This is a genomic window from Phyllobacterium endophyticum (genome assembly GCF_003010935.1).
Lineage (GTDB): Bacteria > Pseudomonadota > Alphaproteobacteria > Rhizobiales > Rhizobiaceae > Phyllobacterium > Phyllobacterium endophyticum.
Genome location: NZ_PGGN01000001.1, coordinates 55,750 through 112,649, shown reverse-complemented (window position 1 = coordinate 112,649; position 56,900 = coordinate 55,750). Strand labels below are relative to the sequence as shown.

At 54.6% G+C, this 56,900-nt stretch carries 54 protein-coding genes and 1 tRNA gene (2 of these 55 only partly in view); 41 read left to right on the top strand and 14 right to left on the bottom strand.

The window, feature by feature from the left end:
* The 4 genes from CU100_RS00560 to CU100_RS00545 form a co-directional block, all read left to right on the top strand.
* Positions 1–1,772, top strand: the 3' portion of a protein-coding gene (locus tag CU100_RS00560) for an AI-2E family transporter (RefSeq protein ID WP_106714628.1). 196 nt of this gene lie to the left of the window's left edge; 1,772 of the gene's 1,968 nt are visible here — the last part of the coding sequence; its start codon lies off the left edge, out of view; its stop codon occupies positions 1,770–1,772.
* 228 nt (positions 1,773–2,000) lie between these two features.
* The gene (locus CU100_RS00555; RefSeq protein WP_106714627.1) at positions 2,001–2,192 is read left to right on the top strand and encodes a CsbD family protein; all 192 of its coding nucleotides are present in this window, start codon (positions 2,001–2,003) and stop codon (positions 2,190–2,192) included.
* A gap of 111 nt (positions 2,193–2,303) precedes the next feature.
* Positions 2,304–3,110, top strand: a complete 807-nt coding sequence (locus tag CU100_RS00550) for a transglutaminase-like domain-containing protein (protein ID WP_106714626.1) — start codon at positions 2,304–2,306, stop codon at positions 3,108–3,110.
* Between the two features lie 73 nt (positions 3,111–3,183).
* The gene (locus tag CU100_RS00545) at positions 3,184–3,426 is read left to right on the top strand and encodes a DUF768 domain-containing protein (protein WP_106714625.1); all 243 of its coding nucleotides are present in this window, start codon (positions 3,184–3,186) and stop codon (positions 3,424–3,426) included.
* A 6-nt stretch (positions 3,427–3,432) separates the two neighbouring features.
* On the opposite strand, the gene CU100_RS00540 is transcribed toward CU100_RS00545, so the two are convergent.
* The 4 genes from CU100_RS00540 to CU100_RS00525 all read right to left on the bottom strand — a co-directional run bounded on the left by CU100_RS00540 (position 3,433) and on the right by CU100_RS00525 (position 9,428).
* A complete protein-coding gene (locus tag CU100_RS00540) occupies positions 3,433–6,678 on the bottom strand; it encodes an error-prone DNA polymerase (protein ID WP_106714624.1) in 3,246 nt (1,081 codons plus the stop codon).
* A complete protein-coding gene (locus CU100_RS00535) occupies positions 6,678–8,234 on the bottom strand; it encodes a Y-family DNA polymerase (RefSeq protein ID WP_245418889.1) in 1,557 nt (518 codons plus the stop codon). The genes CU100_RS00540 and CU100_RS00535 overlap by 1 nt, the downstream gene beginning before the upstream one ends.
* Positions 8,137–8,922, bottom strand: a complete 786-nt coding sequence (locus CU100_RS00530; RefSeq protein WP_106714622.1) for an ImuA family protein — start codon at positions 8,920–8,922, stop codon at positions 8,137–8,139. The genes CU100_RS00535 and CU100_RS00530 overlap by 98 nt, the downstream gene beginning before the upstream one ends.
* Positions 8,923–8,999: 77 nt before the next feature.
* Positions 9,000–9,428, bottom strand: coding sequence for an Lrp/AsnC family transcriptional regulator (locus CU100_RS00525; protein WP_106714621.1), 429 nt, complete (start codon positions 9,426–9,428; stop codon positions 9,000–9,002).
* A gap of 120 nt (positions 9,429–9,548) precedes the next feature.
* Here CU100_RS00525 and CU100_RS00520 point away from each other — a divergent pair, with 120 nt between their 5' ends.
* On the top strand, positions 9,549–10,652 hold the full coding sequence (locus tag CU100_RS00520; RefSeq protein ID WP_106714620.1) for a saccharopine dehydrogenase family protein: 1,104 nt from the start codon (positions 9,549–9,551) through the stop codon (positions 10,650–10,652).
* Between the two features lie 54 nt (positions 10,653–10,706).
* Here the strand turns inward: CU100_RS00520 and CU100_RS00515 are convergent, their stop codons facing one another.
* From CU100_RS00515 to CU100_RS00500, 4 genes are all read right to left on the bottom strand, one after another.
* A complete protein-coding gene (locus tag CU100_RS00515; protein WP_106714619.1) occupies positions 10,707–11,957 on the bottom strand; it encodes an aminopeptidase in 1,251 nt (416 codons plus the stop codon).
* Between the two features lie 100 nt (positions 11,958–12,057).
* Positions 12,058–12,225: a hypothetical protein gene (locus tag CU100_RS00510; RefSeq protein ID WP_183635499.1), complete on the bottom strand. Its 168-nt coding sequence runs from the start codon at positions 12,223–12,225 to the stop codon at positions 12,058–12,060.
* A 165-nt stretch (positions 12,226–12,390) separates the two neighbouring features.
* Positions 12,391–13,230 carry an SDR family NAD(P)-dependent oxidoreductase gene (locus tag CU100_RS00505; protein WP_106714618.1) on the bottom strand — a complete coding sequence of 280 codons (840 nt, stop codon included), beginning with the start codon at positions 13,228–13,230 and terminating at the stop codon, positions 12,391–12,393.
* A gap of 60 nt (positions 13,231–13,290) precedes the next feature.
* The gene (locus CU100_RS00500) at positions 13,291–13,716 is read right to left on the bottom strand and encodes a hypothetical protein (RefSeq protein ID WP_106714617.1); all 426 of its coding nucleotides are present in this window, start codon (positions 13,714–13,716) and stop codon (positions 13,291–13,293) included.
* 240 nt (positions 13,717–13,956) lie between these two features.
* On the opposite strand from CU100_RS00500, the gene CU100_RS00495 reads away from it, so the two are divergent.
* Entirely contained in the window at positions 13,957–14,250 is a 294-nt protein-coding gene (locus CU100_RS00495; RefSeq protein ID WP_106714616.1) for a DUF6074 family protein, read from the top strand.
* Positions 14,251–14,293: 43 nt separating this feature from the next.
* Here CU100_RS00495 and CU100_RS00490 read toward each other — a convergent pair whose 3' ends face one another.
* A complete protein-coding gene (locus CU100_RS00490) occupies positions 14,294–14,611 on the bottom strand; it encodes a PepSY domain-containing protein (RefSeq protein ID WP_106714615.1) in 318 nt (105 codons plus the stop codon).
* 462 nt (positions 14,612–15,073) lie between these two features.
* Between CU100_RS00490 and CU100_RS00485 the strand changes: the two genes are divergently transcribed.
* The 4 genes from CU100_RS00485 (at position 15,074) to CU100_RS00470 (ending at position 19,150) form a co-directional block, all read left to right on the top strand.
* The gene (locus CU100_RS00485; protein ID WP_106714614.1) at positions 15,074–16,273 is read left to right on the top strand and encodes a tyrosine-type recombinase/integrase; all 1,200 of its coding nucleotides are present in this window, start codon (positions 15,074–15,076) and stop codon (positions 16,271–16,273) included.
* Positions 16,270–16,716, top strand: coding sequence for a hypothetical protein (locus CU100_RS00480; RefSeq protein ID WP_106714613.1), 447 nt, complete (start codon positions 16,270–16,272; stop codon positions 16,714–16,716). Before CU100_RS00485 ends, CU100_RS00480 begins: the two co-directional genes overlap by 4 nt.
* Positions 16,717–16,805: 89 nt before the next feature.
* A complete protein-coding gene (locus CU100_RS00475; protein WP_106714612.1) occupies positions 16,806–17,033 on the top strand; it encodes a helix-turn-helix domain-containing protein in 228 nt (75 codons plus the stop codon).
* Entirely contained in the window at positions 17,030–19,150 is a 2,121-nt protein-coding gene (locus tag CU100_RS00470) for a bifunctional DNA primase/polymerase (RefSeq protein WP_170113703.1), read from the top strand. The genes CU100_RS00475 and CU100_RS00470 overlap by 4 nt, the downstream gene beginning before the upstream one ends.
* A gap of 204 nt (positions 19,151–19,354) precedes the next feature.
* Here the strand turns inward: CU100_RS00470 and CU100_RS00465 are convergent, their stop codons facing one another.
* Positions 19,355–19,669: an HGGxSTG domain-containing protein gene (locus CU100_RS00465; RefSeq protein ID WP_106714610.1), complete on the bottom strand. Its 315-nt coding sequence runs from the start codon at positions 19,667–19,669 to the stop codon at positions 19,355–19,357.
* Between the two features lie 241 nt (positions 19,670–19,910).
* On the opposite strand from CU100_RS00465, the gene CU100_RS00460 reads away from it, so the two are divergent.
* The 9 genes from CU100_RS00460 (at position 19,911) to CU100_RS00420 (ending at position 31,307) form a co-directional block, all read left to right on the top strand.
* Complete coding sequence (locus tag CU100_RS00460) at positions 19,911–21,179, top strand: trypsin-like peptidase domain-containing protein (RefSeq protein ID WP_342588299.1); 1,269 nt, start codon at positions 19,911–19,913, stop codon at positions 21,177–21,179.
* Between the two features lie 59 nt (positions 21,180–21,238).
* Positions 21,239–22,276, top strand: a complete 1,038-nt coding sequence (locus tag CU100_RS00455; protein ID WP_106714609.1) for a YaaC family protein — start codon at positions 21,239–21,241, stop codon at positions 22,274–22,276.
* A 7-nt stretch (positions 22,277–22,283) separates the two neighbouring features.
* Entirely contained in the window at positions 22,284–22,793 is a 510-nt protein-coding gene (locus tag CU100_RS00450; protein ID WP_106714608.1) for a hypothetical protein, read from the top strand.
* 45 nt (positions 22,794–22,838) lie between these two features.
* Positions 22,839–23,420, top strand: coding sequence for a hypothetical protein (locus tag CU100_RS00445; RefSeq protein ID WP_183635501.1), 582 nt, complete (start codon positions 22,839–22,841; stop codon positions 23,418–23,420).
* Between the two features lie 118 nt (positions 23,421–23,538).
* Positions 23,539–26,907 (top strand): type I restriction-modification system endonuclease, encoded by a 3,369-nt coding sequence (gene hsdR / locus CU100_RS00440; protein ID WP_106714607.1) that lies wholly within the window; start codon positions 23,539–23,541, stop codon positions 26,905–26,907.
* Positions 26,904–27,545 carry a hypothetical protein gene (locus tag CU100_RS00435; protein ID WP_106714606.1) on the top strand — a complete coding sequence of 214 codons (642 nt, stop codon included), beginning with the start codon at positions 26,904–26,906 and terminating at the stop codon, positions 27,543–27,545. Before hsdR ends, CU100_RS00435 begins: the two co-directional genes overlap by 4 nt.
* The gene (locus CU100_RS00430; RefSeq protein WP_106714605.1) at positions 27,542–29,002 is read left to right on the top strand and encodes a class I SAM-dependent DNA methyltransferase; all 1,461 of its coding nucleotides are present in this window, start codon (positions 27,542–27,544) and stop codon (positions 29,000–29,002) included. Before CU100_RS00435 ends, CU100_RS00430 begins: the two co-directional genes overlap by 4 nt.
* Entirely contained in the window at positions 28,999–30,348 is a 1,350-nt protein-coding gene (locus CU100_RS00425) for a restriction endonuclease subunit S (protein WP_106714604.1), read from the top strand. The genes CU100_RS00430 and CU100_RS00425 overlap by 4 nt, the downstream gene beginning before the upstream one ends.
* Positions 30,345–31,307 (top strand): hypothetical protein, encoded by a 963-nt coding sequence (locus CU100_RS00420; RefSeq protein ID WP_106714603.1) that lies wholly within the window; start codon positions 30,345–30,347, stop codon positions 31,305–31,307. The genes CU100_RS00425 and CU100_RS00420 overlap by 4 nt, the downstream gene beginning before the upstream one ends.
* A gap of 334 nt (positions 31,308–31,641) precedes the next feature.
* Here CU100_RS00420 and CU100_RS00415 read toward each other — a convergent pair.
* Positions 31,642–31,731 (bottom strand) — tRNA-Ser (locus tag CU100_RS00415).
* A gap of 336 nt (positions 31,732–32,067) precedes the next feature.
* Here CU100_RS00415 and rplU point away from each other — a divergent pair.
* The 11 genes from rplU to CU100_RS00360 all read left to right on the top strand — a co-directional run bounded on the left by rplU (position 32,068) and on the right by CU100_RS00360 (position 42,414).
* Positions 32,068–32,547: a 50S ribosomal protein L21 gene (rplU, locus tag CU100_RS00410; RefSeq protein WP_106714602.1), complete on the top strand. Its 480-nt coding sequence runs from the start codon at positions 32,068–32,070 to the stop codon at positions 32,545–32,547.
* 24 nt (positions 32,548–32,571) lie between these two features.
* The gene (gene rpmA / locus CU100_RS00405; RefSeq protein ID WP_099997631.1) at positions 32,572–32,844 is read left to right on the top strand and encodes a 50S ribosomal protein L27; all 273 of its coding nucleotides are present in this window, start codon (positions 32,572–32,574) and stop codon (positions 32,842–32,844) included.
* 117 nt (positions 32,845–32,961) lie between these two features.
* Positions 32,962–33,582, top strand: a complete 621-nt coding sequence (locus CU100_RS00400; protein WP_106714601.1) for a GNAT family N-acetyltransferase — start codon at positions 32,962–32,964, stop codon at positions 33,580–33,582.
* 90 nt (positions 33,583–33,672) lie between these two features.
* Positions 33,673–34,707 (top strand): GTPase ObgE, encoded by a 1,035-nt coding sequence (gene obgE, locus CU100_RS00395; RefSeq protein ID WP_106714600.1) that lies wholly within the window; start codon positions 33,673–33,675, stop codon positions 34,705–34,707.
* A gap of 8 nt (positions 34,708–34,715) precedes the next feature.
* Positions 34,716–35,906: a glutamate 5-kinase gene (gene proB, locus CU100_RS00390; RefSeq protein WP_106714599.1), complete on the top strand. Its 1,191-nt coding sequence runs from the start codon at positions 34,716–34,718 to the stop codon at positions 35,904–35,906.
* Positions 35,907–35,909: 3 nt separating this feature from the next.
* A complete protein-coding gene (locus CU100_RS00385; RefSeq protein ID WP_106714598.1) occupies positions 35,910–37,193 on the top strand; it encodes a glutamate-5-semialdehyde dehydrogenase in 1,284 nt (427 codons plus the stop codon).
* Positions 37,194–37,249: 56 nt separating this feature from the next.
* The gene (locus CU100_RS00380; protein WP_106715904.1) at positions 37,250–37,846 is read left to right on the top strand and encodes a nicotinate-nucleotide adenylyltransferase; all 597 of its coding nucleotides are present in this window, start codon (positions 37,250–37,252) and stop codon (positions 37,844–37,846) included.
* Between the two features lie 211 nt (positions 37,847–38,057).
* The gene (gene rsfS, locus CU100_RS00375) at positions 38,058–38,420 is read left to right on the top strand and encodes a ribosome silencing factor (protein WP_106714597.1); all 363 of its coding nucleotides are present in this window, start codon (positions 38,058–38,060) and stop codon (positions 38,418–38,420) included.
* Positions 38,421–38,534: 114 nt separating this feature from the next.
* Positions 38,535–39,017: a 23S rRNA (pseudouridine(1915)-N(3))-methyltransferase RlmH gene (gene rlmH / locus CU100_RS00370; RefSeq protein WP_106714596.1), complete on the top strand. Its 483-nt coding sequence runs from the start codon at positions 38,535–38,537 to the stop codon at positions 39,015–39,017.
* A gap of 164 nt (positions 39,018–39,181) precedes the next feature.
* Positions 39,182–40,468 carry an efflux RND transporter periplasmic adaptor subunit gene (locus tag CU100_RS00365; RefSeq protein WP_106715903.1) on the top strand — a complete coding sequence of 429 codons (1,287 nt, stop codon included), beginning with the start codon at positions 39,182–39,184 and terminating at the stop codon, positions 40,466–40,468.
* Between the two features lie 2 nt (positions 40,469–40,470).
* On the top strand, positions 40,471–42,414 hold the full coding sequence (locus tag CU100_RS00360) for a MacB family efflux pump subunit (RefSeq protein WP_106714595.1): 1,944 nt from the start codon (positions 40,471–40,473) through the stop codon (positions 42,412–42,414).
* A gap of 5 nt (positions 42,415–42,419) precedes the next feature.
* Here CU100_RS00360 and CU100_RS27605 read toward each other — a convergent pair whose 3' ends face one another.
* Both CU100_RS27605 and CU100_RS00350 read right to left on the bottom strand, forming a co-directional pair.
* Positions 42,420–42,770 carry a DUF3011 domain-containing protein gene (locus tag CU100_RS27605; RefSeq protein WP_106714594.1) on the bottom strand — a complete coding sequence of 117 codons (351 nt, stop codon included), beginning with the start codon at positions 42,768–42,770 and terminating at the stop codon, positions 42,420–42,422.
* A gap of 96 nt (positions 42,771–42,866) precedes the next feature.
* The gene (locus CU100_RS00350; protein WP_106714593.1) at positions 42,867–43,748 is read right to left on the bottom strand and encodes a LysR family transcriptional regulator; all 882 of its coding nucleotides are present in this window, start codon (positions 43,746–43,748) and stop codon (positions 42,867–42,869) included.
* Between the two features lie 116 nt (positions 43,749–43,864).
* On the opposite strand from CU100_RS00350, the gene CU100_RS00345 reads away from it, so the two are divergent.
* Positions 43,865–45,361 carry a CoA-acylating methylmalonate-semialdehyde dehydrogenase gene (locus tag CU100_RS00345; RefSeq protein WP_106714592.1) on the top strand — a complete coding sequence of 499 codons (1,497 nt, stop codon included), beginning with the start codon at positions 43,865–43,867 and terminating at the stop codon, positions 45,359–45,361.
* A 35-nt stretch (positions 45,362–45,396) separates the two neighbouring features.
* Here CU100_RS00345 and CU100_RS00340 read toward each other — a convergent pair whose 3' ends face one another.
* Positions 45,397–46,050 carry a GntR family transcriptional regulator gene (locus CU100_RS00340; protein WP_106714591.1) on the bottom strand — a complete coding sequence of 218 codons (654 nt, stop codon included), beginning with the start codon at positions 46,048–46,050 and terminating at the stop codon, positions 45,397–45,399.
* 81 nt (positions 46,051–46,131) lie between these two features.
* Between CU100_RS00340 and CU100_RS00335 the strand changes: the two genes are divergently transcribed.
* From CU100_RS00335 to pyc, 10 genes are all read left to right on the top strand, one after another.
* Entirely contained in the window at positions 46,132–47,022 is an 891-nt protein-coding gene (locus CU100_RS00335) for a dihydrodipicolinate synthase family protein (RefSeq protein ID WP_106714590.1), read from the top strand.
* Between the two features lie 16 nt (positions 47,023–47,038).
* The gene (locus tag CU100_RS00330) at positions 47,039–48,292 is read left to right on the top strand and encodes an NAD(P)/FAD-dependent oxidoreductase (protein ID WP_407070281.1); all 1,254 of its coding nucleotides are present in this window, start codon (positions 47,039–47,041) and stop codon (positions 48,290–48,292) included.
* A gap of 8 nt (positions 48,293–48,300) precedes the next feature.
* On the top strand, positions 48,301–49,302 hold the full coding sequence (locus CU100_RS00325; RefSeq protein WP_106714588.1) for a 4-hydroxyproline epimerase: 1,002 nt from the start codon (positions 48,301–48,303) through the stop codon (positions 49,300–49,302).
* A gap of 264 nt (positions 49,303–49,566) precedes the next feature.
* A complete protein-coding gene (locus tag CU100_RS00320; RefSeq protein WP_106715902.1) occupies positions 49,567–50,475 on the top strand; it encodes a branched-chain amino acid ABC transporter permease in 909 nt (302 codons plus the stop codon).
* Between the two features lie 3 nt (positions 50,476–50,478).
* Positions 50,479–51,876 carry a high-affinity branched-chain amino acid ABC transporter permease LivM gene (gene livM / locus CU100_RS00315; RefSeq protein WP_106714587.1) on the top strand — a complete coding sequence of 466 codons (1,398 nt, stop codon included), beginning with the start codon at positions 50,479–50,481 and terminating at the stop codon, positions 51,874–51,876.
* Complete coding sequence (locus CU100_RS00310; RefSeq protein ID WP_106714586.1) at positions 51,876–53,249, top strand: ATP-binding cassette domain-containing protein; 1,374 nt, start codon at positions 51,876–51,878, stop codon at positions 53,247–53,249. The genes livM and CU100_RS00310 overlap by 1 nt, the downstream gene beginning before the upstream one ends.
* Positions 53,249–53,980 carry an ABC transporter ATP-binding protein gene (locus CU100_RS00305; protein WP_106714585.1) on the top strand — a complete coding sequence of 244 codons (732 nt, stop codon included), beginning with the start codon at positions 53,249–53,251 and terminating at the stop codon, positions 53,978–53,980. Before CU100_RS00310 ends, CU100_RS00305 begins: the two co-directional genes overlap by 1 nt.
* 43 nt (positions 53,981–54,023) lie before the next feature.
* Positions 54,024–54,377, top strand: coding sequence for a DUF6867 family protein (locus tag CU100_RS00300; RefSeq protein ID WP_106714584.1), 354 nt, complete (start codon positions 54,024–54,026; stop codon positions 54,375–54,377).
* Between the two features lie 127 nt (positions 54,378–54,504).
* Complete coding sequence (locus CU100_RS00295; RefSeq protein ID WP_106714583.1) at positions 54,505–55,620, top strand: branched-chain amino acid ABC transporter substrate-binding protein; 1,116 nt, start codon at positions 54,505–54,507, stop codon at positions 55,618–55,620.
* Between the two features lie 166 nt (positions 55,621–55,786).
* Positions 55,787–56,900, top strand: partial view of a pyruvate carboxylase gene (gene pyc, locus CU100_RS00290; RefSeq protein ID WP_106714582.1) — the 5' portion only. 2,345 nt of this gene lie beyond the right edge of the window; 1,114 of the gene's 3,459 nt are visible here — the first part of the coding sequence; it begins with the start codon at positions 55,787–55,789; the stop codon falls past the right edge of the window.

Sequence of the window (56,900 nt, the reverse complement as noted above, 5' to 3'; positions counted from 1 at the left end):
CGTTTGCGCTTTCGCCGCTGGTCACCGGTTTGCACCGCTCGGGGATACCCAAGGCCGTGGCGGTTCTCAGTGTAGTGATAACGGCATTTCTGGTGATCTTCGTCTTCGTTAGCATCGTTGCGAGTCAATTGACCGTTTTGGCACAGAACCTGCCGAGTTATCAGTACAACATCGAAGCAAAGATTCGCGCCGTAAAGGATGCGCAGTCCGGCAATAGTGTTTTCGACCGCGGCGCCCGAATGTTCAAGCGCCTGGGCGAGGAGATTGGCCGCTCGGATGAGGTGGAGCGGTTTGTCGGTCGCGATCGTACAGACGACGCCGCTGATCCGGCACGGCAACGTCCAGAGAACGTGGCGCCGCCGGAAGCCGTCCCTCGCCTGAACGCTCGAGACCCCGACAAGCCCGTTCCTGTTGAGATACGCAATCCGCCGCCTGATCCGTTGAGCCTGCTTCAAACGTTCGTCGGGCCGTTGATCCAGCCGCTGGCTACGGTAGGCATCGTGATAGTCGTCGTGATTTTCATGTTGATGCGTCGCGAAGATTTGCGCGATCGCTTTATCAAGCTCGTGGGGGCGAGCGATATACACCGAACGACGACTGCCTTGCACGACGCCGGCAAACGGGTGGGGCAGTATCTGCTGATGCAGCTGATCATCAATATCAGCTTTGGTGTGCCCATTGGTATCGGGCTGTGGCTCATCGGGATTCCGAATCCGATGCTGTGGGGCATGCTGGCAATCGTTCTTCGTTTCGTTCCCTATATCGGGCCGATCATGGCAGCGGCCTTTCCGCTTATCCTGTCGCTGGCTGCCGACCCCGGCTGGATGACCCTGGTCTGGACCGCGGCGCTCTTCATCGTGCTCGAGCTCATCAGCAACAATATCATGGAACCGCTGATCTACGGCTCGAAGACCGGCCTCTCGCCCGTTGCCGTTCTTCTGGCGGCGATTGTCTGGACCTGGATTTGGGGCCCCATCGGCCTGATCCTTTCGACGCCGCTGACCGTGTGCCTCGTCGTCCTCGGACGGCATGTACCGAAGTTCGAGTTTCTCGACGTTCTTCTTGGCAATGAGCCGGTGCTCCTTCCACCAGAACAGCTCTACCAGCGGCTTCTATCGGGCGATCCGGACGAGGCGACCGAAAAGGCCGAGGAGTATCTGCAGTCTGCAACGATCCTTGATTATTACGCATCGGTGGCTATTCCGGCGCTGCAACTGGCTGAACACGACAGAGGCAGGGGCGTGCTCGATGAAACAAGGCGTAGCCGCGTGGCTCAGAGCATGATTTTGCTGGTGGAGAACCTCTCAGACTACGAGGATTCCGAAGGGGAAGAGGAAGGGCAAACGGCGGATGCCAACAAAACCCCACCCAGCAACAAAAAACCCCGGACCAAAAAACCTATGGCGATCGTGTCAGCGGGTGGGAGGGGTGATCTGGACGACGCAGCCGCAGTCATTCTCGGGGACATTCTCGAGCGAAGAGGTTTCGACATCCGTGACGTTACCCACGATGAGCTCGAGGCGTCAAATATCGGCAAACTCGATCTCGAGGGTGTCGGCGCGATTTGCATCAGCTATCTCAACACGTCGTCTGTAGCGCATGCGCGCTATCTCGTCCGGCGCATAAGACGCAGGAACGCGCGCATCAAGATCATCATCGGGTTCTGGGATGAAGATGCCAATACCAGTATTGGCGAAAAGATCGTGGGATCAACACGCAACTGCGTGTTCACTTCGTCTATCGAAGCGGCCGTACAAGAACTTTGCGGGTGAGTGATTTTTTGTCCCGCAGCGGATTTTCACGGAACCAAGACCGAATTCATCACGTTTGAACACTGGCTGATCGAGTTTAGGTCAGTTCTTGAGACCCGGTGCCTGTTCCCCCGTGGGCGCCGGGTCGTTTGTTCCTCTAATGGTCCGATGGCCCAGATCGCAGGAGATGCGGAACAATCCGCATGCCGGCTCGTTTAGAATTGTCAATGAACTTCAAGGAGTTGATCCATGGGAAGCACCAGCGATAAAGTTTCCGGCGCAGCCAACAAGGCCGCCGGCAATGTCAAACAGGCTGCGGGCAAGGCAACCGGTTCCAGGGAAATGGAAGCAAGGGGAAAGCTGCAGGAAGCCAAAGGGGATGCACAGCAGGCCAAAGGCAAAGCCAAGGATGCTGTGAAAAGGGTAGTCGACAAGGCCTGATGGCCCTCTCAGAATTGCGAAACCCAGCCGGTCCGTTCGCGGGCCGGTTGCTTTTTGCGCGAGAGTCTGACGTGCTGTCTACTTGATTTCAGAATTTTAAGGGAACTGCCGATGAGGATCAATGTGGGGTGTGAACTGACGTTCGAGTTTACGCAGGAAACACCTCTGATCGCCATTTTGAATGTGCATCATTCACGATTTGCCGATCTGGAAGGTATAGAGACGTTTCAAACTACATCGGGCGCCAGCGTGACCGGGTATCATGATCAGTTCGGCAATTGGTGCAACCGCATCCTTGCTGCGCCAGGGACCTTCTTCTGCTCGACAAATGCCATCGTCCGCGACAGCGGCCTGCCTGATCCTGTCGTAACTGATGCTGTCCAGCATCGGGTTCAGGACCTGCCGGATGAAACGCTGGTTTATCTGATGGGAAGCCGCTACTGCGAAACCGATCTTCTGAGCGAGGAGGCCTGGCGCTTGTTCGGACATGTGCCAGAGGGCTGGCAGCGCGTTCAGGCCATATGCGATTTCGTGCACAACCACATCGTGTTTGGATATGAACATTCAAATCCTACACGCACCGCATCATCAGGTTACTACGAAGGCAGGGGTGTCTGCCGTGATTATACGCATCTCGCAGTTGCCTTTTCCCGTTGCCTGAACATACCCACTCGCTATTGTACTGGATACATCACGGATATCGGCATACCCTTGCCACATGCCGAAATGGATTTCTGCGCGTGGATGGAAGTTTATCTCGGGGGTCAATGGCATGCTTTCGACCCACGCAATAACCGTCCGCGAATAGGCAGGATCAAGGTTGCGCACGGGCGCGATGCGGCAGATGTGCCTTTGACAAATGTATTCGGTCCGAATGTGCTGACGAAGTTCAAGGTTTGGGCCAAAGAGGCCGTTTGAATGCGGGTTTCGCAACCTTTACGTGCCTAAAGCAGTTTTGTCCGATGAGATCGGAAGCCAAGGAGGGAATCATATGAGCCAAAGAGCGATTGATTTCGTCAATAACTGGATCGAAGCGAATGTCGATGCAAGCAGACCGACGGATATGGCCCATCACGACCGGAGGCCGAAGCAGCTTGCCGAGAAATGTGCGGCCGATGCAGAGGCCGCGGGTATTTCCGAATCCGAGATCAAGGATGGTTTGGGCGATCTGGAAATCTGCATGATCACGGCGATCGACAGGGCTGCTCTGGCCAAGGAAAGCAAACATGCCTGATAGGGTTCAGTGAAAATCACGGGATTTCGGCAGGATGCGCACGTTGCGAGGGTGGCTGCCCCGGGCTTGCTCGGAGACCGGATGGATTATCTCGTCACTGTGAGACACAGGAAGTGTAGCGCGCTGTTCGGACAGGCGGTAGAGCTCGCCTGTTCGATCGAATAATTTTCTTGCAATGATATGCACGACATTATCGGCACGCTGTACTATGCCTTCTATCAGGATCAGGCGTGATCCCATTACTTCCTTGCGGTATTTTTCCGACAGGTTCTGCCAGACCACAACATTGGCGATACCAGTTTCATCCTCGATAGTCATGAACACTACGTTGCCATTGCCAGGTCGCTGGCGAACTGTAATGACACCGGCAATCTTGACTCGCCTGTTATTGCCTAAGTTGTTTGCCTGTTTGCAAGTCACGATGTTTTCGGCGTTAAACGTATCACGCAAGAACTGCATCGGATGTCCCTTGAGTGAGAGCCGCGTCGATTCATAATCGGCAACGACATGCTCGGACATTTTCATTTGCGGCAGCGACGTCTCGGGTTCACTGGCCAGTTCGTTTGTTTCCGCAGCTTGGAACAGCGGAAGGGTTTTATTATCCGGAAAACGGCGGACAGCCCAGAGCGCGTCGCGGCGATCTATTTCAAGCGAACCGAATGCATCGGCATCAGCCAGAAGCACGAAGGCTCTTCTTTCAAGCCGGGTTCTGCGGCGGAGCTCTTCGATATCGGTGTAGCGGTGCATGCGTCTTGCGCTGATTTCTTCGGCCCAGGTTTTCGAAAAGCCTCCGATCTGTCGAAACCCCAGACGCACAGCAAGCTTGTCCTTATCGGTATGTTCAAGCGTATTATCCCACTCACTGAAATTGATATCGACTTGCCTGACATCGACGCCATGTTCGCGGGCATCGCGTACGATCTGGGCAGGTGCATAAAATCCCATAGGCTGTGAGTTCAATAGCGCCGCCGCAAATGCTGCTGGATGATGGCATTTGATCCAGGAGGAAATATATACGAGGATGGCGAAACTCGCCGCATGGCTTTCCGGGAAGCCATATTCACCGAAGCCCTTGATCTGGTTAAAGCAATTTTCAGCAAAGTTTCGTTGATAACCGCGCTGGACCATACCTTCGATCATTTGCCTTTCCATTTCATGGATAGTACCCAAATGCCGGAAGGTGGCCATGGAACGACGCAACCTATTGGCTTCGTCCGGAGTAAATTTTGCTGCCTCTATGGCGATACGCATAGCCTGTTCCTGAAACAGAGGAACACCAAGGGTTCTGCCCAGAACACTTTTCAATTCATCCTTGTCACCATGTTCGGGAGAAGGGGATGGATAATAGACTTTTTCCTTGCCCGATCTTCGGCGCAGATAGGGGTGGACCATATCGCCTTGAATCGGACCCGGACGTACGATGGCAACCTCGATAACCAGGTCATAGAATTCTCGAGGCTGAAGACGCGGCAGCATGTTCATCTGCGCGCGGCTTTCAACCTGAAAAACGCCAAGAGAGTCGGCATTGCAAAGCATGTCATAAACTGCAGGATCTTCCTGGGGGACTGTCGCAAGCTCGTAGCGATTGCCGCCATGCAGGTGAATGAGATCAAAAGCCTTGCGGATGCAGGTCAGCATGCCGAGCGCCAGTACATCGACTTTCATGATATTGAGTTCGTCGATGTCGTCCTTATCCCACTCTATGAAAGTACGATCTTTCATAGCCGCAGGACCGACGGGAACAGTTTCGTCCAAACGCTCTTGCGTGAGAACGAAACCGCCCACATGTTGAGAGAGGTGGCGCGGAAAACCGATCAATTCAGTTGCAAGTTTTACGGCGCGCCGGATCATCATGTTATCGGGGTCCAACCCCGCCTGGCGCACCTCATTCTTTTCAACAGTCGTACCCCAACTGCCCCACACCATGTTGGCAAGCGCAGCAGTTATGTCTTCGGTCAGTCCGAGCGCCTTGCCTACGTCGCGAATGGCGCTGCGCGGGCGATAACTGATGACAGTGGCAACAATGGCAGCGCGGTGACGTCCATATCGATCGAACACCCATTGCATGACCTCCTCGCGGCGCTCATGTTCGAAATCCACATCGATATCCGGAGGTTCCTTACGTTCCGGCGAAAGGAAACGTTCGAACAGGACATCTGTCTTTTTTGGATCAACGGCAGTGATATCAAGGCAATAACAAACAGCGGAATTGGCCGCGGAGCCTCGCCCCTGGCAAAGAATATTTTTAGAACGGGCATATTTGACGATATCGTAAACGGTAAGGAAATAGGGTGCATATTCAAGCTGCTGGATTATTGCCAGCTCCTTCTCCAATATCGCACGGACCTTCCGCGGAATACCTTCAGGATAACGTTGCGCAGCACCCTTCCAGGTTTCCTCTGCAAGATATTGTTGGGGCGACTTTCCAGGCGGGACAGGTTCTTCTGGATAATTATATTTGAGCTGATCGAGGGAAAAGCTGATGGGCTCAATGAAACGGTGTGTTTCAAGTAACGCTTCAGGAAAATTCCGGAAAAGCCGTTGCATCTCATCCGATGATTTCAAATGCCTTTCCGCATTTTTTTCAAGGCGCCGCCCTGCTGTATCGATCGTGACATGTTCGCGGACGCAGGTCAGCACATCCTGCAGCGGCCGCCTTGCGGCGATGTGATACAGGACATCATTCGTGGCCAGCAGGGGGACATTGGCCTCCGCTGCGATACGCGCCAGTTTTTCACCATACCGCCTGTCTGCCCCCTGATACGGCATGGCAAGACCAAGCCAGACCGAACCCGGGGCTGCCATTGAAAGTTCCTTCAGAAGGGCGGTGAGCTTTTTATCAGGCTGGGCGGGCGGCATGACTGCAATTTGGAAATGCCTGGCGCGAAAAAAGAAATCGCTGAAAACCAGATGGCACTCGCCCTTGATTTTTGCGCGCTCCTTTCCGGCACTCAAAAGGCGGCAGAGCTGGCCATAAGCAGCACGATCACGCGGATAGACGAGCAAATCCGGTGTGTCATCTATAAAAACGAGCCTGCACCCTATGAGCAGTTTCAATACTATACCGGTTTTTTCCTTGAGCTCTCTATGGGCCGTATAGGCGCGAACCACACCTGCCAGCGTATTGCGGTCGGCAATTCCAAGACCATTGAGGCCGAGTATAGCCGCTGTCTGTACCAGTTCTTGTGGTTGCGACGCGCCCTCAAGAAAGGAAAAATTGCTAGTGACGGCAAGTTCTGCATAGTTCGGCATCAGGCAAAAATTCCGTGCAGGAACCAGCGTGGCGCGGGATCGCCACGTTCATACAAACCTTCCCGGAAAGCCCAGAAACGACGGCCTTTATTGTCTTCGAGACGATAATAATCTCGTGTCAGAGCGCCAGCATGTTCACGCCACCATTCGGGGGCAATGCGTTCCGGTCCTTCAGCAAGAACAATTATGTGCTGCACTCGCCGCCAGACAAATCGCGCGGGAGCGGCGTCTGGGACTTCGAAAGTTACTTCAATGCGCTCGGCGGGCTGGAACAATCGGATAGGTCTTTCCGGAGGATTATCAGGATGGGAACCAAGGGGCCATTCAAACGAAGTATCGCTTTTTGCCTTGATCGCAGGCTCCATCAGAACGGCGCGTTCCGGAATATGGGTGTCTACAGGAACTGCGCGCAGCACGCGGGAACTACCAAGACGAATGGAAAGCCGATCGACAAGCGTGTTGATTTCTTCTGTTTCCTGCGTTCGGTTATCGAGGCTTCTCTGAATGGCCTGGGTTCGCTCGACCAGGACTGCGGCAAGCCTGATGATGTCAAAACCATAGCCGGCATCGAGCGGATCGCTGAGCGTAGAAAGCCGTTCCTTCAATAGTCGGAAGAGAGTCCTTGTCTCGGTGACAGGCCTTCCGGTCTGAATGCTTATACGCCGGACATCTCCGTCAGCCCGAAAAAAGCAGGCTTCGACCTCTCGAGCGCCTTCAACTCTTTGTTGCAGACGATGAAAGAGTTCATCACTCAAGGAAAGGAGTATCTGCTCAACGGATTCCATCGCTACCAGCGGTTCCGCCATACGTCTCTCGACCAGACAGACCGGAACGATGCGGCGGGGAGTGATGGGCTTATCCTGCCTTCCAAATAATGCGTCAAGACGATCGACAAGACTTGCGCCGAAACGGGCGGTGAGTGCAGCCCTGGGCAAGACATCGATGTCGCCCACACTACGCAAACCTGCTCGCTTGAGACTGGCAAGATGAGTTTCTTCAATATCAAGACTGAGAAGCGGCAAAGTATATAATCTGTGCGTTTCGTCATTCATGGCAATATTGCCGCCGGGTGAATGTCGGGCAAAGGCACGTGCTGCAGCGGGATTGGATGCAAGAGCACTGCGGACGATCATGCCGCTGTGAAAAAGCCGTTTGTGAATATCCTGCACGAGGCTATTTTCATCACCAAAAAGATGAATGCAGCCTGTCAGGTCAAGAATGAGCCCATGAGGCTCATCAAGCGCGACAATCGGGGTATAGCGGTCGCACCAGTCGGCAAGTTTTTCAAGCAGGACAGCATCTTTGCGCGGTGAAGCGAAAGCGATATCCAGCCTTTCAAACTGCGCGCGTGCATCCGTGAGGGCCATGCCCTTGTAAAGCCCTGCCTTGGCTGCTTTTTCATCGACAGCCGTCAACCGCAGGGCATTGGCAAGTTTGTCCACAACGACCAAATGCTGATCAGTATGGGCGCGTCCCGGATTTTCGCGTTTGAGGCGATCGGTAGGAAGATGTGGAAACCATAGCGCCAGAAACCGGCTCGACCTGTCTGAAAACATGATTGTCACTCTCCCATTGCAGGATCCAATGGCCTGTCATACCCTGTCTGTTGCGGATGAGCGTGGCGTCAAAAACCGGGTGTCCTGGTGCATTGGCACCACTCGATTGCGAAGGTGCGGCGCGGATCAGCCAACGTGTGACAGCAGCATTTTCACCGGGACATGCGCCTAATCGCAAAAGAAACGCAGGCACATTGGTTTGTTGCGCTGTGAGAAGCAATTTGCGCGAGGCGCTCAGGTCAAGACATTTCGGGCTGCTCCACGGCGCTATGATGACGGCACCGGTACCTCGAACGCCGAGGCTGTCCGAAGCGGCTTTCAAAACATCCTGCGGTGTGGGGCATCGCACGATGATGAGGCGCTGGGGATCAAACCCGATATTTTGCAAACCTGGAGCGTAGGGAAAGCCGTTTTCCTGGGCGCTAAAATCTTCTTCAAGCCAAAGAACAGGGCTGTGGCAGGGGGCGGCCCGCAAGGTAAGAGCAATGACAAAACCCGTGGCCGCACCAGCATCGCCTGATTCCTCGGCAAAGATTTCGTGGACAGCACCACGCGGCATGCCTGCTCGAAAGATTTGGTCGACAGCACTATCGCCGAAGTCAAAGGCGGAGCGCTGCGCTGCAAGCGCATCCGGCTCTCCAAGAGACGCAATGTCGCGTCTCAACGCCGCAAGATCGACGGTTGTCACTACGGTAACCTTTCAATGTTCATGATATGTTCTATTATGGAATCCCAAAGGAGCAGGAGTCAAGAAGGATATAAGCTTTAACGGTCGATGCGAGTGGAGAGAATGATCGAAGACATGGTGCGCTCGACACCATCGAGCGAACCAATTTCATCGAGTAACTTGTCCAGTTCCTGGATGGATGGCGCTTCGACAATGACAATCATGTCGAATTGGCCGCTAACCGAATGAAGCGTTCTGACCCAAGCTATCCTTCGAAGCGCTGCTTCAACCTTCGTAGCAAGTTTGGGCAAGGCGGTTACCAACACATGCGCCTTGACAAGATTTTGCTCGTATTCGGGCGATAGCTGAACGCTATACCCTCTTATCATGCCGCGCTTTTCCAGCCGCTCGATACGGCTCTGCACTGTCGTGCGTGACAAGCCCATCTTGCGGGCAAGATCCGCAGTCGAGACCCTTGCATTCTCGCGTAATAGTGAAAGGAGGGAATGGTCGGTTTCAGATAGCATAATGACTAATCCCGTCGGCATGTTGTGCAAATTTAAGCGTTGTTTCGTCAGTTTATAGACTTCATTCCGCCAAGCAATATGCGAAATTGAACCAAATTCGTATCTTCGAGGGGAAATCACATGAAAGAGATCGTTGTCGTCGGCGCTGGAAAGATCGGCGGGACAATCGCCAATCTATTGTCGGGTACCGGGGACTATAGAGTTACCGTCGTTGACAGGCACCAGGCTCAGCTCGATGCCCTGGACGTATCGCCGCTCGTTGCGACTGCCTGCATCGAAATTGCCGAAGCCGGCGCGCTCGAAAATATCCTCGATGGCAAATTCGCCGTCCTCAGTGCAGCGCCATTTCATTTGACCACCCGCATAGCCGAAGCTGCTGCCAGATCCTGCGTACACTATCTCGATTTGACCGAAGATGTCGCCAGCACGCGAATCGTCAAGGAACTCGCGAAGACTGCGAAGACTGCCTTCATTCCGCAATGCGGCCTTGCACCTGGTTTCATCTCGATTGTTGCCAATGATCTTGCCAAGCGCTTCGACACGCTCGAAAGCGTGCGCATGCGCGTCGGTGCGCTGCCGCAATACCCATCCAATGCCCTCAACTATAATCTCACCTGGAGCACGGATGGTGTCATCAACGAGTATTGCGAGCCCTGCGAAGCAATCGTGGATGGCGAATTGACCGAAGTGCCACCGCTGGAAGAGCGTGAGGAATTCTCGCTGGACGGTGTGACCTATGAAGCCTTCAACACTTCCGGTGGCCTGGGCACATTGTGTGAAACATTACTGGGCAAGGTACGTACGCTGAACTATCGCACTATCCGCTATCCCGGACATGCGGCCATCATGAAGGCGCTGCTCAACGATCTCGGTCTGCGAGATCGCCGCGACGTATTCAAGGACATTCTCGAAAATGCCTTGCCTTCGACCCTGCAGGACGTCGTGGTGATCTTCGTTACGGTCAGTGGCCGCAAGAAAGGCCGCCTTCTCCAGGAAACATATGCTAACAAGGTCTATAGCGGTCATATTGGCGCGCAGCTTTATAGCGGAATCCAGATCACGACAGCGTCGGCGATCTGTGCTGTGCTGGACATGCTGGCAAGGGGTGATCTGCCTCAACAGGGTTTCCTCAAGCAGGAAGACATCGCGCTGGACGCATTCCTCTCCAATCGCTTCGGCAAGGCCTATGCACAAGCGGAATCGGCTGGACGGCTCGTGGCTTGACGCATTATTTCAGGTGAAAGGCCATCTTGACAGGTGGCCTTCCAGTTGAACCGATCAAACCCATTCGCCCTTACGCATGACAGGGACCGCAGAGCCATCCTTGTTGATCCCGTCGACATCGATATCGCCGGAACCTATCATCCAGTCGATATGAATGAGGCTTTTGTTGCCCCCGCGCGCTGCGACTTCATCGGATGAAAGCTCTCCGCCGTTGACGAAGCATTTCGAATAGCATTGACCAAGGGCTATGTGACTGGCGGCGTTCTCATCGAAGAGCGTGTTGAAGAACAGCAGGCCGGAGGCGGAAATCGGTGAGGAATGTGGAACGAGCGCCACTTCGCCCAGGCGGCGGGCACCCTCGTCAGTACCAAGAACCTTGTTGAACACTTCCTCGCCGCGCGTCGCCTTTGCTTCGACGATCCTTCCGTCTTCGAAGCGAACCTTGATGTTTTCAATCAAGGTGCCCTGATGCGAAAGCGGCTTCGTGCTTGAAACATGCCCGTGAACCCGAAGCGCGTGCGGTGTCGTGAAAACTTCTTCTGTCGGTATGTTCGGGTTGCAGGTGATGCCGTTCTTGGCAAGGGAAGCGCCGCCCTGCCATTCATGTTCGTCGGCAAGGCCCACGGTCAGATCAGTGCCAGGTCCCTTGAAATGCAGGGCGGAGAACGTGCGGGCATTCAGCCAATTTCTCCGCTTGTGCAGGGCGGAATTATGGTCGCGCCAAGCCTCGACAGGATCGTCGCGATCGACGCGCGATGCAGCGAAAATGGCATCTGCAAGCAGACTGACGGCAACTTCCGGGTCCTGATCAGGGAAGACTTGCCTTGCCCAGGATGGATTCGGGTACGAAACGATATTCCAGTTGACCTCGAAGTTGACGATCTTCTCCAAAGCCGGCTGGTAGGCACGTGATTGAGCCTTGTTGGCGCGGGAGACCTTCTCCGGATCTTCGGAGGAAAGCAGCATCGGGTTGTCGCCCGCAACGGCCAGCCGGGCTGTATTGGCGGAGAAGGCCTGAGCCATGCCCTCGTAGAGCCACCCGGTGGCGCGGTCGAAACTATCATCCGGCGCGTTCCTGTAGCGCATCAAAGTGGTCTCTTCGTCGCTGTATAGCGTGGTCACCAAACCTGCACCCGCCTTATAGGCATGCTCCGTCAGACGGCGTACCAGCGGTACTGCAGCCAGTGGGGCGGTGATCAGGAGATCCTGCTTCTGCTGCAACTGCAGGCCGATCTTGATGGCGACTTCCGCCAGCCTGTCGAGCTTGACAGGATCGACGGCGGGAATTTTGGGAGATGAGGTCATTGCGAATCCAGCGTGATCGATGAAACGATCAGGAGCATAGTTTCAGGTTGCTCAAAAAGGCAAGTTCGCCTTTCCACGCTGGTTTCGCCACAACAACGGGCTAAATCGTGGACAAGGCCTGCAAATCCAGAGTGATTTCCTCAACAAGTTGAACTTTCACACCAATTTGCAATTCCTTGAGAAGCTGACAGAGGTCGTCGCCGTCTACAAGGTCGATCGCCGGAGCACCGTCTCTGGTGAAGGCAGCAGGACGGGCACTAGCATTCATTCAGACGGTCCTGTGTTAGTGGCCGTTATCAGCCGTTTGAAATACACAACTCCGCCCCGAGTAATTCGAGGCTAGAGGCAGAGAGCCGTCGACAAGCTGTATCTCGATATAGGGATTTCTTCAATTCGCCTTAGGTATGAGGCTTAACGACTCTCTGCTGTGCAATTATTCTTTTGCGAAATCGGCAAATTCATCCTGATGATCCGGATGCCACCGCGATAAAGGCGGGCGGTTCTTGATGATGTCGTTGGCTGCCCAGAGAATGCGTCGCTCATCAAGACTGCGAGGCACGTCATTATCGGGACAGAGTATGTAGAAATCTCCAGCCGACACGCGCTCCAGCATGAAATCGACCGTTTGTTCCGGTGTCCAGGCACCTGCCGGCTTGGTGGTGCGCTCACCTGCGGTCAGGGGCGTAAAGACGAATCCAGGTATGAAGAGATGGGCCGTTACCTGACAGTTTTTTGTGTTACGTAACTCATGTTGCAACGCCTCGGTGAAGGTCTTCACGCCTGATTTCGAGACGTTATAGGCAGGGTCTCCCGGCGGGGTTGTGATGCCCTGCTTGGAGCCGGTGTTGATGATGAGGCCCGGTCTTTGCTGCCGGATCATCTCAGGAGCGAAAATCTGGCTGCCCCGGATGACGCCGAAGAGATTGATATCGAGTATCTGCGCCCAATTGTGCGGATCAAAGATGCTGCTGCCCGGCTGAACGCCCGCATTATTCATCAGGACGTCAACACTGCCGAGTTTCTGCAATACGGTTTGTTGCAACCGCTGTAGATCTTCTACGCTGCTTACATCAGTCGCCACGCCGAGTACGCTTCCGCCCCCGCCGCGCTGAGATACCGAAATGCAGGCCGCGTCCAGCTTCTCGCCGCCAAGATCGGCGATCACGACGTTCATACCCATGGAGGCGAAACGTTTCGCGGCCGCAAGTCCGATGCCGGACGCGCCTCCTGTGATCACTGCGACATTTGAGGGTGCGAAGGCGAGATGGGCCATGGTCATGCTCCTTGTTTATCGACAACCCCGCAAGATGGGACTTAACTGAAGGCTTGTCGCTCAGCCGAAATTGGGAACGCGCAGGTAATGGGCAAGTGGCGCTACCTGTTCCCTCGGACGTTTTTCCGTCGTCTGCTCAAGATGAGCATGCTTTTGCCGCCGCGCTTCGATGATTTCCTTTTCGGAGCTTTCGCCCATGCACAGCGCTTGAATGAGAACCATGCGTGCAGCATCGGCGATGCCGGAGCGATTTTCGTTCAGGGCAATGTCGAGAATCACCCGGCGGAAATCGGTCTTTGCTACCGGTTTTCCAGTTACGTAACGTTCCCTGCGGGCGTTTTCGTCGTCGACGAGTGCATATAGCTTGTTGCGTAAATCAGCGCCGACGTTCTCGTATTGGGTGCCAAGGTCGGGCGCAGCAACGGCAAGCTTCTGCTTCTGCCGTTCGCGGTGCCGCCTCTGCCTCTCTGCATTGCTGAGTGCCATGTCTGCTGTCTGCGCCGTAACGAATGCGAATCACTATACCTGAACCTGAATAGGCATGCGTGCCGTAGCGGGCAATATTATGGTTTCGTTACACACAATCTGTTCGTCACCGTTACGGAACGCTGGTTAGGAGGCGGCTCACAGCGACCGGTTAGACCGGAACACATTGTTAGGAACCTTCGTCTTATCGTTGGGCGAATCAACTGCAATTACGGCAAGTTTTGCCGGGCCGGAAAGAGTATGAGTATGTTCGGAGCCGAATACCCCATCCAATGTCAGATCATAGCATTTCCGTTGACGAAACGCGTGGCCAAGGTTCGCGACGTAGCGGCCAAGCTCATGGAAAAAACCACCGATCGCCAAGCCGAGGCGTATCGAAACATGGTCGCCGAGATGTTGTTTCGCCATCTGGACCGGCTAGGCGTTGCGGAGGATGAGCAGGACGAGCAGGTCGGGGCGTTCTTCACGGCAGTCGAGCAGGAGTTGCTACGCCTTTACGACCTCGCCGAAGCCTATGGAGACACGTCGGCCTAGAGGGCCCGCCGCAAAATGCAGCGGGCAACCCAGTTCCGAGGTCCTATCTCACGGCGATTACGTCACCCGTGCGGCGGTCCACATCGACGCGTATGTCGTCGCCGCGCCGATCCGTGCCTTCGATTACAAACCTCGATCTTGTCCTGCGAACATCGTCCACGTCGCGCAAACCCTCGCTTCTAGCGATGCGAACTGCCTGACGCTCACTGATTCCGGAGGTCTCGCGATATACCCGTTCGCGTGACTGCTCCCGCAGCCGGACGCCGTCAGGTCCAATCTCAATGGACTGGGCAAATGCCTGCGGTGCAGATGTCGCCGCTACCACGGCAACTGCTCCCATGATCAGCATTTTCTTCAACATGATGCTTTTCCTTTCCAAATTCCAATGCCGCCCATTCAGGCTGATAAACGTTCCTTACGGCGTGGGGTTCCGTGCCGGTCAGGGTAACAGCGTAGTATCGCAGCGGCGGTGCTATCTTTGTTTGCCTGTCAAGCCGCGGGACCCGGCTAGAGCATGCAGAATTGCTTGACACACGGAGCTACAGCCGGGAATGGTTCTGCGACAAGATAGGCGTGTTGGCGATACGACATGAGGTGATCGAGCGGGCGAGAAGGAGCTCTTCTTGAGTTCGCCGGCGAGACTGACATTCCAGTACGATGGGAGCGATGGCGGAGAGGGAGAACTTCCAACTGCAGTTCTCTATTGTTCTCTATAACAAAGTTATATGTAAGTTTTTCAGTTTGTTAGCCAAAACAGGCTCTTGCATTCTAGCCTATTGTTCATCACCATTAACGAGCAAAGGTGCAGGAAAGGGTGCAGGAAATGGCCGCAATACACAAGCTTTCTGATCTCAAAGTTAAAGGCAAGCTGGAACCGGGGCGATATGGGGACGGGGGCGGGTTATACCTAGAAGTGTCGGCATCCCGGACAAAAGCTTGGCTCTATATGTGGAAGACTGCAGGTCGGCGCCGAGCTATGGGGCTCGGTGGCTACCCTGCAGTGTCTCTCGCTAAAGCTCGCCTCGTGGCGGCAGAGGCGAAAGCGAGTGTGGTTAACGGAATTGACCCATTCTCACTACGTCAAAAGGAAACGGTGCCATGTTTCTCTGAATGTGTTGACCTGTTCCTAAAAGTTAACAGACCGGCGTGGCGAAATGAAAAACACTCTGCTCAATGGGAAATGACCCTCGGGGAGGCGTACTGTCGTTCCATAACAAAGAAGGCCGTCGATAAGATCACGACGGACGACATCCTCAGAATTCTCTTGCCAATTTGGCAAAACAAGTCGGAAACCGCATCGCGAATACGTGGAAGGATTGAGCGCGTTCTGGATTTTGCCAAGGCCAAAGGATGGCGGGACGGTATGAACCCAGCACTATGGCAGGGCCATTTAAAGTTAATTTTGCCAACTCGGGTCAGGTTGCAGCGCGGTCACCACGCAGCACTCCCCTATAAGATTTTGCCAGCTTTCATGAAAAACTTACGTGAACGTGAAGCCGTAGCTGCTCTGGCATTGGAGTTCCTCATTTTGTCAGCAGCACGTTCCGGTGAGGTTTTAAACGCCACGTGGCACGAAATCGATTTTGACGAAAGACTTTGGAACATACCGGGCAATCGAATGAAGGCAGGCAAGAACCATAGTGTGCCACTGACACCAGCAGCCCTCATGATCCTGAACAGGCTCAAGACCGTTCGCACATCTGACTACATATTTCCGGGGCAGCGGCCCAATCGTCCATTGTCTGCAACTTCCATCGAGATGCTTCTGAGGCGCATGAAGCAAGATGAAATCACGCCGCATGGGTTTCGCAGCACTTTCCGCGATTGGGCGGGCGATGAAACCCACTTCCCGCGAGATTTGATTGAAACTGCATTGGCACACCGTGTGGGGGACGCAACGGAAAGAGCTTACCGGCGGTCGTCGGCCATCGAAAAACGAAGGGCTTTATTAGAATGCTGGTCAGCATACTGCTCTGGTCAGGATGTTCCGAAAAACGTTGTCGCGTTGAGGGCGAAGGCATGACGAAGCGCCTTGAGGAAGACGCTGAAGCGTTAGAAATCGCTTCCAGCATTGTTGCCATGGCGAAAGACACTTCTGTTGCGAAGGACTACGTGGACGTTTTTTTTATTCTGGACGTAATGCTGTCGGGCAACAAAGATGCGGCTCGTGACGCAATTGTATCATACCTTCGGACTGGAAAAGCGCCCGCTCTGGTCCAACGTTTGGCAGCTGACTTCCTCGACCCCGTCCAACATCAGCACGGGCGGGGACGGCCAGTCCATTACCGACCATCGCGTTGGTGGGAGATCGGCATCGCCTGCAATGAGTTGAGAGAGATGAAGCCGCCCGCAAAGAATGTAGTTGTCACGGTTGCACAGCGGCTAAATGTCAGTGAAAGCGAAGCAAAAAGAGCCGACACCTTCTATCGAAAGGTCTACCGCAATATTGATCGATTAACCGGATGATCCGGGTCATTTAATATGGAATTGTTGGTGCTGAAATGCCGAGCGCCATGTGAATAATGGGTAACCGTCTTCAACAATAGGCGGTTATTATGGATCCATCGAACAACGGAAAATCTCTCGTCAAGCTTGCGTACAGCATCTCGGAAGCCTGCCAAGTCAGCGGACTTTCGCCGGGCTCACTGCACAAACTTTTCAATGAAGGTCATCTCACCCGTCGTAAGATTGGCAAGCGCACATTTGTAATGGGCGAAGAACTTATTGAGTTTCTCCGCACTCGCCCTCAGACAAAATGGAATACGGGGAGCGACGAGCAATGAGCGCCCCTTCATTGTCACCTGAGGAGCGTAACACAGCTCTTACCGCTGAAATGATTTCGGCTGCGAAACAATATGCTGCAGCGGGAATTCCTGTTTTTCCTGTGGGCGGCAACAAGGTCCCGCTTGTCTCTTGGTCGACTGAGGCAACAAAAGATCCCGATCAGATCGAGAAATGGTGGCGACGATGGCCAACGGCGATGATTGGTGCTCCAACAGGCCCACGAAGCGGCTTTGTAGTGCTGGATGTTGACCAGAAGAATGGGATAGACGGTCATAGTACGTTGCATACTTTGGGATTTTCCATCCCGAAAGATGCTGTAGAAGTTAAAACACCTTCTGGGGGATCCCACTACTATTTTGGTTTCTGGGAGAGTGGGCTCAAAAACAGCGCAGGAAAGATTGGCTCCGGCATCGATCTTCGGGCCGAAGGCGGTATGATCATCTTGCCACCTTCGAGGCCGACGATCAGCGGATCAGACTATCACTTTGCCCATGCCCAAAATTTTGGCGCTCTTTCCCAGATCGCAACACCCCTTCCCCATTGGGCATATTCGACAAAAGCGACTGGTACGAGCTATCGACCTGCTCTACCAATAAATACTTTCGGCACAGGTGCCACGACGGCATACGGTCAAGCGGCTTTAGACAGAGAATTTGAACGAGTGTCCACGGCACCGGCCGGGACTGCGAATAACAGCCTCAATGTCGCTGCGCACGCTATTGGTCAACTTGTTGCTGGTGGAGAAATATCTCGAACAGACGCAAATTGCTTACTTGAGGCAGCATCTCAGCGAAAAATGGACGATGTTGAAGCCGCTGCCACTTTTGAGAGCGGATTTCGTGCTGGTTGTAATGAACCCCGGTCGGCACCAACGTCGGTCACCAACGGCACCGCGCCGATAGGTGGCAAAATGCCGAGGACAGGAGTTGCCCGGGCGCTGGCGGATGAGGCTAGGAAAACCTCTCCAGTAATCGTTCCGCTACCGTTTTCATGGATCGAGGAAAAACACGTAACGAAACGTGATTGGCTCTACGGTAAACATTTGATCCGAAAGTTTGTGTCGGCAACTGTTTCAGCGGGCGGTATCGGGAAGAGCATCCTTGTTCAAACCGAGGCGCTAGCCATGGTTAGCGCCAAGAAAATTCTTGACGTATCCGTGGCGCAGCCACCGCTGCGGGTTTGGTATATCAATCTGGAAGATCCTATTGACGAGCTTAATCGTCGATTTGTGGCTATACGCAAATATTTCAAACTGAACGACGCTGACGTTGCTGGCAGACTTTTTGTCAATTCGGGGCGCGATACGCCGATCACCATTGCTGAAAAAGCAGGTGACAAAATTATTGTGTCGCCGCATGTGGTGAGGCAGCTAGTTGAAGGTATACAAAGAAATAAAATCGATGTCCTGATCATCGATCCTTTCGTCGCATCTCATCGCTTACCGGAAAACGATAACACAGCTATCGAAATTGCTATACGCACATGGTCAGATATAGCTGAACGGGGCAATTGCGCTATCGAGTTGGTTCATCACGCCCGGAAGCAAAACGGTGAAAATTTGACCGCCGAAAGTGCGCGGGGTGGTAGCGCCTTCGCTGCTTCGTGCCGCGAGGTACGCGTGCTCAATCGCATGACGGAAAATGATGCGGCTCGACTTGGCGCTGAAAATCATCGGTCTCATTTTTTGGCTTCTTCAGAGAAGCAAAACATGTCTGCTTCCTCTGACCAGCAAGATTGGTACGAGATGAAGACAGTGACATTGGAGAATTCGGATGACGTCGGAATTGTTACAAGATGGGTTCCACCCGATATGGCGATTTTCGCTAGCGATCAAGTATTGCGCAGCGTGCAAGAAAAGTTTGAGGCAAGTTCCTATCGCGCCAATCCGCAATCTCCGGATTGGGGGGGATATATCGTAGCCAATGAGCTTGGCATCGACGTCGGTCAAGGGATGACGCGGGTGAATAAAACGGGTCCTCAGAAAGCCGCGCTGCGACAAGTACAAGGCGTTTTGGGACACTGGCTCAAAACCGGCGCCATCACAGTTGTTGAACGTGCCAATCACAAACGTGAAATGAAAAAATGCTATGCCGTACCCAAAAAAAGCCAGAGTTGACCCATGTTCCACTGGCGAACTGACCAGTATGCTTGGTCCTCAACCTGCCCCACCACCACCCCATAGGGGTGTGGGGGGTGGGGGGTGACCAAAACGGTTTCGCGTAAACACGAAGATCTTTGGCAGGCTTCAGATATCTATCTATCCGTCCGGCTGGCGGACAAATTGACCACTGACAACCGCTTAGTTCGACGACATTCAAGGTCAGTCAAACATGCCGATTTGCTTTCCGATGGCAACCAATTCCCTGATGCGTTGAAAGGCTTCACGTTTCTCCCGCAGGGTTTGTTTAGTGTACTCGCCGGTCCGGTAATTGCCGTTCCTCTCTCCTGCTGGCGCACCACCCCGTCCGCCATGGATTTGACAGCGCGCATTATGTTTCAGTGCTGGCTTCTGACATGGTTTGCCGGAACGCGTCTTTGCACCACAACGCCGACCAGACCAGTCAGGGCCGAAAAGCCACGTTTTCTTACTTGGGGTGCAATTGTGATCGTCCAAGGGTTGATCCTTCGATGCCATTCTTCATCGTATTTTCCGACCCAGATTATATTGCAGGAGCTCCCGTCGTACCAATCGCATTTCCGTAAGAATTGAATAAAATACGGTATTGTGCGTTGAGAATTAAATCATTGTAATACATGAATTATTTGACGTTTGCCGCACATGAAAACTCTTATCAACCGATGTGTTATACGGCTCAGCGCTGAACGAAATGACGATTGGCATCGTCTATTCAGATTATTGATTGTTTTTCGCGCTCATGCGAACGTTCATTCTGGGGTCGTGGGGTAAGGAAATGCACATAAAAAGGTTGGCGCTCGCAGTTCTGTGCGCGTTATCGTGTTCCATCACGTGCGTGAATGCCGAAGAAAAGGCATCGAGTTCGGGGACAGGTTTCTTCGTGAACGCCGAAGGCTGGCTGGCAACGAATGCTCATGTCATAGAAGGTTGCGAGAGCATAACCGTGGGCACCTTCGGAAGCGTTCTGCAAAAGCAGGTAGATACGCAAAATGACCTTGCAATAGTTCGTGTGTCTACGCCAGCCTCGGGCATTAGCGGGATTGCGATCCGTCGCGCCTCCCCGCGACTTGGCGAAGATGTTGCGGCGCTGGGCTACCCTTTGTCGGGCCTCCTGTCAGATAGCGTGAAGATCACAACTGGCAACATCAATTCACTCGTCGGCATAGAAAACGACACACGATATCTGCAAATCTCCACGCCTATACAGCCGGGAAACTCGGGCGGTCCACTTCTAGACAAGGCAGGAAGTCTCCTCGGCATCAACACTGCCACGCTCGGCAGCAAATTCGCTGCAAATTCGGGTATTCTGCCGCAGAATGTGAACTTTGCCGTTCGCGCCAGTGTACTGGAATTGTTTCTTCAGGCTCGTGGCGTTAAATATCAGTCAGTGGATACCGCGGAGACGCCATTGGCCACCGCTGATCTCGCGGATAAGGTGTCACCAAGTGTTATTCAAATTCTCTGTTATGGTCAGAAAAACGAGGAAGCTCCTGTAGCTTCGGCACACACAAATCCTCCAAGCAGTTCGACCGTCGCGCCAATACCAGAGCCCTTTTTGCCGCATAGAAGCTTTATCGTTGTCGGCGGCCTTGATGTGATTGGGTTCGATTACGCGACACTGAAAAATGTAACGTTTGGGCAATGCAAATCGGCTTGCGCCGACGATCTTTCCTGTAAAGCAGTGACATACAACCGTGATGCCAATTACTGTTTTCTCAAGAATGATGCCGCACTGTTGATCCGCAACAAAGATGCTATCGCTAGCTATTCAACCGAGAAAGCTGGCGATGTCTTGAAAACATCCATCTCCATACATGCAAGTCGCGATAGTGCAGGCGGAGACTATCGGCGCTTGCAGGGCAGTACGTTCGTCGGTTGTTTTGTCGCATGCATTAGAGACGACGTATGCAGAGCGTTTTCGTATGTCCGGAAAAGCAATGACTGTTGGCTAAAAAGCCAGGTCGGCGTTGTGACGAAACGGGCTGGTGTCGAACTGGGTATAAAGTGAACGAGTTGCTTAGATATTGATCCTGACCTTGAGGTACGACCAGAGTTACGAGAGAAATCATGAGTATCGTCAAATATAAAGGACGTGAATTATCTCTTCATAAAGCCTCGATCAACCAAATTTTTGGCTCAAGGACGGTACTGACAAACAGCCCTTGGACATTCGTTGCACTTTGGCTTAAACGCAACAAATTGGATAAAGGGCTCTTTTATTGGGGTCAGGCTGAAGAGTTTTACAAGGCATCGATAGGACTGCCACTTCAATCATCCCCACTACTTCTATACTATAGTTATATGAATGCAGTGAAAGCTCTTCTTGCCTCCAAGAATATTAATTTTCACGAGCATCATGGTGTCGGCAGACACGCCATTCCCGGTGCGAGCACCCGCGTAAATATATCAAATACCGGTATTCGAATTGCAAATCGCGGTGTCCTGTTTTCCTTGGCGCAATATTATCACGAACCTGAAGAGAGTAGGACACATTCGCTCAAAGAGATTTTGTTCAATCTGCCGTTCATCCATCGCACTTATTGCCTGTCTCATCCGGGTCAAGCGCAGATGTTTATGCCGATAGTGGAGCCCGTATATGCCTTCGACCGCCTTACGCGAAGGGCATATCTGAGATTTAAGATGTCCAAGGACCATACTAGCCGCCAAGCAATTAAACGACTGGCTCCGAATTTTGTCCCAGATCCGGGAAGCGACAGTTTTTTGCGGTCATCCGCTGATGTGGCAGTCAGCAGCGCAAGCCGCCCTTCGGCTGTCGACTTAGAGAATTTGGCTTCCCTTCGCCGTCAACTTCAAGGTTACCTGAACTATATAAACGGTGCGCAAACACTGTGGTACATAAAAGTCAATACCGCTGGTCCCACTCGGATTGAACGTCAAGTTCCCACGCTGGTACTGGCGGGTATGCACCGCCTGAGTGAACTTTGTAGATATGCACCTTTGGAACTGTCGGCTCATCTTTCAGGAAAATATAACTGGTTGCTCAGCGAGTTTATCCAGATGTCGCCAAACCAATTTATCGACGAAATTGCATCCGAACTAACGGGCTATCAGTTCCAGTCGCCAAATGTCCGTGCGCCAACATGAGGTACAAATGAAGATATACGTCGCCTGCGGGCTCACGCACGTTCCACGAAATCATTTTACCGAATACACCCAATTCATTCACCTGATTGCACAAAATTTGAAGTCGTTGGATAGCGTGGACGACGTAAAATATGCGTTGGTCAATAGTGACCCCCAGCTTGCGGACAAACCGTTTTCGGAAAGGGCGCGCTATTGTTACCTGTGGGATCGGAGGATGGTCGAGGAGGCCGATCTTGTGATCGCAGAAGCGAGTTTTCCATCAACTGGGATGGGGATTGAACTCCAGCTTGCTGATACAGCAGGAATTCCCGTTATTCTGTGCTTCAGAGATTATGATGGAAATAAAATTGATGAAGTCCAATACGAAAATCCGGACCATTCCCTACACTTATTACAGATTGGTGAAGGCTACATTTCACTCATGGCATTGGGAATGCCTAATGTTCGTTCGGTAATAAAATATCAAGATGAACGAGATGGTGTGTCGCAAATTCTGCAAGCTGCAAAATTCTTATAATTACTATCCCGAAATTCGACAAACCAGACCCAAAGGGGCAAAGCTATGATCAACGAAAATTCCGACGGCTTCGAGGCTCTCAACGATCTATCGCAACGACAAACTTTCGGCGAATGGCTTCTCCTGGAAATGCAACGCAAGGGTCTGTCGATCAACGCCCTCGCCGAAAAGACAGGCATCACATACACCGGCGTATGGAATATCGTTAAGGGTAATACCGTTTCTCCGAGGGAAGAGACAAGGTTGAAACTTGCAGCTGCATTGCAGGAAAACGTCCCCCCGCAGATCGAGGAGGACGAGAGACAGGCGTCGCCGATTGCAGGTTACGAATGGGCTGATTTCACCCCTTCAGACTTGGAAACTGTACCTGAAAAAGCGGGAATATATGTATTCTATGACATAACAGATCGACCAGTGTACGTAGGTAAATCTGTAGCGAGTGTTCGAATGCGTGTTAAAGATCACCAAACCAGATTTTGGTTTAAACATCCGCTTGTGGTCCGTGGGGCATTTCTTGCTGTCGCTGACGCAGATTTATGTAACAAAATTGAAGTTGTGCTTATTAAATTCTTGGGAAAGCATGCACTGCTGAATGTTAAAGGTGCGGTTCGCGATCTTGAAGACTGATAACTGAACGGCTTTGTATTGACGTCGCCAATTTCCCATGGCTGTCGCCTGAGAAATCAGTATTAAAGAGATAGACAAATCGTCAACATTTCGTGCAACACTGCAGCCGGGGGTAGATATGGTTGCATCGCTGAACTTTGGATTTCTTCGGCAGCATGACAGTAGGTTGGAAGACTTGGGTGCTCTTGGGGAAAAGTATTTCCGCGACGACCCAGCGACTTCCATTTTCAAGCTGAGGCAATTCGCGGAACTCCTCGCCAAGCTAATTTCCGCGCATCACGCCGTATACGAAATCGAGAGCTTCGACGCCATACTTCGGCGCCTTTCCTATGAACGTATTTTGCCTAAAGAAGCTGCCGACCTGTTCCATGCCATTCGAAAGGTCGGCAATGTAGCAGCGCATGAAATCAAGGGCACACATTCCGACGCATTGACGGCCCTCAAGTTTGCCCGTTCTCTTGGTGTTTGGTTTCACCGTACGTATGCTCGACAGCCGAACTTCAATCCTGGCCCCTTCGTTCCGCCCCCAGAGCCTATCGATGCTGCCGCAACCTTGCGGCAGGAAATAGTGGCCCTGCGCCAACAAGTTGCTGCGAGTATGGACGCTACTGCACGTGTCGAAGTTGAGAAGATGGAACTCGCACGTGCCCACGAGACGTCAGAGCAACGCTTCATGCGTGAAGCGCAAGATCGAACGATGTGGGAGGAGCTTGCTCAAAGCATTGACGCAGAAAAGGCCGCAGTCGAGGCGAAACTTTTTGAGCTGCAGAACGCCGCCAACGCCGCGCCGAAGGTCGCCGCAGAGTTTGTTGAACTCGGTGAGGTGGCAGCGGCCAAGATCGACCTTGACGAAAGCGAAACTCGTGCGTTGATCGATCAGCAGCTTCGGGATCGCGACTGGGAAGCAGATACAAAGGAGCTACGGTTTGGCAAGGGTATCCGTCCGGCAAAGGGTCGCAACATGGCGATTGCCGAATGGCCTACGACTAGTGGACCGGCTGATTATGCTTTATTCGTCGGCACAATGCTCGTTGGCGTCGTAGAGGCGAAGCGGCGGCGGAAGAATGTCTCGGCGGCTATTGATCAAGCCGAACGTTATTCATTCGGCATCAAGGACAGCGCCGACTTCGACGCGGCAGGCGGGCCGTGGGACGAGCATCGTGTTCCGTTTGTCTTCGCCGCCAACGGTCGATCCTACCTAAAGCAGATCAAGACCGAAAGCGGCATCTGGTTCCGCGATACTCGCCGCAGCGCCAATCATCGCCGCGTACTTGGAGACTGGCCGACGCCGGACGGGCTGGCTGGCCAACTTGAGGTTGATCAGGACGCGGCCACCGCTGCGTTGAAAGATAAGCCTTTCGATTTCGACTTTCCGCTGAGGCCTTATCAGGAGGGAGCTATCCGTGCCGTCGAGAATGCGCTGTCTGCAGAGCAAAGGTCGATGCTGGTAGCGATGGCCACTGGCACCGGCAAAACCAAGCTGGCAATTGCGCTGCTTTACCGTCTCCTTTCCGCGAAGCGGTTCCGCCGCATCTGTTTTGTCGTAGACCGCAGCGCCCTCGGGTATCAGACGGAAGGTGAGTTCTCAACTACCAAGGTCGTGTCAGGTAAGACATTCGCGGAGATTTTTGGGCTGAAGGGGCTGCAAGACGTAGCTCCCGACCTTGAAACCAAGGTGCATATCTGCACCATACAAGGGTTGGTTAAGCGTGTGCTCTACGCAACCGATACATCCGAAACCCCACCCATCGATCAGTATGACCTCATGGTCATCGACGAATGCCATCGCGGTTATCTCCTCGACCGGGAAATGTCCGATGCGGAGCTGAGCTTCCGGGGGCAGGAAGATTACATATCCAAATACCGGCGCGTTTTGGAATACTTCGACGCGGTGAAAATCGGACTTACGGCCACGCCCGCTCTGCACACGACCGACATTTTTGGCGAGCCGATCTTCAAATACTCCTATCGCGAGGCTGTGATCGACGGCTTCCTGATCGATCATGAGCCACCGATCCGCATCGAGACAGCCTTGGCGAGAGCGGGCATAAAGTTCGAGAAAAACGAGCAACTTGATCTGTTAAACACCCAGACAGGGGAGGTTGACCTTGCTCATGCGCCCGACGAAATTCGATTTGAAGTCGATCAGTTCAACAAGCAAGTTATTACACCGGAGTTCAACCGGGTTGTCGCCGAGGTACTGGCCAAGCACATTGATCCAGCGCTTCCCGGCAAGACCCTGATCTTCGCTGCGACCGACGCCCACGCCGACATAGTGGTCGATGCCATCAAGACGGCATTTGCCGACGCGTATGGCGAGATTGACGACACTGCCGTAAAAAAAATTACGGGTAGTGTGGACAAAGTGCAGAACCTCATCCGGTCGTATCGCAATGACGCCACCCCGAAGATCGTAGTGACAGTTGATTTGCTCACCACTGGCATTGACGTGCCGAAGATTGCTAACCTGGTTTTCCTGCGCCGGGTGAATAGTCGTATCCTCTACGAGCAGATGATCGGGAGAGCGACACGGAAGTGCGATGAGATTGGTAAAGAAGTTTTCCACATCTTCGACGCGGTGGACCTTTATCCGCACCTTCAAAACCTGACTGATATGAAGCCAGTGGTCGTCAATCCGTCGATTAGCTTTGAGCAGCTTGTGCGCGAGCTGATCAAGGCGACCAATGATGTCCAACGAGATGTGATCCGTGAACAGCTTGCAGTTAAGCTGCGGCGCCGTCTGAAGAAGCTGCCAGACGAAGCCCGAGAGCGGTTTGAGGCCGTCGCGGGTGAGACACCGGATGCTATGCTGAAACGTATACTCGACGGACCCGGCGCCGATGTTGCCGCATGGCTCTCCGCACGGTCAGCCGTCGCGCCGATCCTTGACTGGCAGTCGGACGGCGACAACCCGCGTTATGTGCCGATCTCGCATCACGCCGATGAGGTAGTGGCAGTGACACGTGGCTATGGCGATGCTGTTAAACCTGAAGATTTTCTCGAAGGCTTCTCTGTCTTCGTGCGCGATAACGTGAATACCATTGCCGCTTTGAAGCTTGTCGTACAGCGTCCTCGCGATTTGACCCGCGCTGATCTGAAAGAGCTTCGCCTTGCACTTGACCGCAAAGGCTATTCGGAAGCCAATCTACGCAGGGCATGGGCTGATGCCAAGAATGAGGAAATTGCAGCATCCATTATAGGATTTGTTCGTCAGGCCGCAATCGGCGACCCCCTGATTTCCTATGAAGATCGCGTGCGATCTGCAATGCGAACGATCATGGCTAGTCGTAAATGGACTGAACCACAAAAGCGTTGGCTTAAGCGTATTGGCGAACAGATCGAAAAAGAAGTCATTGTGGATCGCGAGGCCATAGACAAAGAACCCTTTATCACTGATGGAGGGTTCAACCGGCTTAACAAGGTCTTCGATGGAGAGCTTGAAAACATTCTTGGTGGGATAAATGAGGAAATGTGGCGTGCGGCATGAAAAATAGACCCAAACACAGCGGCATCGCTATATTAGAAACTCGTTGGTATAATTACATGAACGTGTCAATCGCACCTCTCTACACGATGGCCTGCGAAATGTTTCACGAAAACCATCCGCACACATATCATTATGAAACAGTAGGATCTCCCGAAGCATTCGGCGAGTGTCTTGAACGCGTGTCTGCCGATGAAAGAATTGATTATATTTATGTGGCCTCACACGGCGATAGAAAGCCGTATCGAATAGAGTTTCACAATGGAAAATCTATAACGCAAAAGCTCTTGCCCAGCTTTATGGCTAAATATCTAAAGCCCAATAAAATAAGAGGAATACATTTTGGCGTCTGTCATATCGGAACAGAAAAATTCTTAACTGATACTTTGGAGATATGCGAAGGGTTGACTTGGGTGTCTGGTTACTCAACCGAAGTCGACTGGATATATTCGGCAGCCTTGGACCAGCAATTTTTTTACACTCTGCTAAACAATAAGTTGGCAAATCCGCCGAACCAGATCGAAAAAGCGACCAAGAAAATCATGCAACTTATGAGCGGTGCATGCGAAGAACTGGGACTTAGCGTTTGTAAACGTGACGCCGATGGAAGCGTGAGAAATCTTGTGGAGAATGCAAAGTGACGACCACCAATGATATCGTAGCCAAGCTCTGGGGCCTTTGCAACGTTCTGCGCGATGACGGCGTCACCTACAACGAGTACGTCACGGAACTAACCTATCTTCTCTTCCTGAAAATGCTGGAGGAGACCGGGCGCGAGAACCGCTTGCCGGACAACTATCGCTGGGGGACGCTTGCCAAACGCGAAGGTCTTGAACAACTCGAATATTACAAGCGCATGCTGCTTGATCTTGGCAAGCCTGAAGTCAAGGATGTTCTTGTCCGGGCCATCTTTACCGATGCACAGACCCGGCTACGCAAGCCAACGAATTTGAAGGCATTGACTTCGAATATTGACCAGCTTGATTGGTTTTCGGCCCGCGAGGAAGGCCTCGGCAATCTCTATGAGGGCCTGTTGGAAAAGAACGCTTCTGATAAGAAATCCGGTGCGGGGCAGTACTTCACTCCACGTCCGCTGATCGACAGCATCGTGCGGCTAATGCAGCCGCAGCCGGGGGAGGTTGTGCAAGACCCCGCTGCGGGAACCGCGGGTTTTCTCGTAGCTGCTGACCGATACATCAAGGATCATTCAGACGACCTGTACAAACTGCCGGAAGCGCAGGCATTCTTTCAACGACACAATGCATTTGTAGGAGCGGAGCTTGTCCCAGATACCCATCGGCTCTGTATGATGAACCTTTTGCTCCACGGCATTGAAGGGGGGGTGGATAATATCGACACGTTGTCTCCTGACGGCGAGACACTGACAAAAGCCGACCTTATTCTCACCAATCCCCCGTTCGGCACCAAGAAGGGCGGTGGTCGTCCGACCCGCTCCGACTTCTCGGTGACGGCGGACACATCGAACAAGCAGCTAGCTTTCGTCGAGCACATCGTCCGCGCCTTGAAGCCCGGTGGGCGTGCTGCCGTTGTTGTCCCCGACAATGTGCTGTTCGAAGACAATACCGGCCGAAGGCTCCGCACATGGTTGATGGACCTCTGCAACCTGCACACTATCCTCCGATTGCCGACCGGCATCTTCTACGCGCAGGGTGTTAAAACCAATGTCCTGTTTTTCCGACGTGGCACCACAGACAAAGCGAACACCAGCGCTGTCTGGGTTTACGATATGCGAGCCAACATGCCCGCCTTTGGCAAAACCCGCCCTCTTACAGTCGCTGACTTCACCGAGTTCGAGGCCGCTTATGGCTCCGATCCGAACGGGGGTGCGGAAAGGAGTGAGTATAGCGAGGAAGGCCGGTGGCGACGGTTCAGTCGCGAAGTCATCACCGCTCGCAATGACAATCTCGACATCGCATGGCTGCGCGACACTGAGGCCGAGGCAGAGGAGGCGTTAACCGAGCCCGAAGACATTGCCGCCGCTATCATTGGCCACCTGAAAGCCGCGTTAGAGGAAATCGAGGCGCTTTCAGAAGAGCTGGAGCCGGATACTATAACAATCCCGGAAGCGGCAGAATGATGATAAAACCAAAGTCTTGGGAAGATACGATTTTCGGTGATGTAATTCTTACGATCCGTAACGGATACAACGTCACGCAGAACAAGGACGGGCTGGGCGTTCCGCTCACGCGTATCGAGACAATCGCTACGGGGCAGATTAATACAAGCAAAGTTGGTTATGGAGAGGGTGTGCCTCAAGAGTACAGACTTTGTGACGGAGACATACTCTTTAGCCACATAAACAGTGGTAAGCATATCGGTAAGACGGCCATATACAGGGATCGGCTAGGAGATTTGTATCATGGAATAAACCTTCTTAGGTTTACGCTTGCATCTGATGTAGACGTGGAATTTTTCGAGGCACAGTGCCGATATCTGCGTGCCGAAGAGGTGTTTTCTATGCGCGCTCAGCATGCTGTCAATCAAGCATCGTTGAACCAACAAGCAATTCGGTCCTTCCCATTTTCATTGCCGCCGCTACCCGAACAGCGACGTATTGTATCGAAGATAGATCGCCTTTCCTCGAAATCCAAACGTGCCCGCAATCACCTCGACCATATCCCTCGTTTGATCGAAAAGTACAAGCAGGCCGTTCTCGCTGCGGCCTACGAGGGACATTTTACTTCTGACAAAAGAAACGGCGGCGTTACGATCCGGATAGCCGAACTCGTCGTTAAACTTGATCAAGGATGGAGCCCCAAATGCGAGAGTGAACCGGCCAAATCAAACGAATGGGCTGTAATCAAGACTACAGCGATCCAACCGATCAACTTCGTTGCCAGTGCGAACAAAAAACTTCCCCCCCACCTCAATCCCCGCCCGGCAATCACCCTCAATGCTGGAGACGTACTGATAACGCGGGCCGGTCCGCGAAGCAGAGTGGCGGTTGCATGCATGGTGAACGAGGCTCATTCGCGATTAATGTTGTGCGATAAGGCGTATCGCCTTCGAGTTAACCCCAAAACTGCAGACCCAACGTTCATTACTTATATGTTGAACACCCCGCAATGTCTCGACGCCCTGGAGGAAATGAAGACAGGGATTAATGATAGCGGTCTCAATCTGACGCAGTCGAAGTTTCTCGATCTCCCAATTCCGAGCTTTTCAAAGGACGAACAGGCCGAAACCGTAAAATGTATCGAGAGAGCTTTTGCATGGATCGATCGATTTGCCTCTGAGACCACCGGTGCGCGTGGGCTGATTGACCATCTCGACCAAGCTGTACTAGCCAGTGCTTTCCGGGGGGAACTCGTGCCGCAAGACCCCGCGGATGAACCGGCAAACGCATTGCTGGAGCGTATAAAGTCCCAGCGCAACGCCAAACCGAAGTCGCGACGGCGCCAAGCGTCAGGAGGCGATTGTTGAAGGTCTACATAGCCAATTTTGGTCGCGAGAATTATGCTTGGCCCGATTGTTTAGCTCGGAATACCATCGCCACAATGAACGATATATCTGTGCAAGGCTTTTGGGAGGCCGGTGATCGCGAGAGCTACATTCAAAACAGGATGAAGCATGATAAGACAGCTGCTGGCATCACGCCAACACGTCCAGTCGCTTCGCGATGGTTCAACTTGATGACAACGATTGTCGAAAGCTCTGGAGACGTATGGATACACCGAGAAAAAAACCAACTGTGGTGGACGATTTCTCGCCAGGACGCGCCCTCGTTTGAACCGCTGAAGGAAACTTTTGGTGTCGGGCGAAACGTCATTATATGCCATAAACCCTGTGATCCTTGGGCACACGTAAACAGGGCTGGCAACAAGCTTGATTGGACGGGGCTCCACTCGCGTGCCAAAGAATTTATGTTCACGGAGGGTACGCTGCAGCAGCTCAGACCAGCTAATGCTGAATATGCGCTCGCTCTGATAAATGGCGATGATCTATCACCGTGGCATTCCCTTCAGGAGTGGAAAGCCAATGCTGAGCGAAAGAAGAAAAACCCTGCCATCACATTTAACGCTCGCCAAAATTCGATTGCTTACATGGCAATGATGGCCAAAGGCATTGTTGCCACATCGAATGGACAGGAAGTTCTGAAGACAGTGAAGAACAAAGAGCTCCGCATTCCTGACAGGGAGTTGGAGCCGTATTTGTCTGCACTCCTCGATGCACAAGAAGGACTTTGTGCCATAACAGGACTTCAGCTTCAACATCATGGATATGAGGACGACAAGGAGTTGCTGTGTTCACTCGACAGAATTGATAGCGATGGACACTATGAGTTCGACAACCTGCAAATCGTGTGTCGGTTCGTCAACCGTTGGAAAAGCAATGGTAAGGATACCGAATTCAGGAGGTTGGTCGCTTTATTGCGCGAATAGGATCGACGTCGGCTCTTAATTCTTGCGCCGTCGCGAATACATCATTTGGAGATTGTTAATGCCGGGAAAGTCAGAATTTTTTTGCAAAATTTTTTGCCGACGTCTGCGCTGATTAGTATGCTCGGTATGGGTTGTAGTGTCTGTATAGCGGGGGTGCCGGGTGGGTGGGGTTGGCCGAAGCTCACCCAATTGGAAGGGTATGTACTTGCTGTTAAACTAGTTTGATATCGTTCTCCCCAACTCGAGACGGCTCGACGGGATGCAGGAATGGATGCAGGATAAGCGCCACCCACGACAATTTCCTTAGGTAAATCAAATGTTTAAATATAATAGATGGCGGAGAGGGAGGGATTTGAACCCCCGATGGAGTTGCCCCCATGCCGCATTTCGAGTGCGGTGCTTTCAACCACTCAGCCACCTCTCCGCATAAGGGACTGTATCCCTGTCCATGAACCGAGATGAACCCGGCTGGTACCGCGATGCCCCAAGGGGCTCGGCTTGAGCGTGCGACCGGCTAGATAGCGGGCAAAGCTCGATCATACAAGAGCATTTTGCGTTAAATTTCTTGACTCAGCGGCAAACCTGATCCTATAAGCGCCCGACGACTGGCGTGGGGACTCTCCGCGCCGTTTGTTTTTGAAAATCGGGCGCCTGCTACGTGCGAGTATAAGTGCCTTTCGATCAATCTGTCACGACTGACAAAAAGACGGTTATTGCCGCAAAACGGCACTAAACCGAACCGAACTCCGAAAGGGAAAAAATGTTCGCAGTCATCAAGACCGGTGGTAAGCAGTATCGCGTTGCCGCCAATGACCTTCTGAAGGTCGAAAAAGTTGCCGGTAGCGCCGGCGACATCGTTGAATTTGCCGAGGTACTGATGGTCGGCGTCGGGGCCGAGGCGACGATAGGTTCTCCTGTCGTTGGCGGCGCGCTGGTAACAGCTGAAGTCGTCGAACAGGGACGCGCTCGCAAGGTTATCGCCTTCAAGAAGCGCCGCCGTCAGAATTCCAAGCGTACGCGCGGCCATCGTCAGGAATTGACGACGATCCGGATCTCGGAAATCCTAACGGATGGCGCGAAGCCTTCCAAGAAGGCCGCTGAGAAGCCGGCCAAGAAGGAAGCCGCTCCCAAGGCCGAAGCTGCGGCTACGGACGCAACCGACACGAAAGCCGCCCCAAAGGCCAAGGCTGCGCCGAATAAGGCTGCTGCCAAGGCTGAGAAGCCCGCATCGGGCGAATAAGAACAAGATTAGAGGAGCAATCCGATGGCACATAAAAAAGCTGGTGGTTCGTCACGCAACGGTCGTGACTCAGAATCGAAGCGCCTTGGCGTGAAGAAGTTTGGTGGCGAGCGCGTGCTTGCCGGCAACATCCTCGTTCGTCAACGCGGCACCAAGTGGCACCCCGGTGTCAACGTTGGCCTTGGCAAGGACCACACCCTGTTTGCACTTGAAGCAGGCACTGTTTCCTTCCGCACCAAAGCCAACGGCCGTAGCTACGTGTCGATCGTCAACCCGATCGCCGAAGCAGCAGAATAGCCGGTCCTGCTTGAAGCACCGGCGTCCCATCGGACCCGGTGTATGGCAACTGCCAAAAGATCAAAGGGGAGATGGGATAACCACCCATCTCCCCTTTCGTGTCTGGAGGATAGACAAATGGTTGCTGAAATACTGGAAGACGATGAGGAACGGCTGGATCTGATCGACTGTCCCGTTCTCGTTACGGAACGCCTCGTTCTGCGAGCGCCACGTAACGAGGATGTGGATGCAATTGCCCGTCTCGCCGATAATCTTCACGTGGCTGAAATGCTTTCCCGCATGCCGCACCCCTACACGAAGGAACATGCGGTAGATTTCGTACGCCGCGCAAATGCGGGCGAGATCGGCAAATGCGTCTATGCCATTACATTGGCGCAATCGGGAACGTTCATTGGTTGCTGCGGTATCAATTATCGTCGCAACAAGGATGAACATACGCCTTACCGCAAGGAGGAGCTGGAGATCGGCTACTGGCTGGGCGAATCCTATTGGGGCAAGGGTTATGCAACCGAAGCCGCGCATGCGCTCGTCGATCTGGTGTTCAGGGCGACACAGGTAGAAAAACTCTATGCTTCTTGCCGTGTATCCAACATCGCTTCACGGCGGGTCATCTATAAAAGCGGTTTTCAATATACCAACACTGGCATGATGGATTCGATCACCGCCGGAAATGTTCCGGTCGAGCGCTACATGCTTGACCGCAGGACGTGGATCGGACTGCGCAGCTGGACATCGTAAGTTTGACCGGTCGCCCAAGAATCGTGGCGACCGGTTTTCTTCTCCGGGATTTTCCTGTAATGCCTCGGACATCAAAAGGACTGAACTTTCATGAAATTTCTTGATCAGGCGAAAGTCTATATCCGTTCCGGCGACGGCGGTGCCGGTTCGGTATCATTTCGCCGGGAGAAATTCCTAGAGTTCGGCGGTCCGGATGGCGGCGATGGCGGCCGCGGGGGCGATGTCTGGGCGGAAGCGGTCGACGGTCTCAATACGCTTATCGACTATCGCTATCAGCAGCATTTCAAGGCCAAGACCGGCATGCACGGCATGGGCCGCAACATGACCGGCGGCAAGGGTGCCGATGTTGTTCTCAAGGTGCCGGTTGGCACGCAGATTTTCGAAGATGACAATGAGACGCTGATCTGTGATTTCACCGTCGTCGGGCAGCGCTACCGGCTTGCAAAAGGCGGCAATGGCGGGTTCGGAAACGTCCAATTCAAGACTTCGACCAATCAGGCGCCGCGCCGGGCAAACCCTGGCCTCGAAGGCGAGGAACGTAACCTTTGGCTCCGGTTGAAGCTGATCGCCGATGCTGGGCTTCTCGGCAAACCCAACGCAGGCAAATCGACGTTTCTTGCCAGTGTTACTGCCGCCAAGCCGAAAATCGCGGATTATCCGTTTACGACCTTGCACCCCAATCTGGGCGTGGCGCGCATCGATGCCCGGGAATTCGTTATCGCCGACATTCCGGGACTCATCGAGGGTGCACATGAGGGCGTAGGCATAGGGGACCGGTTCCTCGGCCACGTTGAGCGGACGCGTGTGCTTCTGCACCTCGTTTCGGCACAGGAAGAGAATGTCGGCGAAGCGTATAAAACCGTGCGCACGGAACTCGAGGCCTATGGTGCCGGACTTGCCGACAAGCTGGAGATCGTGGCGCTGAGCCAGATCGATACGCTGGACGCCGCGGCGCGCAAGAAAAAAGCCGCTGCTCTCAAGAAGGCGTCGGGGCGCGAGCCGATGCTGCTCTCGTCAGTCAGCCGTGAGGGCCTTGAGCAGGTCCTGCGCGCGCTATCGGCCATCATCCTGGAATCGCGCCAGTCGGAAACGCCCGTCGAGGTCGATAATCGCTTCAAATATTGAGTCGTGAAATGCCGGTGCAAACAAAACAACTACAGCAAAGCGACACGCCGGTAGATTCATTGCCGAAGCTTGCATCCTATCGCAGGATTGTAGTCAAGATCGGCTCGGCGCTGCTCGTGGACCGCGTCAGTGGCCTCAAGCGCGGATGGCTTGAAAGCCTTGGCGCCGATGTTGCCTCTCTAAGTGCATCGGGCGTGGAGATGATGATAGTCTCCTCCGGTGCGATCGCGCTTGGGCGGACTGTGCTGGGATTGCCAAAGGGGGCATTGCGGCTGGAAGAAAGCCAGGCTGCAGCGGCTGCCGGTCAGATCGAACTGGCCAAGGCCTACGCGGAAGTACTGAGCAATCACAAACTGCGCGCCGGGCAGATTCTGCTGACCCTCGCCGATACCGAGGAACGCCGCCGCTACCTCAATGCCAGGGCCACGGTAGGGACTCTATTGCGTTTGAAGGCCGTTCCCGTGATCAACGAGAACGACACGGTTGCGACTACTGAGATCCGCTATGGTGACAATGACAGGTTGGCGGCCCGGGTCGCGACGATGATGGGAGCGGATCTCCTGATCCTGCTTTCGGACATCGATGGGCTCTATGCCGCGCCACCGCACCAGAATCCGCATGCGGAATTTCTGCCCCTCGTCGACGCCATCACCCCTGACGTTGAAGCCATGGCCGGTGCTGCCGCATCGGAATATTCGCGCGGAGGCATGAAAACCAAACTCGATGCGGGCAAGATCGCCAATGCGGCGGGCACGGCGATGATCATCGCATCCGGAACTCGTCTCAATCCGCTTGCTGCCATCGACCGGGGCGAACGTTCGACGATGTTCAAGGCCAGCCAGACGCCGGTGAGCGCATGGAAGACCTGGATATCCGGTAATCTCGAGCCATCCGGACGGCTGGTCATCGATGAGGGCGCGCTTGTCGCCCTTAAATCCGGCAAATCATTGCTCGCCGCGGGTGTGCGCGAGGTTGCAGGCCAATTTACACGTGGCGATACAGTCGCGGTGTTCGGACCGGATGGTCGAGAGGCGGCGCGCGGGCTCGTTGCTTACGATGCGTCTGATGCCGTAAGGATTGCAGGACGCAAGACCAATGAGATCGCCGCGGTTTTGGGCTATGATGCCCGATCGGCCATGATCCACCGCGATGATCTGGTGGTGCGCGCAGTAAAACGCGTCGCAGGGACCAAGGAGTAAGAGATGTTGCGACGAGTGGATGCAGACCTGTCCGTTCCCGAGTTGATGGCTGAAATCGGTCGCCGGGCGCGTCTTGCCGCGCAATCTCTTTCCACCGCTTCGCCGGACCAGAAGACTGCAGCCCTCGTCGCCATGGCCGACGCTGTGGATCGCCGGACGGCGGCAATCCTCGACGCCAATAGCCGCGACATGGCAAACGGGCAGAAGGCAGGAATGTCCGCGGCTCTGCTGGATCGGCTCAAGTTGGATGAGAGCCGGGTCGCGGGCATATCCCAAAGCATTCGGGCCATAGCTGGTCTCAAAGATCCGGTCGGCGATGTGATCGCCGAATGGGACCGGCCCAACGGCTTGCACATAGAACGTGTCCGCACGCCGCTTGGTGTCGTTGGTGTGATCTACGAGAGCCGGCCAAACGTGACTGCGGACGCCGGTGCGCTATGCCTCAAATCCGGCAACGCCGTGATCCTGCGCGGTGGCTCGGACTCGGCCCATTCCTCATGCGCCATCCATGAAGCCTTGCTTGAAGGACTGTTAGCTGCGGGCCTGCCGGACGACGCGATCCAGCTCGTACCAACGACCGATCGCGCTGCCGTCGGTGAAATGCTGATGGGCCTTGCTGGAAGCCTCGACGTGATTATTCCGCGTGGCGGCAAAAGCCTTGTTGCCCGTGTGCAGGCTGAAGCACGCGTGCCGGTGTTTGCCCATCTCGAAGGCATTTGCCATCTTTACGTCGACGCGTCTGCGGATCTGGCAATGGCGCGCAGAATAGCTGTCAATGCAAAGATGCGCCGAACAGGCGTTTGCGGCTCGGCCGAGACACTTCTTGTCGATCGGATTGCGGCGCCAACGCATCTGGTGCCTCTGCTTCTAGATTTGAAATCGGCAGGATGTGAAATTCGCGGCGACAGCGCCGTGAAGGACTTGTTTGCCGATGTGGAGCTTGCGACCGAGGGTGACTGGTCGACGGAATATCTCGACGCGATCATTTCTGTGAAACTGGTTGATGGCGTCGATGGTGCGATCGAACATATCAACCACTATTCCTCGCATCACACGGAGGCCGTGATTGCGGAAGACCTTCGGGTGGTGGAGAGGTTTTTCAACGAGATCGACTCGGCCATTCTCCTGCACAATGCCTCGACGCAGTTTGCCGATGGCGGGGAATTTGGCATGGGAGCGGAAATAGGCATCGCGACGGGTAAAATGCATGCGCGTGGCCCGGTCGGTGTCGAGCAATTGACCTCGTTCAAATACCAGGTGCGCGGCAACGGCCAGATTCGTCCGTGAAACTGAAGCCAGAACCGCGGACAAGCTTCCCGGGTGTCAGCGAAACACACCTGCGTATGCCTTTTGTGGAAAAAGGTATGACAGTCGGACTGTTCGGGGGGTCGTTCAACCCGCCACATGCCGGTCATGCACTCGTATCCGAGATCGCGTTGCGGCGCCTGAAACTCGATCAGCTATGGTGGATCGTAACGCCCGGCAATCCGTTGAAGGATACGCGCCATCTGGCATCACTGGCTGATCGGATCGAGCGCTGCGAAGCACTGATCCACGACCCTCGGGTGAAGATCACGGCTTTTGAGGCTGCGCATCATATTCGCTACACCGCAGACGCTTTGGCGATGATCAAAGCTCGCAACCCAGGCGTACATTTCGTCTGGATCATGGGGGCGGATAATCTGGCGGATTTCCACCGATGGCAGCGGTGGCAGAAAATCGCATCGACGTTTCCAATAGCAGTGATCGACCGTCCGGGATCGACCTTGGCATTTCTTTCATCGCGGATGGCGAAGACTTTTGACTATGCGCGTATCGACGAAGATGACGCCGCATTGCTGGCCCGGTCGCTCGCACCGGCCTGGACCTTCATCCACGGGCCGAGGTCGCTCTTGTCATCGACCGCCATTCGCAATGGCGCGATGAAACCAAAGAGCTAGGTTCACGTTTTCCCTGCACGAGCCATGTTCGCGGCATGGCAGGTATTATCGGGTTAGTTCGTTATGACGTCTTGAAAGTGTCATACGACTCTGCCTATCTTAATAGCGTGCAGTATGAATATGAACTGCGTCGCGTTGTTCTTAAGGGAAAGGAAATACACTGAGAACAGCATTTCAGAAGAAGGATGCCTTGGCTCCTTCACCGGCAGAGATGAACGGTATTAATTCCGTATCTCTTGCCCTTCAATCAGTCCTTGCCAGTCTTGAAGACTCCAAGGCTGAAAACATCATCCCAATCGACCTTCGAGGCAAGTCCGTCATCGGTGATCACATGGTCATCGCGTCTGGCCGTTCGCATCGTCATGTTGCGGCTGTCGCGGACCAGCTCTTGCGCGCTCTGAAAGAGAGTGGCCAGGGCAACAATGCGAAGGTCGAAGGTCTTGCCGGCGGTGACTGGGTGTTGATCGACACGGGCGATATCATCATCCATATCTTCCGTCCCGAAGTTCGCGAGTTCTACAATCTCGAAAAGATGTGGCAAGCTCCCGAGCTCGACGGAGAGACCGTCCATTAGATTATGAACCGGGGTATCGGGTTATCCCCGATGCTCGACTGAATGACGGTTTTGCCGGTCGCAGACCGGGCGGACGTTTTCGCGACTTCACTGGTCCGATACCCGGAGTGCGCCATGCGTATCACTGTCTTTGCCGTGGGTCGGATGAAGTCGGGTCCCGAACGGGAGTTGGCGCATCGATATCTCGATCGCCTGAAAAAGACGGGCGCTCCTCTCGGTCTGGAATTCACATCCGTCATCGAGATAACCGAGAGCAGGGCGTCTCAGGCAGAACTGCGCAAGCAGGAAGAATCGGTGAAGGTCCTCGACGCGATGGAGCAGGGCGGCGTGCTTGTGCTCCTGGACGAGCGGGGGAAGACAATGCCATCCGAAGCGTTCGCGGCATCTATTGCCCGGTTCCGCGACGACGGCAAACGTCACCTTCTTCTTGCCATCGGCGGGCCCGACGGACATGACGCTTCATTGAGAGAACGCGCTGATCTCGTTCTCGCCCTTGGCGCGATGACGTGGCCGCACCAGATTGTGCGGATCCTTGTCGCCGAACAACTCTATCGGGCAACAACTATACTCGCGGGGCATCCTTACCACCGCGTCTGAGCTTCGTTCAGGTCTCATTCAGCCCAGTGCATCATAATGGGCCCTGCCGATCATTACGAAAATATGATGATCTCAACGATTTTCTGGCGAACCGCTCATCTCCATTTCTTGCTAGAATGGATGAGGCAGGGTGGTCCTTGGCCGGTGCAACTGTGGGCGGTGAGATGAGCAAAACAATCAAGCAAGGCAAGACCGCCTCCCCGGGGTCGAACGTGACATTCATGCCTGCTTCCGTTCCACCGGCGCGGAAGAAGACACGCTTACGCTTGTGGGTGTGGTTGCCGCTTGTCCTTGCCATTACAGCTGCAGGCTACTACGCCTGGAGGCAGTACAGCGTCTCCGCATCAGGTGCCGGGGTGATCACGCAGGTTGTCGCGCGCGGCAACGTGGAAAATGCGGTCACTGCAGTTGGTACACTCGATTCCATCAAATCCGTCGATGCAGGCGCGCAGGTCTCGGGTCAGTTGAAGGTGCTGCATGTCGAGATCGGCGACAAGGTCACGCAAAATCAGCTGATTGGCGAAATCGATCCTGCCACAATCCAGAACAGGATTGAAATTGATCAGGCGGAGCTTGCAAACCTGGAGGCACAGCTTGTTTCCAAGAAAGCGCAACTCGTGCTGAAGGAGGCCAATATTGACCGCCAGCGCAATCTGGTGGCGACGCGCAGCGTTTCACAATCCACGCTCGACCAAGCGATCGCAGATCTTGCTACAGCCGAAGCTGACGTGAGTGCTCTGGAAGCCCAGATACGCAAGCAGCAGGCGACGCTCGCAGGCGATCAGGTCGATCTCGGCTACACCAAAATCTATGCGCCCATGGCAGGCACGATTGCTGCCGTGCCAGTCAAGGAAGGCCAGACGCTAAATGCAAGCCAGACCGCGCCGACCATTGCAACGATCGCCGATCTGTCGACGATGACGGTCAAGGCGCAAGTGTCGGAGGCCGATGTGAGCAAGCTCAAAATAGGGATGGACGCTTACTTCACTCTCCTTGGGCAGCCGGGCAAGCAATATCGCGGAAAATTGCGCCAGATCCAGCCGACGCCGGATATCCAGAACAATGTCGTGCTCTACTACGCCCTGTTCGACGTCCCTAATCCCGATGGAGACCTGATGATATCCATGAGCGCCCAGGTCTTCTTCGTCCAGTCGATGGCGAACGATGTTCTTGTCGTGCCAAGTTCCGCTATTACGACTTCCGATGCGGCGCGCCGTCCGGAAAGCAGCGGCAACAACCAAAAGGCCGAGGTTATGGTCTTTACGCCTTCAGGTACGCAAGAAACACGCGAGGTGGAAGTCGGCGTTCGCAACCGGGTCAGTGCCGAAATCAAGAGTGGACTGAAGGAAGGCGAGCTTGTCGTCGTCGGGACGGGAGGCGATAACCCTACAACTACCCGCAATTCCGGCACTCGCTCTCAGCGCGGCATGCGCATGCCGCCGATGTTCTGACCATGAACGCACTGATTTCGCTTAGAGACATTAGCAAGACGTACCGCAATGGCGACCTCGCCGTTGAAGTCCTGCATGGGATATCACTTGATATCGAGCCGGGAGAATTCGTCGCAATCATCGGGCAATCCGGTTCCGGCAAATCGACTTTGATGAACATCCTTGGTTGTCTCGACCGGCCGACCGCAGGGGAATATCTGCTCGATGGCGAACATGTCTCCGGCTTCGATCCGGACGAACTCGCAGGACTGCGCAGGCGCACATTTGGGTTCGTCTTCCAGAGCTACAATCTGATCCCGACCGCAAGTGCACAAGAAAATGTCGAAGTTCCGGCAGTCTATGCGGGCGCGTCGGCGCGCGACAGGCATGACAGGGCGGAAGCGCTGCTCAGCTCGCTAAAGCTTGGTGATCGGCTCGACCACCGTCCCAACCAGCTTTCTGGCGGACAGCAGCAACGTGTGTCCATTGCGCGGGCGTTGATGAATGGCGGGCGGGTAATTCTGGCGGACGAGCCGACCGGAGCATTGGACAGCGAGAGTGGCGGCGAAGTCATGGCGCTTTTGCGCGGTATGAACGAGGGTGGCCATACGATCATCGTCATCACACATTCGCGCGAAGTAGCCGAGCAGGCTGATCGGTTGATCGAGCTGCATGACGGGCGCATCATTTCAGACAGAACCAAGAAGGGCCGCAGCAATCCTCACGCCGCCATGGGCCTGAAACAGAAGGCTTTTGAAGGCGTGGCGGCGATTGCCGACATATCCGAAGCAATCAAGATGGCCTTCCGCGCATTGCGGGCCAACCTGTTCCGCACGATTCTCACGTTGCTCGGCATCGTCATTGGCGTCGGGTCCGTCGTTGCTATGCTGGCAATCGGCACCGGCGCCCAAAATTCTGTGCTCGACCGGATTTCCTCCATGGGATCCGATCTTTTGGTGATCAGGCCGAACATGGCAAACTTTCGGGGTGGTACTGGCGGCAGCGTCGTGACCCTGATACCGGCCGATGCGGATGCTATCCGTGAACAGCCAAATGTCGCTTTCGCCGTGCCTGAAATGACGAGTACCGTTACCGTCCGCTATGGCAATGTGGACTATCAGACCACCGCAAATGGCACGGTTCCAGAATATACACAGGCGAAGTCATGGTCTGTAGGGAAGGGCGAGTTCATCAATCAGAGTGACATGATCAATTACGCTCCGGTTGCAGTTCTCGGTCAGACCGTTGTCAAAACGCTCTTCGCCGATGGGACCGACCCGATTGGCAAATATGTGTTCGTCAACAAAATACCGTTCCAAATCATTGGTGTAATGAGTGAAATGGGCGCGGGTATGGGAGGAAACGATCAGGACGATACGGTTTTGGTGCCCCTGACCACCGGAAGCATGCGGCTATTCGGTCAACGCAATGTTCGCTCGATCACTGTGCAGGTGAAGGATGGTACCGCGATAGACGTCACTCAGGAGACCATACAGGCTCTCCTCGACAGACGTCACAAGAAACAGGATACTCTCATCACCAACATGGCATCGATCCGCGAGGCGGTCACCGAAACATCGAACACGCTCAAGCTTTTTCTTGGGGCTGTCGCGGCGATCTCGCTCCTTGTCGGAGGCATCGGGGTGATGAACATCATGCTGGTGAGCGTTACCGAGCGGACGCGCGAGATCGGAGTGCGGATGGCTACCGGTGCACGGCAGCGGGATATTCTGCTACAGTTCATTATCGAAGCGCTTGTGGTCTCGGCTATAGGTGGTGCGATCGGCGTGGCAGCCGGTCTGGGAACGGGTATTCTCGCCAGGCTTCTCGGCGCCCCGATCAGTTTCACTATCGGACCCGTTGCGCTGGCCTTCGCCTGTTCATTCCTTACCGGTCTTGTCTTCGGCTACCTGCCGGCCCGTAACGCGTCGCGTCTTCAGCCGGCAGTTGCTCTTAGCTCGGAGTAGACGAGCTAGAAATCAAGTTCCAATTCGATGCCATTGTCCCGCCGGCGGCGAGGATATCGATCATCGTAACGGCCGTCTTCCCGATATCGGTCCCGGCCGCGTCTTCCATCGGTGAATACCGCGGCGCAGCCCTTATCGACCCAGATGGCACCTCGATTGTACCCCCAGCTGTCCCCGGCGATACAAGGGGTCTTTGATATTTGCCTCGCTATGCGAGGGCGGCGCATGTCCGCGTCACATTCCCTGTATCTGAACTTGCGCGATTCGCATCTGACCGTTTCCTGCGCTTGCGCCGGAACAGGGATGAACTGTGCGCCACCCAAGACTACGGCAAATGCCAATACATAACGGTACATTTTTCCCTCTCCGATAGATTCGACTCGCTTTTATGGTGCACTATTTTGAATTCCGGTTGGTCAGATTTGTTCCGTGCTGGTTAATTATCTTTCGTATTAGCCGAAGCGGGAGCCTTCGGAGCTCACGAGATCAGAAATAAAGGCTGAAACGGCAGTTATGCGGCGCAATGTACGTACCGACTCGTGATAGGCCAGCCAGTATGAACGCCGAATGGTACGCTCAGGCAAAACCGGCAGAAGATCGTCATGCTCACGCGCGATGAACATATGGAGAATGCCGATCCCTGCGCCGGCCCGAACCGCCTCGACCTGTCCAAGAGCACTGGATATCTCGAAAGCAGGCTTCCAGTCGCGAGTGATTTCGGGGGCGTAGTTCAGTGAGGGACTGATAACGAGGTCATCCACATAGCCGACAAGGCGATGCATGGAGAGTTCCTCGATGGTCTTCGGCGCTTCGCGTTCAGCCAGGTATGTGCGGCTGGCGTAAAGGCCGAGACTATAATCCACAAGCTTGCGGGCAACCAAACGACCTTGGTCCGGACGATCAACGGTGATTGCTATATCGGCTTCGCGGCGGGACAGCGAGAAAGAGCGGGGGACCGGAACGAGCTGAATCTTGAGATCAGGATAACGCGCCGTGAGAGAGGCAAGCCGCGGCGCCAGGAAGGTTACACCGAATCCATCCGGAGCGCCGATACGAACTGAGCCGGCAATAGCCACATCAGCATCGCCGAGCGATGAGCGGACCGACAGCATCTCCGCCTCCATGCGCTCCGAGGAAAGCAGGAATTCTTCGCCCGCCTGAGTGAGTTCACAACCGTTGGTGCGCCGGGTGAGTAGTTTTGTGTTGAGGTCGTTCTCGAGTGCCGTGATGCGTCTGGCGACCGTGGCATGATTAAGAGCAAGGCGTTTGGCCGCTCCGAGTATTTGCCCCGAACGAGCCACTGCCAGAAAAATGCGGACGTCATCCCAGTTCATAGAATGATGTTACTTCAATTATTGCACAACGGATACGCTTTTGCTCGGCTTGCAATAATATTTTTGAAGCGCGATAACATCAAGGAAATCCAGCTACTACAGGGAGGTTGCACGTTATGCGTGAAGTCGGACATTTTATCGGGGGCAAGCACGTGGCCGGAACGAGCGGTCGCACGACCGAAATCTTTCAGCCTATGGACGGGACAATCCAGGGTCGGGTCGCATTGGCAACCCCCGCGGAAGTGCGTGCTGCGGTTGAGAACGCCAAGGCGGCACAGCCAGGCTGGGCTGCAACGAATCCGCAGCGCAGGGTGCGCGTCATGCGTAAGTTCCTGGACCTGGTCGAAGCGGAGTATGACTCGCTTGCCGAGCTTCTTGCACGGGAGCACGGAAAAACAATCCCCGATGCCAAGGGAGATATTCAGCGTGGCCTCGAAGTCGTGGAGGTTTGCCTTGGTGCAGCCCATATGCTCAAGGGTGAATTCTCCGACAGTGCCGGCACAGGGATCGACGTCTACTCGATGCGGCAGCCACTCGGCGTCGTAGCGGGAATCACCCCTTTCAACTTCCCGGCGATGATTCCACTCTGGAAGGCCGGGCCGGCGATTGTCTCCGGCAATGCTTTCATCCTGAAGCCGTCGGAACGTGATCCCGGTGTGCCTATGCGCCTTGCCGAACTATTTATCGAAGCAGGACTTCCGGCGGGCATCTTCAATGTCGTCAACGGTGACAAGGAGGCCGTCGACACAATCCTGGACGATCCGGACATCAAAGCCGTAGGCTTCGTCGGATCGACACCCATCGCTCAGTATATCTATAGTCGCGCAACGGCGAACGGCAAGCGCGCGCAATGTTTCGGTGGCGCCAAGAATCACATGATCATCATGCCCGATGCGGATATGGATCAGACTGTCGATGCGCTTATTGGCGCAGGATATGGTTCGGCCGGTGAACGTTGCATGGCAATTTCCGTAGCCGTGCCAGTAGGCAAGGACACTGCCGACCGCCTCGTTGAGCGGCTTATCCCGCGTGTGGAGAGCCTGAAGGTTGGTCCGTCCACAGACATGTCCGCCGATTACGGGCCCGTCGTCACCAAACAGGCACTGGAGCGCATCCAGAATTATGTAAACCTCGGCGTGGAAGAGGGTGCCAAGCTTGTCGTCGATGGCCGTGGGTTCACGATGCAGGGCTATGAGAACGGCTACTATATGGGCGGCTGTCTATTCGATCATGTTACGCCGGACATGCGCATCTATAAGGAAGAGATTTTCGGTCCAGTCCTTGGCATCGTGCGCGCTGACACTTACGAGGACGCCATCCGTCTGCCGAACGAACATGAATATGGCAATGGCGTGGCAATCTTCACGCGCGACGGCGATGCTGCACGTGATTTCGCTTCTCGCGTCCAGGTCGGCATGGTTGGCATCAATGTGCCAATTCCAGTTCCGATCGCATACTACACTTTCGGCGGCTGGAAAGGGTCCGGTTTCGGCGATCTCAATCAGCACGGACCTGACGCTTTCCGCTTCTACACCAAGACCAAGACCGTTACGTCACGGTGGCCTTCAGGCGTCAAGGACGGCGCGGAATTCGTTATCCCGACGATGAAATAAGTAGAGGCCGCCGGAACTATCCGGCGGCTTTTTGCCTATGGCGCGAGCGTGCGAAGGTGGTCGACAAGTGTTGCGGCTTCGCTGGATGCGCGATCTGGATCGCGTGTGACTATGGCCTCGATCAGCGCCCGGTGCGCGCCTGCTGCCTGCTGGAGGCTGCCGGGTCTCTGCAAACGAAACCAGAAACGCCGGCTATGCGTTTGCAGCGGGGAAGCGACGCGGGCGGCGAACGGATTTTCAGCGGCCTGACCGAGCACCGTATCGAAGATCTTGTCGGCGACGAGAAAACTACTGACATCATCGGAAGCAAGCGCGAAACTCATCGCCTCCGAGGCCTCCTGCAATCGCTTGTGGTGCAATGCTGCACCGTAGCGCGCGGCATCGCGTGCAAGGACGCGCTCCACTCCCTCGCGCGCATCCAGAACCTTGGTAAAATCCTGAGGATTGAGTGCTGCAATGGCTATGCCAGAACGCGGCCTGATTTCCATCAGCCCCTCCCAAGCCAGCTTTTGAACTGCTTCCCTGACCGGTGTGCGACCCATCCCTGTGATATCAGTCAGGGCCCGCTCATTGACAATGGCGCCTGGCTCCAGCTTGAGCGTAACGATCATTTCTTCGATTTGGCGGTAAGCAAGTTCCGCCAGGCTCTCGCCGGACTGGGAAACCGAGTGGACGGCCGTTTGATACATGGGTCGTTCTTTCATTTTAAAGCGATTGACAGCAATAGGGTGTACAGATATATTTGTGATATATCAAGAAGGAGTGAGATTATGTGGGCAGGTGTGTTTCCGGCAGTTACCAGCAAATTCAATGAAGATGATAGTCTCGATCATCGGGAAATGGAACGCTGCTTCTCGCTGCTCATGGAAGCCGGATGCGATGGCTTGATCGTTGCGGGCTCGCTGGGCGAAGGGCCGATGCTTAGCCATGACGAGAAGATCGAAGTCCTGGCGACGGCCCAGAGGGTTGCCAAGGGCAAGCCCGTGCTGTTGACGATCAATGAGGCAGCCACACGCGATGGAGCCGCGCTTGCAAAGCGCGCGGCAAGGGCCGGCGCCAACGGTCTGATGCTTGTTCCAAGCCCGATTTACCACACCGATCCAGAAGAGACGGTGACGACGTTGAAGGCCGTTGCCGCAGCGGGGAATCTTCCCGTTATGATATACTCCAATCGGATCGCCTACCGCGTCGATGTCACAGGAGAGATCCTGGCCGAACTTGCCTCGGACGAGCATTTTGTTGCTATCAAGGAATCGTCCGACGATATCAGGCGGACCACGGATATCATCAATACTTTCGGCACCCGCTTCGATCTGTTTACCGGCGTCGACAATCTCGCATTCGAAGCGCTGACCGCCGGTGCAATCGGCTGGGTGGCCGGTCTCGTCACGGCGTTTCCGAAAGAGACCGTTGCGATCTATAAGCTCGTGACGGCAGAGCGTTATGCCGAGGCGCTGGAAATCTACCGCTGGTTCCGTCCACTGCTCGATCTCGATGTCTCGACCTATCTGGTCCAGAATATCAAACTCGCGGAGGTGCTTGAGATAGGCACCAATGATCGGGTTCGGTTACCGCGGCAGCCGTTGCGAGGCGATCGTCGCGCCACTGTTGAAAAGATCGTAAAGGATGCGATAGCTTCCCGCCCCAAATTGCCCTTCTAGCCAGCTCATGCGATCGATGGATCCGCAGTTGGACAAACAGGAAATCGTCATCGTGGGGGCTGGTATCATTGGTGTTGCCAGTGCCGCCTGTCTTTCCGACGCCGGCTACCAGGTTATTCTCATCGACCGGCAGGGCATCTGCGAGGGTACAAGCTCGGGCAATGCCGGGGCACTGGCTTTTTCCGATATTTTGCCAATGGCCTCCAAAGGCATTCTCGCCAAAGTCCCCCGTTGGCTCATGGACCCCTTAGGGCCCTTCACTATCCGTCCGTCGTACTTGCCGAGGCTTACCCCGTGGCTCTACCGGTTCTGGCGGGCCAGCCGCGCCGATAACCTTGAGCGGACCGTGCAGGCGCAAGGCGCGATGATGCGGCTTGCCGAGCTGGAAATGCTCGGGTTGATGCGGCGTGCCGGAATTCACCACATGCTTCGTGAGAACGGATCTCTCGAACTGTATGAGAGCGAAGAAGAGCTCAACGCAGCGCTGCCGGGTTGGCAGGCTCGGAAAAACGCCGGCATAGCCTTCGAACATTTGCGTGGCGATGACCTTGCTGCGAGCCAGCCCGGCCTCTCGCCGCGCTTCGTCGCAGGCACGTTCGTGCCGGGATGGAAGACAGTCAGTGACCCGCAACATGTCGGCAAAGCACTGTGGGACCATGCGGCAAGTCTTGGCGCACAATTCATGCGAGGTGAGGTCGCCTCGCTCAGCGCCGATCGAGCCTCTACACAAGTGGTCATGACGAACGGCACCAAACTCACATCTGCGAAAATCGTTGTCGCCGCGGGTGCATGGTCCCACCAGCTGGCTCACATGCTTGGCGACAGCATTCCGCTTGAAACAGAGCGAGGTTACAATACGACACTACCGGCGAGTGCATTCGACTTGAAACGCCAACTAATCTTCTCTGGTCACGGTTTTGTGGTCACACCGCTTGATACGGGCGTACGCATCGGTGGGGCAGTTGAACTTGGCGGACTCACGTTGGGACCGAATTACAAGCGGTCGGAAGCCATGCTTGCAAAAGCGAAGCTGTTCATGCCCGATCTTGAAACGTCAGGCGGCAGGCAGTGGATGGGTTATCGTCCTTCCTTGCCTGATTCGCTGCCGGTTATCGGCTATGCAAGGGCAAGTAAAAATGTACTCTATGCATTTGGCCACGGTCATCTCGGCTTGACGCAAGCAGCTGCGACGGGTCGTCTGATGACTGATCTCATCGAGGGCAAAGAGCCATCGATTCCGATCGATCCATTTAGCCCGCAACGCTTCTGAGGAGCATCATGTCGCGCCATACCTTCTTCTGTGTCGATGGTCATACTTGCGGCAATCCCGTGCGGCTTGTCGCAGGCGGCGGGCCCACCCTTCATGGCGCGACAATGATGGAGAAGCGCGCGCATTTCCTCGATGAATTCGATTGGATCCGCACGGGCCTGATGTTCGAGCCACGCGGTCACGACATGATGTCGGGTTCGATCCTTTACCCGCCAACCCGTGAAGATTGCGACGTGGCGGTACTGTTCATCGAGACGTCAGGCTGTCTTCCCATGTGTGGACATGGAACTATAGGTACCGTGACCATGGCGATAGAGCACGGCCTGATAACCCCGAGGACGCCGGGCGTGCTGAAGCTTGACACGCCGGCTGGTCTCGTCGTCGCCGAATACACGCAGGAGGGCCAGAACGTTACCAGCGTGCGGATTACCAATGTGCCGGCGTTTCTTTATGCAGAGCAGCTTGAAGTCGAGTGCCCGGATCTTGGTACTTTGTTGGTGGATGTGGCCTATGGCGGTAATTTTTATGCAATCGTCGATCGGCAGGAGAATTTCACCGACATAGCAGACTTCCGGGCGCTCGATCTTATCGGCTGGAGCCCTGTCATCCGGAAACGCCTCAATGAAAAATATTCATTTGAGCATCCCGAGAAACCGGACATCAATGTGCTTAGCCATATCTTGTGGACCGGGGCTCCAACGCGTGCCGATGCGCATGCTCGAAATGCAGTGTTCTACGGTGACAAGGCTATCGATCGTTCGCCATGCGGCACCGGTACATCGGCGCGAATGGCCCAACTAGCCGCTAAAGGGAAACTCAACCCGGGCGATGATTTTGTACATGAGTCGATCATCGGTTCGCTCTTTCACGGCAGGGTGGAAGAGACAGTAAGCCTCGCCGGCAGGCAGGCCATCATACCGTCCGTGGCCGGATGGGCATGCATGACTGGCTACAATACGATCTTTATCGACGACCGTGATCCATTTGCCCACGGCTTTGTGGTTAAATGATCGGTTCTGTGTCACTGAGACTCGAGCTTGATCTAGGTACTTCGTCTAATTTCTCGCACCTGATGCTTATTTCTATTGTGTCAGCCGCAAAGTTTGGTGAAAATGTCTATTGAAGATGTGTCAGCAAATAGAGCATCCTTGTGCGGGGCAAAAAAGCAGTTGCTTTCTAATACGCACACGCTAGGTGTAAGGATATTGGGGTAACGGGAACCGGATAAAAAAACCGGATAAAAAACTTCCCAATAAATGAGGGGTATCGTTGCGATGGAGTATTTCATCCAGCAATCGATCAATGGATTGACGCTTGGTTCAATCTATGGGCTGATCGCAATTGGTTATACGATGGTCTATGGGATCATCGGAATGATAAACTTCGCTCACGGCGATGTTTTCATGCTTGGCGCCTTCATGGCGATGATCGTCTTCCTTGCCTTGACGACTTTCATAGGAGGTGTGCCGGTTGTTCTGGCGCTTCTTCTGATGATGATCGTGGCCATGCTGCTGACTGGCTTGTGGAGTTGGACAATCGAACGATTGGCCTATCGGCCGTTGCGCGGATCCTTCCGTCTAGCGCCGCTGATAACGGCGATCGGCATGTCGATTGCCTTGTCGAATTTCGTGCAGGTCACGCAGGGACCGCGCAACAAGCCGATCCCGCCGCTCGTCAACGGAGGCATCGGCATCTACGGAACGAACGTAACCATCGCCTACAAACAGATGGTCATCATCATCGTGACGGCGATCCTGCTTGCAGCTTTCTGGTATCTCGTCAACAGGACCACGCTCGGAAGAGCGCAGCGATCATGTGAGCAGGACCGGAAGATGGCGGCTCTCCTTGGTATCGATGTGGACAAGACGATTTCGATGACCTTTGTCATGGGCGCTATGCTTGCCGCAGTCGCGGGCACGCTCTACCTCATGTTCTACGGCGTCATTTCCTTTACGGATGGATTTACCCCAGGGGTCAAGGCTTTCACGGCCGCGGTTCTCGGCGGCATCGGCTCCCTGCCCGGAGCAGTCGTGGGAGGTTTGTTGATTGGTCTGATAGAGGCGCTGTGGTCTGCGTATTTCTCGATTGATTACAAGGACGTCGCAGCATTTTCGATCCTGGCGATCGTTCTGATCTTCCTGCCTTCCGGCATTCTGGGTCGGCCCGAAGTCGAAAAGGTTTAAAGTATGGCCGATACTCAAAAAACAGGACGGGAGTCCGTCTTCGCGAAAGCAGTGAAGGAAGGACTTCTCGCTGCTGCACTCGCATTGGGTTTGTTCTCCCTGATCGTGGGTTTTCGGACCGACCAGAACATTCGTAACGAACTGGTGCTCAACCAGCGGTGGGGACTTCTGGCGATCTTCGTACTTGTGGCTGGAGTGGGCCGTTTCTTGCTCACGGCCTATATCACACCGTGGAACGTAGCGCGAAACAAGAACAAACGGGCGGCAGTCGAGCGGGAACAATCGACCTTCCGGAAAAGCTTTCCGAAGATCGGTCTGGGACTGCTCCTCACCTATCCGTTCCTCGTGATTCTCATTCTTACCGCGTATAATGGTTCAATTATGGGAGGCCTTCAGGGCTCGCTCAAATATGTCGATAATTTCGGCATCCAGATATTGATCTATGTCATGCTGGCCTGGGGTTTGAACATTGTGGTTGGCCTTGCCGGTTTGCTCGACCTTGGCTACGTCGCCTTCTATGCCGTGGGCGCCTATTCCTATGCGTTGCTCTCGACGCATTTCGGTTTGTCGTTCTGGCTGTTGCTGCCAATGGCCGGTATCTTCGCAGCCCTCTGGGGCATCATGCTTGGCTTTCCGGTCCTGCGCCTGCGCGGTGATTATCTGGCGATCGTAACCCTAGCCTTCGGCGAGATAATCAGGCTCGTACTGATCAACTGGACCGTTGTCACCAAGGGTACATTCGGTATTTCCGGCATCGCGAAAGCGACGTTGTTTGGTATTCCTTTCACGCCGGGACCAACGGGATTTGCAGCACTCCTCGGCCTTCCAAATTCAGGCGTCTATTACAAGATATTTCTCTATTACCTCATTCTGTTCCTGGCACTCCTAACGGCCTGGGTGACCATACGGTTGCGCCGTATGCCGATCGGTCGCGCCTGGGAAGCCTTGCGCGAGGACGAGATCGCCTGCCGGTCGCTGGGCATCAACACGACGACCACCAAGCTTACGGCGTTTGCCACGGGTGCAATGTTCGGCGGCTTTGCCGGCTCGTTCTTCGCCGCTCGCCAGGGGTTCGTCAGCCCCGAATCGTTCGTGTTCCTCGAGTCGGCCATCATTCTTGCCATCGTGGTTCTCGGAGGCATGGGGTCGCTCGTCGGAATCGCAATCGCCGCTGCAGTCATGATTGGCGGCACGGAGCTGCTGCGGGAGCTGGAGTTCCTCAAGCGCATCTTCGGTAATGATTTCACTCCGGAGCTCTACCGCATGTTGCTGTTCGGCCTTGCGATGATCGTGGTCATGGTCTGGAAACCGCGTGGTTTTGTCGGAAATCGAGAACCCAGCGCCTTCCTGCACAAGCGCAAGATGGTGTCCAGCGAATTTACCAAAGAAGGCCATGGCTGATGGTTTCGGAAGTTCACAACAATCCCGCTGCAATCCTGCGTGTCGAGCGTCTCTCGATGAAGTTCGGCGGCCTCATCGCCATAAATGATCTGAACTTCGAGGCGAAGCGCGGAGCAATCACCGCGCTGATCGGCCCAAACGGCGCCGGGAAAACCACGGTGTTCAACTGTATCACCGGCTTCTACAAGCCGACCGAGGGCATGCTGACGATGACGCGCCAGAATGGTGAAGAGTATCTGCTCGAGCGAATGGCAGATTTCGTCATCACCAAGAAAGCCAAAGTTGCAAGGACGTTCCAGAACATTCGCCTGTTCTCGGGATTGACAGTTCTGGAAAACCTTCTGGTAGCCCAGCACAATCCGCTCATGCTGTCCTCGGGTTTCACCGTTCTCGGTCTTCTTGGTTTTCCAACATACAAAAAGGCCGCGGCGGATGCGATCGAGAAAGCGCGGTTCTGGCTTGAGAAAATAAATCTGGTGGATCGCGCCGACGATCCCGCGGGTGACCTGCCCTATGGCGCCCAGCGCCGCCTTGAAATCGCGCGGGCCATGTGTACGGACCCCGAACTTCTTTGCCTTGACGAACCGGCTGCCGGCCTAAACGCGCGAGAGTCCGCTGAACTGAACAAGCTTCTGCTCGATATCCGCGATGAGACCGGAACATCCATCTTGCTCATCGAACACGACATGTCAGTCGTCATGGAAATCTCCGATCACGTCGTTGTTCTCGAATACGGCACGAAGATCTCGGATGGAACGCCCGAATCAGTGAAGAACGATCCGAAAGTCATCGCCGCCTATCTCGGCGTAGAAGATGAGGAAGTTGTCGAGCTGATCGAACAGGCGGAAGCCGCGGGTGTCGATGATATTACTGCTGCGGTAGACCTGCTTTCAACAGAGGCGCTCCACGAGATCGAGGAGGCCCATCCGGAAATGGCGCCGACCGCGCTCATACCTGCGACGGGAACGCCCAAGGCAAAACGTGCGAGAACGGCAGTTGCAGGCGCGCCGGCCGCGAAGACCGCACCCGGTAAGTCCCGTGGCGCGCCTACACCTGCCAGGACCCCTGTCAAGCCAACCGGCGCAACAAAAGCGGGCGTCATATCCAACGCTCTTCCTGAGCCGCGGGGCGGCAAGGCAGACAAGCTGATCCTCATTCAGGGCATAGGACCGGTCAATGAGCGCAAGCTGAACGAGCATGGCATCTTCCATTTCGATCAGATAGCCGCCTGGAAAAAGGCAGATATCATCGCTGCAGAAATCTACCTTGATTTCGATGGGCGAATAGCGCGTGAAGACTGGATCGGGCAGGCCAAGAGACTGGCTAGGGAAGGCCGGACTCCTGCGCCAAGGAAGACCGGAGGGGCAAAATAATGTCGGAAAAGCAGGCCCTTCTCAGCGTCGAAAACGTGGAGACTTATTACGGCAATATTCGTGCCTTGAGCGGTGTCACGGTTCATGCGGATCCAGGTGAGATCGTCGCGCTGATCGGTGCCAATGGTGCCGGAAAATCGACTTTGATGATGACGATTTTCGGCATGCCTCGGGCCCGCACCGGACGTATCGTATTCGACGGCAAAGATATAACGCAGTTGCCCACGCACGAGATTGCACGGCTGCGAATTGCACAGTCGCCGGAAGGCCGCCGGATTTTTCCCCGCATGACAGTGCAGGAAAATCTTCAGATGGGTGCAAGTCTCGACAAGCTCGAATTCTTCGACGAGGATTCGCGTATGGTCTTTGACCTGTTTCCACGGCTGAAGGAGAGGATCAACCAGAGGGGTGGCACCCTTTCAGGCGGCGAGCAGCAGATGCTGGCAATCGGACGCGCCTTGATGGCGCGCCCGCGCCTGCTGCTGCTGGATGAACCTTCTTTGGGACTTGCGCCACTGATCATCAAGCACATTTTCGAGGCCATCAAGGAATTGAACAAGAACACGGGGCTGACTGTTTTTCTGGTCGAGCAAAACGCTTTTGGCGCGCTGAAGCTCGCTGATCGCGGCTATGTCATGGTCAATGGAATTGTGACGATGAGCGGGTCAAGCGCTGACCTTCTTGCAAATCCGGAGGTGCGCGCCGCCTATCTTGAGGGCGGTCGTCACTGACAAGAATGGACTTTCCACGGGACGTTCCAAGGGGAATACTGCCATGCAAGGCATTCTATACGAAGAACCTTCGATCTGGTTGTTCATACTCGTCACTTGCCTGATGGGAGGCTGGGCGGCGTGGATGGCGGGACGGGCATGCGCCAAGACGTGGCGACCGATTATTATTGTTGCATTTTATATGCTGTTGCTCGGGGTCGCCGTCCGCTTCATTCATTTCGCGCTTTTTGGCGGCACCATGCTGACGCTTCACTACTACATCGTCGACACGATCGTACTCACCGTCATCGGCATTCTTGGCTATCGCTACACCCGCACGAACCAGATGGTTCGCCAGTATCACTGGCTCTACGAAAAAACTTCTCCATTTGCCTGGAAGGAGAGAACGAGAGCTTAACCTATCTCGCTGGTGCGAAATGAATCAGCGTGACAACCGCCGGAAAATCGGCAAATGTAGTCTTCAAGCGATGAAAAAATTTATCGCGAGGGGTTTGGTAAGTACCTAAAAAAATGGGAGTTTTCAAATGAAGAAGTCACTGTTATCGGGCGTTGCGCTTGCTGCAATGCTCGTCTTGAGCGGCAATGCTTATGCCGATCTTCTGATTGGCGTTGGTGGCCCGTTGACCGGTCCAAATGCCGCTTTCGGCGCTCAGTTGCAGAAGGGCGCAGAAGCCGCGATCGCCGAGATCAACGCTGCCGGTGGCATCAATGGCGAGCAGGTCAAACTTTCGCTAGGCGATGACGTTTCCGATCCCAAGCAGGGCATTTCCGTAGCCAACAAGTTCGTCGCTGACGGCGTGAAGTTTGTTATCGGCCATTTCAATTCTGGCGTCTCGATCCCGGCATCGGAAGTATATGCTGAAAACGGTGTTCTCGAAATTACGCCAGCGGCGACAAATCCGGTTTTCACCGAACGTGGTCTTTGGAACACTTTCCGCACCTGCGGCCGCGATGACCAGCAGGGCATTGTAGCGGGCGGCTATATCGCCGAGAAGTTCAAAGACGGCAAAGTCGCAGTGGTGCATGACAAGACACCATATGGCCAGGGTCTCGCCGACGAAACCAAGAAGGAACTGAATGCCAAGGGCGTCAAGGAAGTTCTCTACGAAGGCGTGAATGTCGGCGATAAAGACTTTTCCGCTCTGATAGCCAAGGCGAAGGATGCAGGCGTAACTGTCCTTTACTGGGGTGGTCTGCATACGGAGGCTGGTCTGATCATGCGTCAGCTGGCTGATCAGGGCCTGAAAGTGCAGTTTATCTCCGGCGACGGTATCGTATCGAACGAACTCGCTTCGATCGCTGGGGACGCTGTTGCTGGAACATTGAACACGTTCGGCCCCGATCCGAGCAAGAACCCCGCCAATAAGGAACTAGTCGAGAAGTTCCGTGCGCAGGGCTTCGAGCCCGAGGCATATACGCTTTATTCCTATGCCGCAGCCCAGGTCATCGCTGATGCAGCAAAGGCCGCCGGGTCGAACGATCCTGAAGCCGTTGCGAAGACGATGAAGGAAAAAGGCCCGTTCAAGACTGTTCTTGGCGATATCGCCTTTGACGAAAAGGGCGACCCGAAGCTTCCCGGCTATGTCATGTACGAGTGGAAGAAGGGCGAAGACGGCAAGTACAGCTATTTCCAGCAGTAAGCTGCCCACCTGAAACAACACAAGAATGCCCGGCTTAGTGCCGGGCATTTTGCTATTGGACATTTAGACATCTTATGTTCAATATGCCTCGTTTGCACTGCAGCAATTCTCGGAATTGCCCAGCCAATCCATTTTAAAGAGCATTTCGCTGTCTGGAGTTTCTGCCTTGCCTATCAAGAAAATTCTCGTCGCCAACCGATCGGAAATTGCCATTCGCGTCTTCCGCGCCGCTAATGAGCTTGGCATGAAAACCGTCGCGATCTGGGCGGAAGAAGACAAGCTGGCATTGCACCGCTTCAAGGCAGACGAATCCTACCAGGTGGGGCGGGGTCCGCATCTCGCAAAAGACATGGGTCCGATCGAGAGCTATCTGTCGATCGAGGAAATCATCCGCGTTGCGAAACTCTCGGGTGCGGACGCTATTCATCCCGGCTACGGTCTTTTGTCGGAGAGCCCAGAATTCGCCGAAGCCTGCGGTGCGGCTGGTATCATTTTCATAGGGCCAAAGCCGGAGACCATGCGCCGCCTCGGCAACAAGGTCGCCGCGCGCAATCTGGCGATTGACATCGGTGTTCCGGTTGTTCCCGCCACGGAACCGCTGCCCGAAGACATGGAAGCTGTCAAGGCGATGGCCGAACAGATTGGTTATCCGGTCATGCTCAAGGCCTCATGGGGCGGCGGCGGCCGCGGCATGCGGGCGATCTTCTCTCCGGGCGACATTGCTCGCGAAGTCACCGAGGGCAAGCGTGAAGCCAGGGCCGCATTCGGAAAGGATGAAGTCTATCTCGAAAAGCTGGTGCAGCGTGCAAGGCATGTGGAGGTCCAGATTCTCGGCGATACACACGGCAATGCGGTGCACCTGTTCGAGCGTGACTGCTCCATCCAGCGTCGCAACCAGAAAGTCGTCGAGCGGGCTCCAGCGCCATACCTGAATGAAGCTCAACGCAAGGAGATTTCCGACTACGGTCTGAAGATCGCCAAGGAAACCAGCTATATCGGCGCGGGGACCATTGAGTTCCTGATGGACTCCGACACGAACGAGTTCTATTTCATCGAAGTCAATCCGCGCATCCAGGTCGAGCACACGGTCACCGAGGAAGTGACGGGCATCGACATTGTCAAGGCTCAGATCCGGATCCTCGAGGGAGCGGCGATCGGCACGCCGGAGTCGGGCGTGCCTGAGCAGAAAGACATCAAGCTGAATGGGCACGCGTTGCAGTGCCGTATCACCACGGAAGATCCCGAACAGAACTTCATTCCGGATTATGGCCGGATCACAG

What these genes read in the sequence shown, in the direction of transcription:
- CU100_RS00515 (WP_106714619.1), bottom strand. Translation starts at nt 11,957, where the DNA reads ATGACCTCATCTCCCAAAATTCCCGCCGTCGATCCTGTCAAGCTCGAC.
- CU100_RS00535 (WP_245418889.1), bottom strand. Translation starts at nt 8,234, where the DNA reads ATGTTTTCAGACAGGTCGAGCCGGTTTCTGGCGCTATGGTTTCCACAT.
- CU100_RS00295 (WP_106714583.1), top strand. Translation starts at nt 54,505, where the DNA reads ATGAAGAAGTCACTGTTATCGGGCGTTGCGCTTGCTGCAATGCTCGTC.
- proB (WP_106714599.1), top strand. Translation starts at nt 34,716, where the DNA reads ATGCCGGTGCAAACAAAACAACTACAGCAAAGCGACACGCCGGTAGAT.
- rsfS (WP_106714597.1), top strand. Translation starts at nt 38,058, where the DNA reads ATGAACGGTATTAATTCCGTATCTCTTGCCCTTCAATCAGTCCTTGCC.
- CU100_RS00500 (WP_106714617.1), bottom strand. Translation starts at nt 13,716, where the DNA reads ATGGCACTCAGCAATGCAGAGAGGCAGAGGCGGCACCGCGAACGGCAG.
- CU100_RS00425 (WP_106714604.1), top strand. Translation starts at nt 28,999, where the DNA reads ATGATGATAAAACCAAAGTCTTGGGAAGATACGATTTTCGGTGATGTA.
- CU100_RS00450 (WP_106714608.1), top strand. Translation starts at nt 22,284, where the DNA reads ATGAAGATATACGTCGCCTGCGGGCTCACGCACGTTCCACGAAATCAT.
- CU100_RS00325 (WP_106714588.1), top strand. Translation starts at nt 48,301, where the DNA reads ATGTCGCGCCATACCTTCTTCTGTGTCGATGGTCATACTTGCGGCAAT.
- CU100_RS00490 (WP_106714615.1), bottom strand. Translation starts at nt 14,611, where the DNA reads ATGTTGAAGAAAATGCTGATCATGGGAGCAGTTGCCGTGGTAGCGGCG.
- CU100_RS00435 (WP_106714606.1), top strand. Translation starts at nt 26,904, where the DNA reads ATGAAAAATAGACCCAAACACAGCGGCATCGCTATATTAGAAACTCGT.
- CU100_RS00520 (WP_106714620.1), top strand. Translation starts at nt 9,549, where the DNA reads ATGAAAGAGATCGTTGTCGTCGGCGCTGGAAAGATCGGCGGGACAATC.
- hsdR (WP_106714607.1), top strand. Translation starts at nt 23,539, where the DNA reads ATGGTTGCATCGCTGAACTTTGGATTTCTTCGGCAGCATGACAGTAGG.
- CU100_RS00385 (WP_106714598.1), top strand. Translation starts at nt 35,910, where the DNA reads ATGTTGCGACGAGTGGATGCAGACCTGTCCGTTCCCGAGTTGATGGCT.
- CU100_RS00350 (WP_106714593.1), bottom strand. Translation starts at nt 43,748, where the DNA reads ATGAACTGGGATGACGTCCGCATTTTTCTGGCAGTGGCTCGTTCGGGG.
- CU100_RS00330 (WP_407070281.1), top strand. Translation starts at nt 47,039, where the DNA reads ATGGATCCGCAGTTGGACAAACAGGAAATCGTCATCGTGGGGGCTGGT.
- CU100_RS00510 (WP_183635499.1), bottom strand. Translation starts at nt 12,225, where the DNA reads ATGAATGCTAGTGCCCGTCCTGCTGCCTTCACCAGAGACGGTGCTCCG.
- CU100_RS00340 (WP_106714591.1), bottom strand. Translation starts at nt 46,050, where the DNA reads ATGTATCAAACGGCCGTCCACTCGGTTTCCCAGTCCGGCGAGAGCCTG.
- CU100_RS00525 (WP_106714621.1), bottom strand. Translation starts at nt 9,428, where the DNA reads ATGCTATCTGAAACCGACCATTCCCTCCTTTCACTATTACGCGAGAAT.
- CU100_RS00475 (WP_106714612.1), top strand. Translation starts at nt 16,806, where the DNA reads ATGGATCCATCGAACAACGGAAAATCTCTCGTCAAGCTTGCGTACAGC.
- CU100_RS00300 (WP_106714584.1), top strand. Translation starts at nt 54,024, where the DNA reads ATGCAAGGCATTCTATACGAAGAACCTTCGATCTGGTTGTTCATACTC.
- CU100_RS00365 (WP_106715903.1), top strand. Translation starts at nt 39,182, where the DNA reads ATGAGCAAAACAATCAAGCAAGGCAAGACCGCCTCCCCGGGGTCGAAC.
- rlmH (WP_106714596.1), top strand. Translation starts at nt 38,535, where the DNA reads ATGCGTATCACTGTCTTTGCCGTGGGTCGGATGAAGTCGGGTCCCGAA.
- CU100_RS00505 (WP_106714618.1), bottom strand. Translation starts at nt 13,230, where the DNA reads ATGGCCCATCTCGCCTTCGCACCCTCAAATGTCGCAGTGATCACAGGA.
- CU100_RS00485 (WP_106714614.1), top strand. Translation starts at nt 15,074, where the DNA reads ATGGCCGCAATACACAAGCTTTCTGATCTCAAAGTTAAAGGCAAGCTG.
- CU100_RS00305 (WP_106714585.1), top strand. Translation starts at nt 53,249, where the DNA reads ATGTCGGAAAAGCAGGCCCTTCTCAGCGTCGAAAACGTGGAGACTTAT.
- livM (WP_106714587.1), top strand. Translation starts at nt 50,479, where the DNA reads ATGGCCGATACTCAAAAAACAGGACGGGAGTCCGTCTTCGCGAAAGCA.
- CU100_RS00470 (WP_170113703.1), top strand. Translation starts at nt 17,030, where the DNA reads ATGAGCGCCCCTTCATTGTCACCTGAGGAGCGTAACACAGCTCTTACC.
- CU100_RS00495 (WP_106714616.1), top strand. Translation starts at nt 13,957, where the DNA reads ATGAGTATGTTCGGAGCCGAATACCCCATCCAATGTCAGATCATAGCA.
- obgE (WP_106714600.1), top strand. Translation starts at nt 33,673, where the DNA reads ATGAAATTTCTTGATCAGGCGAAAGTCTATATCCGTTCCGGCGACGGC.
- CU100_RS00540 (WP_106714624.1), bottom strand. Translation starts at nt 6,678, where the DNA reads ATGCCGAACTATGCAGAACTTGCCGTCACTAGCAATTTTTCCTTTCTT.
- CU100_RS00310 (WP_106714586.1), top strand. Translation starts at nt 51,876, where the DNA reads ATGGTTTCGGAAGTTCACAACAATCCCGCTGCAATCCTGCGTGTCGAG.
- CU100_RS00465 (WP_106714610.1), bottom strand. Translation starts at nt 19,669, where the DNA reads ATGGCATCGAAGGATCAACCCTTGGACGATCACAATTGCACCCCAAGT.
- CU100_RS00445 (WP_183635501.1), top strand. Translation starts at nt 22,839, where the DNA reads ATGATCAACGAAAATTCCGACGGCTTCGAGGCTCTCAACGATCTATCG.
- CU100_RS00545 (WP_106714625.1), top strand. Translation starts at nt 3,184, where the DNA reads ATGAGCCAAAGAGCGATTGATTTCGTCAATAACTGGATCGAAGCGAAT.
- CU100_RS00320 (WP_106715902.1), top strand. Translation starts at nt 49,567, where the DNA reads ATGGAGTATTTCATCCAGCAATCGATCAATGGATTGACGCTTGGTTCA.
- CU100_RS00460 (WP_342588299.1), top strand. Translation starts at nt 19,911, where the DNA reads ATGCGAACGTTCATTCTGGGGTCGTGGGGTAAGGAAATGCACATAAAA.
- CU100_RS00400 (WP_106714601.1), top strand. Translation starts at nt 32,962, where the DNA reads ATGGTTGCTGAAATACTGGAAGACGATGAGGAACGGCTGGATCTGATC.
- CU100_RS00345 (WP_106714592.1), top strand. Translation starts at nt 43,865, where the DNA reads ATGCGTGAAGTCGGACATTTTATCGGGGGCAAGCACGTGGCCGGAACG.
- rplU (WP_106714602.1), top strand. Translation starts at nt 32,068, where the DNA reads ATGTTCGCAGTCATCAAGACCGGTGGTAAGCAGTATCGCGTTGCCGCC.
- CU100_RS00550 (WP_106714626.1), top strand. Translation starts at nt 2,304, where the DNA reads ATGAGGATCAATGTGGGGTGTGAACTGACGTTCGAGTTTACGCAGGAA.
- CU100_RS00455 (WP_106714609.1), top strand. Translation starts at nt 21,239, where the DNA reads ATGAGTATCGTCAAATATAAAGGACGTGAATTATCTCTTCATAAAGCC.
- CU100_RS00555 (WP_106714627.1), top strand. Translation starts at nt 2,001, where the DNA reads ATGGGAAGCACCAGCGATAAAGTTTCCGGCGCAGCCAACAAGGCCGCC.
- CU100_RS27605 (WP_106714594.1), bottom strand. Translation starts at nt 42,770, where the DNA reads ATGTACCGTTATGTATTGGCATTTGCCGTAGTCTTGGGTGGCGCACAG.
- CU100_RS00360 (WP_106714595.1), top strand. Translation starts at nt 40,471, where the DNA reads ATGAACGCACTGATTTCGCTTAGAGACATTAGCAAGACGTACCGCAAT.
- CU100_RS00335 (WP_106714590.1), top strand. Translation starts at nt 46,132, where the DNA reads ATGTGGGCAGGTGTGTTTCCGGCAGTTACCAGCAAATTCAATGAAGAT.
- CU100_RS00380 (WP_106715904.1), top strand. Translation starts at nt 37,250, where the DNA reads ATGCCTTTTGTGGAAAAAGGTATGACAGTCGGACTGTTCGGGGGGTCG.
- rpmA (WP_099997631.1), top strand. Translation starts at nt 32,572, where the DNA reads ATGGCACATAAAAAAGCTGGTGGTTCGTCACGCAACGGTCGTGACTCA.
- CU100_RS00480 (WP_106714613.1), top strand. Translation starts at nt 16,270, where the DNA reads ATGACGAAGCGCCTTGAGGAAGACGCTGAAGCGTTAGAAATCGCTTCC.